We start from the raw sequence: 51,490 nt of genomic DNA on the forward strand, positions 1-51,490 counted from the left end.
GATAGACCTCGGCGCGTTCGGCGCGCAGCGCGGTCAGACGGAAGCGACGCTCCAGATTTTCGGCGAACAGCGCCTGCTCCAGATCGCTCTTGCCGTCAGCGCGGCGGCGCAGGTTGCCGATCACGCGCAGGCTTACCTCTTTAAGCAGCTCGGGATCGATGTTCTCTTCGGTGTCGTTCTCCAGCCGCGCTTCCATTTTATGCAGGCTTTCGATCGCCACGCTCGCCATTACCGCGCGGGCGTTTTGCAGCTCGCGACGATGCCCGGACTTATCGATGCCGTCCACGCCGCGCAGCAGCAGCGGCAGCACCACCACGCCTACCAGCAGCGAGAACAGGATCACGCCGGTGGCGATAAACACCAGCTCATAGCGCGCCGGAAATGGCTGGCCGTTAGTGAGAAACAGCGGAATAGAGAGCACGCCCGCCAGCGTAATCGCGCCGCGCACGCCGGCGAAAGAGGCGATAAGCAGCTCGCGCAGCGAGTAGTTGGCGAACTCCATCGGCTTTTTCTTCAGCACGCGCTTGCTGAGACGCTGCATAATCCAGAGCCAGCCGAAACGCACCACCATCAGCGCGCCGTAGACCAGGATAATGTCGGTAAACAGCATCCAGAGTTCGACGTTGGGATCGGCGTTAGCGGCGTCAATCGAGGTGCCGATAATGTCCGGCAGCTGCAGGCCGAGCATCAGGAACACCATGCCGTTAAAGACGAACTCCAGCATCTGCCAGACGCTGTTGGCGCGCAGGCGCATCGCCAGCGGTGCCTGACGGATAATGCCGGAGCGGGTAATCGTCATGCCCGCCGCGACCGCCGCCAGAATGCCGGAGACGCCGAGGTGTTCGGCAATAAGATAAGAGGCGAACGGCAGCAGCAGCAGCAACACGGTTTGCGTCGCCGGATCGTCGCCGCTCCAGCGGCTCAGCAGACGCAGCGATTTCCCATAGAGCCAGCACACCGCAACGCCCGCAATCAGGCCGCCCACCGCCACCTTGAGAAACTCGATACTCGCGCCGCCCCAGGTAAACACCATGGTGCCCATCGCGACCGCAACGGCAAACTTCAGCGAAACCAAGCCGGAGGCGTCGTTCATCAGCGCTTCGCCCTGCACGATCGACATGATTTTTTTCGGGATGCGCCCCTCGCCGACAATGCCGGAGAGCGCCACGGCGTCTGTGGGTGACAGGACGGCCGCCAGCGCGAAGGCGGGGATCAGCGGGATACCCGGCACCGTCCAGTAGATCAGGTAACCGATGCCGACCACGGTAATCAGCACCAGCACCAGCGCCAGACCGATAATTTCCCGGCCATGATGCAGGAATTCGCTGATCGGCGTCTTCCAGCCGTCGGCAAACAGCAGCGGCGGAATAAACAGCACAAGGAAAAGTTCAGGGTCGAAATCGACATGCAGGCCGAAGGTCGGCCAGGCAAGCAGTGCCCCGGCGAGAATTTGCACCAGCGGCAGCGGGATCTGGAACGGCAATATGCGCGCGGCCACCCCCGAAAGCGATACCACCAGCGTCATGATGAGAATAGTAAAAAAGATTTCCATGCTTTCCTTAGGCGAATCGTAAAGTCATAAAAAATGTTGTGAACGCTAAAGTGTAAAGCAAAGTGCGCAGAGAATAACAAGTCACGCGTGCGGCGCGGCAGAAATTCAGGAAAAAGTTCCGGACGAGACGGCGCTCGTCCGGTTTTACAGTCAGATCGCCCAGCCGCCAGCGTAAAAAATCACCAGCGCGGCGGCAATCACAACGGTGCCGAGGTTCAGCTTGCGCCACTCTCCGGCAAACAGACGGCCCACTACCAGCGTGGCGAAACCGAGCATGATGCCGGTGACGATATTGCAGGTCAGCACGATAAATACCGCGGTCAGCAGCCCGGCCATCGCATCAACGAAGTCGGCGAAGTCGATTTTCGCCACGTTGCTGAGCATCAGCAGGCCGACATACATCAGCGCGGGCGCGGTCGCATAGGCGGGTACCAGCCAGGCCAGCGGCGACATAAACAGAATCAGCAGAAACAGCAGACCCACCACAATCGCCGTCAGTCCGGTTTTGCCGCCTGCCGCGGTGCCGGCTGCGGATTCGATATAGACCGCCGCCGGCGACGCGCCGACCAGACCGGCAAAGAGGCTGCTGACAGAGTCTGTGGTCAGCGCGCGTCCGCCGTTAATGATCTGCCCCTTCTCATCCAGCAGGTTCGCCTGTCCGGCAACCGCGCGGATGGTGCCGGTGGCGTCAAACACCGCCGTCATAACCAGCGCCAGCACGCTCGGCAGCACCATTGGCTGTAGCGCGCCCATAATATCGAGGCTGAAGAGCAGCGACTGGCCCTGGCTGTCGCGCAGGCTGGGCAAGGCGAACAGACCCTGGAATTTTACCGCGGGATCGAAGATCAGGCCGAGAATCGAAATAGCGATAATGGTCAGCAGGATGCCACCCGGTACCCGACGCTTTTCCAGCCCGAAAATCGCCGCCAGACCCAGCAGTGACATCATCACCGGGAAGGAGGTGAAGTGGCCCAGCGCCACCGGCATGCCGGGCGCAGGGTTCTTCACCACCAGCCCGATGCCGTCAGCGGCGATCAGCAGCAGAAACAGGCCGATCCCCACGCCGGTACCGTGGGCCACGCCCATCGGAAGATTACGCAGAATCCAGGCGCGGATGCCGGTTACAGAGATCAGGGTGAACAGCAGCCCCATCAGGAAGACCGCGCCGAGCGCCACCGGCACGCTGATGTGCTGGCCGAGCACCAGGCTGAATGCGGTAAAGGCGGTCAGCGAGATGGCGCAGCCAATCGCCAGTGGCAGGTTGGCCCACAGCCCCATAACGATAGAGCCGACGCTGGCGACCAGGCAGGTGGCGACAAAAACGGCGGTGGGTGAAAAGCCCGCCTTGCCCAGCATGCCGGGCACCACAATCACCGAGTAGACCATCGCCAGGAAGGTGGTGAGTCCCGCCAGGATTTCCTGCCGGATGCTGCTGCCGCGTGCAGAAACAGAGAACCAGGCGTCCAGCTTGCCAGCGGACGAGCGTGATTCGTATGACATAGTTGAGCCTCAAGAAATTTTTGGTGTGTAAAAAGCCCTGCGTCGTTGCCCGCAAAATCCCTGGTTGTCACCCTGGCGCAATAGCGTCAAAGGCGGCAGGCAAACGTTTACTTCGCGGCGAATAACTGTCCGCTATGCGTCCAGATAAAAAGGCAGGGGATTATCCGGCGTTTGGTAGCCGATTTTCAACCGCTTCCTTGTCTTAATTCAGGATAAAGCAGAGCGCTTGTGGCGGTTTCCGAAGGCGTGTGCGACGGCGGCATCCAGGCAGACGCCGCGCTACGTTTTGATATTTTGACGTTTTCCACTGCTCAACTGCCTGGCAGCACCTCGCCGCCCTGCTGGATGGCGCGCTGCCAGGCGGCGCGCTGCTGAACGGTAGTCAGCCATGCCTCCGTGGCGGGCATATCGGCCAGGCCGCCGCGCGACTGCATCGCCAGCAGCGGAAAACTCATCTGAATATCAGCAATGCCGAAGCGCTTGCCGGCAAACCAGGGATGAGCAGCCAGATGCTGCTCAATCATCTGGCGATGCGGCACCAGCTGCTTATCCAGCCAGGCTTTCTGCATGCCTTTGCCCAGCGCTGCGCCCGCCGGACGCAGCAGCCAGGGCACCGGCGCCTGCCCCAGGCGGCCGAATACCAGCTTCATCAGCAGCAGCGGCATCAGCGAGCCTTCGGCGTAGTGCAGCCAGTAGTTCGCCTGAAGACGCGCCTGCTCATCGGCGGGCGCCAGCCGCTGCTCGCTGTCATATTTGCCTTCCAGATAAGAGAGAATGGCGCCCGATTCGGCAATCACCTGATTACCGTCGGTGATCACCGGCGACTTGCCCAGCGGATGCACTTTTTTCAGGGCTTCCGGCGCCAGCATTGATGCCTCGCGCTGATAGCGTTTGATTTGGTAAGGCACTTCCAGCTCTTCCAGCAGCCACAGCACGCGGTGCGAGCGCGACCGCTCAAGATGATGGACGGTAATCATAGAGCACTCCTGTTATGCGTCTCAGGCAAGTATAGCTTCCCGCATCTTTAGCGCGGCGGCTCGCCTTTATCATCCTGTTCGGGGTCAAGCAGCACTGCGCCAGAGCCCTGCTGTGCCAGCCGGTCGCCGGGATTGCGAAGTGGGCAGTCGCGCATCGACAAACAGCCGCAACCGATACAGCCGTCGAGATCGTTGCGCAGACGCGTCAGGGTTTCGATGCGCTTATCCAGCTCTTCGCGCCAGTGCTGCGTCAGGGCGTCCCACTCCTGCGTCGACATACGTTTGTTGGCGGGAATATGCATCAGGCTGTCGCTGACCGTTGCGAGCGGTATGCCGATGCGTTGAGCAACCTTGATAATGGCGACGCGCCGCAGTACGTCACGGCTGTAACGCCGCTGGTTGCCGCCGTTGCGCGTGCTGGAAATCAGCCCTTTGCTCTCATAGAAATGCAGCGCGGAAACCGCCACGCCGCTACGGCGCGCGACTTCGCCCGGCGTTAAAACCGGTTTCGGGTAGTTGCGATCTTTTTTCATCTGGCTCTTTACCTCAAGTTAACTTGAGGAATTATACTCGCCTCCGTCAAATAACGAATCCCTCAGGACTAAAGGACGAGATTATGATGCAAGAAGAGATCATTCACTCCCTGACGCACTGGATCGATCAAAACCTGGATAAGACGCTGTCGATCGATGAAGTGGCGGCCAAATCAGGTTATTCAAAGTGGCACCTGCAGCGTATGTTCCGTACCGTGACGAAACAGACGCTGGGTGGCTACATTCGCGAACGTCGCCTGACGCTGGCGGCGGAAGCGCTGCGCCAGACGCAACGCCCGGTATTTGATATTGCGATGCAGTATGGCTATGACTCGCAGCAGACCTTTTCCCGCGTGTTCCGCCGTCAGTTTTCACAAACTCCGACCGCCTATCGCCACTTTATGCGTCGTCAGGCGCTCCAGCGTCCACGCAGGTTGAGCTTTGACTGTAGCGAACCTGCAAGTTTTACCCAGCGCACCACCGGCGAATGCTGCCCGATTCGCTAAGTCACAGGCGCCCTTAACGGGCGCAACTTGCCGCTTTTCCCGCTTTACGCCCCCGGTTTTCTTTTCAACGTTTCGATAAAAAATTCTCTACCATACCAGGTACAAATTTTGTTCATAAATTCAAATGCAGTGATATAATGTGACTCAGGTCACACATTACACTCTTTTTGACGACGGAAAGCCTTTCCCTGACCTCGCTTTTCGTCGCCGGTGATGTCCAGTAACTGTCAGGGATAATCACTTAGATTCAGAGGCTTAAGTCGATGGCGACGATAACCACCAGCTTGATTGTCATGCGTTGGGAACTGCTCAGCGCAGTTATGATGTTTTTTGCCAGCACCCTTAAAATCAAATTCCGCCAGAGCAGCCATCATGTGATGGCGTTTATGTGCGGCGGCATCGGTCTCGGTATGACCTGCTGGTTTGTTATGGGTCTGCTGGGCATCTCGCTGAGCATGGAAAACGTGCATCACATTATGCTGGTTACCAAAGACACCTTTATCCAGGTAATGAGCCAGACGCCGCCCGACTGGCCGATGCCTTAATGACCAGCAAAATAAAAAACCCCGCGAAGCGGGGTTTTTTATTTTGCTGTGTGACTCAAACTTTCTTCAACAGCGCAGGAATATTAACGTCCTGCACCGAAACGCCCGGTCTCTGCGTGCCGCGGCGATCCTGAATCCACATATCTCCCATCATCTGATTAAGCCCGCGATCCAGCCCCGTCACCAGACCTGCGCCCGGCGTAAAGGTCAGTTCGCCGAAATAGATGCGGCCCTCATGGATATACCAGTCAACGCGCACATAGTCGAAATCGCTCGCCAGCTTCTTACTCAGATCGAGCGCGTGCTGCAGCGACTCGGCGATTTTCGTCACGTCGAGGCCGGTGTCGCGAATCTTGTGAAAGGCTTCGGTCAGATTGTTGACGTAGAAGTTCATCGACAGCTGCGGCTGGCAGCGGTTGTAGATTACCTGCAGCACATATTCAAAGCGGCCGTCGCGCTTGTTGAACATATGAAACTTGTAGTCGATAGGCGCCGTTTTGCCGTCGCCGATATACTGCTCGACCAGAATGCGCGGCTTGATATAGCGATAGTGGATCTCGCGCGCCTCGTTGGCGAAGTCGGTCTTCAGCCACTTATAGCAGCTGTTGATAATCTGCTGTTTGCGCAGCGCGTCCGGCTCTTCCAGCAGAATCTCCACCATGTTGGAGGCGTGATTCGGCTTGATAACCGTACCCTTCCAGCATTGCAGGCTATTCAGCGACGCCGGGTCAGTGGTCTCGTGCACCAGCGGAATCAGGTATTCGTTGCCAATTTTTTCGGCGATATAGTCGCGCACCGAATATTTGTCTGAGAGGCGGCCATAGATCTGATAGTCGCCGTAGACGAATTTGCGATACAGCACCTTTTCGTTAAAGACTTTGGGCTGGCGCAAATTAGGCAATTTTTTGAACTTATGGAAGTAGTAAATGCGGTCCTGGTAAGCCCAGGGCATCTTCTTAATGAAGTACTGCACACTTCTTCTGAGTTCATCTTTCAACTTAAACATATCTGACCTCATTTGTAGGTTTTGTAGTTGAGTGAGGAAACTTGAATTCTTTGAATGACGCCGTTTTTGAAGAAGTAATTCATTACGGTAAGGGACAAGAGTTCCGACACGAAGACGCTCCAGGCGGCGCCCATAATGCCGTAGCCCTGAATCAGCCACCACGAAAGCGGCAGGCTGATTACCATCAGGCAGATGATTTTCTTCAACAGATAGTTGAAACCACCCTCTTTCACCATGTAGCGATAGGCTACTGTGCCCATGGCGGAGAAGCAGGTCGCCATTGACAGCAACGTAATGAGACTTCCTGACTGTGTGTACTCTGAACCGTACAAAGCGATGATGATTTTTTCGCCGAACAGCGCGATAACCAGCAACATCATCAGTGAAACTCCCATGACATAGCCATTAAGCCGCGCTGCCAGCTTAATGGCCACTTCGCCGCGTTCCCTGAAAATTTCAGTGAAGCATGAAGTTATGAGCGCCACGGGGATAAAAATCCACGAAGCCGCGATAGTGTTGGCCGCCGCAAACAGCCCAAGATCGCTTGCCGAAGCGATGCCGGCTAAAAACATCTGCGCGGCTTTAACCTGTACTGAAATAAAAATGCTGGAGATCGCCAGCGGCAGACCGGCATACATCAGATAGCGCAGATAGGCGCTGCGTTTTTCCTGCGGCGGCGCGACATCCTGAGTTTCGCGGTAGAAGTTGTAGCGCTTGATAACATAGGGCACCAGCGTTACGGCCACGATAGAGAGCGTCAGCCATGCCGGATTAAGGCGCAGCCAGGCGATAGTGAAGCTGATGGCGAAGCTCAACAGCATACCGAGCGAATTCGCCACGGTATTAAGTCGGGAAGCGAGACGCGCGTTGTTGTAAACGCTGAAGGTGTCCTGGGTAACAAATACGGAGGCGACGAACGACGCCAGCGTGAAAGCCAGGAAATTTTGCGGCATGGTGAACCACACCCAGGCCAGCACAGGTACAGCGGTGAGAAGCAGTAAAATCATGCGCAGAGTACGCGCCACGTTCATCAGACGCAGCCCTTTCGGCGCGCTTTTACTGATCCGCTTAAACAAGATAGTCTCGGTACCGAAGATGGCGACGGTCTGGACCATAGAAAATAAAGAGGTTGAAAACGCCATCTGGCCGAATACGGTTGGCCCGAATGATTTCGCCACGTAGGAGGTCACAAATATGACGCCAAAAACCGAGACGATCTTCTCAGACATCATCCAGGCGGCATTAGACATTACGCTTAATTTCATTGACTCATCCTTTGCATTACTTACTTCAACCGCTTCGGTACAACATCCCTGTAACGAATTAACAAGCGCTCAGTGGGCCTGGCGTTATTTAAAGATTTCAAACCAGGCTGGTCCGAAAAATGAGAATCAGAACACGATTCGGTGAATATTTTCAGGATAATTCTGATTAAATTTGGCTCAGAACGGTTAATCTGGAATCGATTTCACGCGGAAAACAGACCCCATTCTCAAGCCATTTCCCTGCGAATTTAGCAAGCACGTTATGCTAAATATCAAATGTACGTAGAAATTTTTCGTATTTGGGATGGGAAGAATCTATAACAAAAAACCCTGACCAGGAAGGTGCGCCCATCCGATAAGAATAAAATAAGATTTATCCCATGATGATATTTATTCTAAATATCTTAATTTAACCCACGCAATTCTAATCGCGCACTTTAATACTGCATTAATAGATTATTTACAGTGCCAGATATTAATACAGTACATCTCATCCATTAATCGATAAGAAAGGTAAGAGCATTTATGAGAAAGTCACGATATAGCGAAGAGCAAATCACAAATGCCATTAAAGCTTCTGAATCAGGGGTTAAAGTCAGGGAGATTTGTGACGAGCTGGGGATCTCTGAGGCCACCTTCTATAGCTGGAAAAAGAAATTTTCCGGCCTTTCCTCAGAGGAAGGAAGAAGAATCAAAGAGTTAGAAGACAAACTACAGACACTTACCCGTGAGCTGCAAACGCTCAACTCAGATAAGGAGATGCTGCAAAGCGTACTGAAGAACTTCTTTACCACTAATGAAAAGCGCCAGGCGGTCAACTTTTTGCAGAGCACTTTCGACATCGGCACGCGCCGCAGCTGCCGCCTGCTCGATATTAGCCGCAGCGTTTACCACTACCCGTCAGGATCGGAAAATCGATAAAACCAATAATACTGCCCTAAACTGACTTAGCGCTGAGATTGTTCTTACCAGAAGAGATGATGACACTTTAAGATACCATTCGTGGCTTTAATTTTCGTTCCATGCATTCCTGATGGGTTTGCCAACGGATCGATTTTCATTTTTTGCGGTAATATTGATAAGCACCAGCAAAAGTCTCGCGTTTCTCGCTACTTCTCCTCTCGCCCAATCTCATTTCGATGAGATTGGTGCTTCTCACTTTTCATCAGGCTCGTTAATGCCCGGCTCTAAAATTTTGTCGCTCCATTAAGCCGCGCTAAACAGCCCTACAAAATCACGCTTCGGTTACTACAAGAAATGGTGGCACTAAGTTTGCGTCCAGCGAAGAGTATGTTGTCATCCTTAAATAAGCGAACCGGAAAAAAAGATGCCAGGAATTTTCCTGGCGGAATGGTTTATCAATGCTTATCGCTTTCCTTATTTCGGGTTAATCACATATAAGATAAATCACTTTAAAGATCGCCCCGGCTAAAGTTTCGTAATTTCCTTTACTGGGAATTATTCTTAATAGCCTGACCGTTTCTGGAAAAAATGGTGGTTTATCAAACGACATTCTCAGGGCCAAACGCCAATAAAAACGCAGCGGCAGGCAATAAATATGCAGTAAAGTGGCGAATTACTCGCCACTCACAATGCCTTAATGCTTCGTTAAGGTGGAATATAAGCCGTCAAAGAGAAGAATTGCCGCCGGGCAAAGCCGTTAAACGCTCACCTGCAGGCGAAAAAAATGAGATCTCGATCGCTTTTTATAGCGTTTCACCGTTCGGCTTTAGCGAATAAATAGCTAAAGAGCGGCAAAATTTGCCGCTCCGCTCTGCGCATTATTCCTAAAACTGTGTGAAATCAGCGGGTCAGCACATATTAAATTGCGCGACAGGGTGCAGATTAATGCTCAATTGACGTCAGCAACGGTTCTGGCTTAATACGCATCGCCCAAAGTACGCCGAGGATCAGGCAGAAAATGCCTGTCAGCGTCAGCAGCGGCGGCCAGCTTTGTCGCCAGAGAAAAGTCCATAGCAGGCCTGACAGCGTTTCGAATACGATAAGCGGGCCCATAAATACCGTGGGCAGCCGCTGGCTGGCGGCATTCCAGCAGAGCGTGCCCAGCCAGGAGCAGAGCAGCCCAATCACCAGCATCAGCGGCAGAAAGAGCTGCGGCTGCGGGCCAAACGGCAGCGCGAAGGATGGGCTATGCCACGCCAGCTGCGCGCTTACCCCCGCATACATAACCAGCGCCAGCGGCAGCGTCACAATCCCCTGCGCCGTCGCCCAGGTGGCTGGTTTATGCTGCGGATGGGTGCGCAGCCAGCGCGCGTTGCGCAGCGGATACCAGGTCCAGCACGCCACTGCCAGCACCGCCAGCGCAATGCCGCTCAGGTAGCGCATCATATCCCAGCCGCCGCTCTGCCCGCGCAGCTCGGCAATATTTACGCACACCAGACCTGCGCCGATCGCCAGCAGCGCAGGCGTCAGCCGACGCCAGGCCAGGCGTCCTTCAAGATGGCCGTAACAGAGGTTGGCGGTGATCGCCATCACCACCGGCAGCGTGCCGATAATCATGGTGGATACCGGCGCGCCGGTGCGCTGAATCGCGCTGGCGAGAAAGGTGTAATAAAGAAGGTTGCCCACCAGCGAAAGCTTTAGCGCCTCCCGCCAGTCGGCAGAGAGCAGCTTACGCAGACGGTGGCGATCGAGCCAGGCCAGCGGCAGCGCAATCAGGCCAAACGCGACATAGCGTCCGGCAGACTGGAGCGCGCCCGGATAGTCCGGCACCAGCAGCGGCCCGACGAAAATCAGTCCCCACATCAGCCCTGCGGCAAGGGCAAACAACACGCCAGCTAACATCGTCTCTTCCTTTATTAAAGTGCATAAGGAAGTGTGGCGGAAAAAGCGGGGAAAAATCTTGTAGCAGATTGCGGTTCGCCCTAAGCGCCACGCACCTGTTTCTGATAGCGCACCGGCGTAATGCCGTAACGCTGAGCGAAGGCGCGGGTCAGATGCGCCTGGTCGCTCAGGCCGACGCTCGCCGCCACGCTGGCCGCCGACAGGCCGCGCGCCAGCAGCTGCTTGGCCTCGTATAACCGATACGCCATCAGCATCTGATGCGGCGTAACGTGAAAATGCGCGCGGAAAGCGCGCAGAAAATGCCACGGCGAGAGCGAGGCCAGCGCCGCCAGCTCCTCCAGCCTGACCGGCTCGGCAAGATTGTCGCGCAGGTAATCGCGTACCTGGTCGAAGCGGTGCCCTTTCTCTTCCTTGCCTCTTTCCGCCATACGCGCCAGCGGCCGCAGTTGCGCCAGCACATCGGTTAACAGGCTTTGCCGCGCCAGCGGGCTATCGGCCTGCCACAGCGCCGCCAGCGTTCGCGATAGCGGCAGCGCCAGCCGCGAGTCGGTGCGCAGCGCTTCGCTAAACCACCAGCCGCCATCGCCGGTGAGCTGCCTCATGTCGTCCGGCTGGATATAGATCATCTGATAACGCCAGCCCTCTTCGCAGGCCGACTCGCCGGTGTGCAGCTCATCCGGATTCATCATCACCAGCGAATGGGTCGGCGCAGTGTACTGTGCGCCGCGATAGCGGAACCGCTGCGCGCCCGACTCGATGGTGCCGATGCCGAAGGCTTCGTGCGTATGCGGCTCGAAGGCATAGCGGGAGATATGCGCCTGATAAAGCTCTACGCCAGGCAGCTCGTCAAACTGGCGAAACTGCGCGCGATCTTTTTCGCAGGGAAAAACAGCCGGAACGCCCTCCACCTCGATCTCCTCGTTAATCAGACAGGCTTTCAGCATGCCAGCGATGGCTGGCGGATTGCAAAACAGTTTTGCCATTTCGCCGCGGCGCGGTGAAACTGAAGCGCAGAACAGAAAAGGAGAAAGCGATGACCCAGCGAGTTGTTGTGGTAGTGGATATGCAAAACGGCGTTTTCGCGACGCCGCGCTTCGATCGGGCCGGATGCGCGGCGCGGATCAATCAGCTGACCGCAGCGGCTGACAGCACTCTCTTTATTACGCACCGCGAAGGCGAGATGCAACCCGGCACGCAGGCGTTTGAACTGCTGCCGGAGCTGCATCAGCCTGCCGGTAGTTTTTACGTCACTAAAACCGCCTGCGACAGCTTCTGGCAAACCGAGCTGGCCGCCACGCTGGCGCAGCTGAAAGCCGACGCCTTCGTTATTTGCGGCTGCGCGACCGATTACTGCGTCGACACCACGGTTAAGGTCGGTGCGGGTCTGGGCTATCGCATTACCGTCGCCGCCGATGCGCATACCACGGCGAATCGCACCTGCGTCAGCGCGGAGCAGCTGATTGGGCAGCATAACGAGGTCTGGGCTGGTCTGTCGCTGCCGGGCAATGTGCCGCAGGTGCTCACTACGGCGGAGATAGTGTCAGGCTGGAGTTCTTAGTCGCCTGAACGGAAGACGAAAAAAAGCCCCGCCTGAGCGGGGCCTGACAGACAGTGCCGACCCAAAGAGGATCAGAACGGAATATCGTCGTCGAAGTCCATCGGCGGTTCGTTGTTGTTGCTCGCCGGGGCGCTCTGCGGCTGAGGACGCGACTGCGCGCCGCCGCTGAACTGATTGCCGCCCTGCGGCTGCTGCGGCTGACCCCAGCCGTTGTTGTTGCCACCGCTCTGACCGCCACCCATCGGCGCGCCACCAGCGCCAGCGCCCTGCTGACGACCGCCCAGCATCTGCATGGTGCCGCCGACGTTGACCACGACTTCCGTGGTATAGCGATCCTGGCCGCCCTGGTCCTGCCATTTACGGGTGCGCAGCTGGCCTTCGATATAAACCTGAGAACCTTTACGCAGATATTCGCCAGCGACTTCCGCCAGCTTGCCGAACAGCACAACGCGGTGCCACTCGGTGATCTCTTTGTTTTCACCGGTCTGCTTGTCACGCCAGCTTTCCGACGTGGCCAGCGTAATGTTGGCAACCGCGCCACCATTCGGCATGTAGCGCACTTCCGGATCCTGACCCAGATTCCCGACAAGAATCACTTTATTTACGCCACGACTGGCCATGTTGCTCTCTCCCGATGAGTTAATGCTAAGAGTCTAAACGATCAATTCTATCACGTCCTGCTATGCGATTCCCACTTTCGAGCCGGCTCGCAGAAGCGCTCATTTTACACCCAAAATGCAAAAAATACTGGATATTTAATCAGTCTATTTTTTGTGCCATAATACCCTGTTTACGCTAATCGTGTCCGTAAGGGTACGGGGCGTGCTGCTCAATCCGGGAAAGGTGAATGGATAAGATCGAAGTTCGTGGTGCCCGCACCCATAATTTGAAAAACATCAACCTGATCATCCCTCGCGACAAACTCATAGTGGTCACCGGCCTGTCAGGCTCCGGCAAGTCCTCTCTGGCGTTTGATACGCTCTATGCGGAAGGTCAGCGCCGCTACGTAGAGTCGCTCTCTGCCTATGCGCGTCAGTTTCTTTCTCTGATGGAGAAGCCGGACGTCGACCATATTGAAGGTCTGTCGCCCGCTATCTCTATCGAGCAGAAATCCACTTCACACAACCCGCGTTCTACGGTCGGTACCATCACCGAGATCCACGACTATCTGCGTCTGCTGTTCGCCCGCGTCGGCGAGCCGCGCTGTCCGGATCATGACGTGCCGCTGGCGGCGCAGACCGTAAGCCAGATGGTGGACAACGTGCTGGCCCAGGAAGAGGGTCGTCGCCTGATGCTGCTGGCGCCAGTAGTGAAAGACCGTAAGGGCGAACATACCAAAACGCTGGAAAACCTGGCGGCGCAGGGCTATATCCGCGCGCGTATCGACGGCGAAGTGTGCGATCTTTCCGATCCGCCGAAGCTGGAGCTGCAGAAAAAGCACACTATTGAAGTCGTGATCGATCGCTTCAAAGTCCGCGAAGATCTGGCGACCCGTCTCGCTGAATCCTTTGAAACCGCGCTGGATCTCTCCGGCGGGACGGCGATCGTCGCCGATATGGATGACGCGAGTGCGGAAGAGCTGCTCTTTTCCGCCAACTTTGCCTGCCCAATCTGCGGCTACAGCATGCGCGAACTGGAGCCGCGTCTCTTTTCGTTTAATAACCCGGCAGGTGCCTGCCCTACCTGCGACGGCCTCGGCGTACAGCAATATTTCGATCCCGATCGCGTCGTGCAAAACGGCGAACTCTCTCTGGCTGGCGGCGCGATCCGCGGCTGGGATCGCCGTAATTTCTATTACTTCCAGATGCTGCGTTCGCTGGCCGAGCACCTCGATTTTGACGTCGAAGCGCCGTTCAATACCCTGAGCGATAAAGCGCGCCAGGTGATCCTCTACGGCTCCGGCAAAGAGAACATTGAGTTTAAGTACATCAACGATCGCGGCGACACCTCCGTACGCCGCCATCCGTTTGAAGGCGTGCTGCACAATATGGAACGTCGCTATAAAGAGACGGAATCCACGGCGGTACGCGAAGATCTGGCGAAGTTTATCAGCAATCGCGCCTGTGCCACCTGCGACGGCACCCGTCTGCGTCGCGAAGCGCGTCATGTTTTTGTCGAGAACACCAATCTGCCGACCATCTCAGATATGAGCATCGGCCACGCGATGGATTTCTTCCGCAACCTCAAGCTGAGCGGCCAGCGCGCCAAAATCGCTGAAAAGGTGCTGAAGGAGATCGGCGATCGCCTGAGCTTCCTGGTCAACGTCGGCCTGAACTATTTGTCGATGTCACGCTCCGCAGAGACCCTTTCCGGCGGCGAAGCGCAGCGTATCCGTCTGGCAAGCCAGATCGGCGCGGGCCTGGTGGGCGTGATGTATGTGCTGGATGAGCCCTCTATCGGCCTGCACCAGCGCGACAACGAGCGTCTGCTCAGCACGCTGATCCATCTGCGCGATCTCGGCAACACCGTGATTGTGGTCGAACATGACGAAGACGCTATCCGCGCAGCCGACCATGTAATCGATATCGGTCCCGGCGCGGGCGTACACGGCGGCCAGATCGTGGCGGAAGGTACGGTTAACGAGATTATGGCGGTGGAAGAGTCGCTGACCGGCCAGTTCCTCAGCGGCAAGCGGGAAATTGCGGTGCCGAAGGAGCGCGTGAAGGGCGATCCGACGAAGACGCTGAAGCTAAGCGGCGCGCGCGGCAATAACCTTAAAGACGTGACGCTGACGCTGCCGGTCGGTCTGTTTACCTGTATCACCGGCGTCTCCGGCTCAGGTAAATCGACGCTGATTAACGATACGCTGTTCCCGATCGCGCAGCGCCATCTGAATGGCGCAACCACTGGCGAAGCGGCCCCCTATCGTGAGATCAACGGGCTTGAGCACTTCGACAAGGTGATCGATATCGATCAGAGCCCAATCGGCCGTACGCCGCGCTCTAACCCGGCGACCTACACCGGCATCTTTACGCCGGTGCGCGAGCTGTTCGCCGGGGTGCCGGAGGCGCGTTCGCGCGGCTATAATCCGGGCCGCTTCAGCTTTAACGTGCGCGGCGGCCGCTGCGAAGCCTGTCAGGGCGACGGCGTGCTGAAGGTAGAGATGCACTTTCTGCCCGATATCTATGTGCCCTGCGATCAGTGCAAAGGCAAGCGCTATAACCGCGAGACGCTGGAGATCAAATACAAAGGCAAGAGCATCCACGAAGTGCTGGAGATGACCATCGAAGAGGCACGCGAGTTCTTCGACGCGGTTCCGGCGCTGGCGCGTAAGCTGCAGACCCTGATAGATGTGGGTCTCTCCTATATTCGTCTCGGCCAGTCGGCCACCACCCTTTCCGGCGGCGAAGCGCAGCGCGTTAAGCTGGCGCGTGAGCTGTCGAAACGCGGCACCGGCCAGACGCTCTATATCCTGGATGAGCCTACTACCGGCCTGCACTTCGCCGATATCGCCCAGCTGCTGGAAGTGCTGCATCAGCTGCGCGATCAGGGCAACACCATCGTGGTGATTGAGCATAACCTTGACGTGATCAAGACTGCCGACTGGATTGTCGATCTGGGTCCGGAAGGCGGCAGCGGCGGCGGCGAGATCCTTGTCGCAGGCACGCCGGAAACCGTGGCGGAGTGTGAAAAATCGCATACCGCGCGCTTCCTGAAGCCGCTGCTGACGAAATAGTTCGCTGTCAGCAAGTGCTACACTGACATTGCGTTAAACCTCTCAGGCCCGCTGCAAGCGGGCCTTTTTCATACTGCATATTCCATCCGATAAAAACAGAATCAGGCAAGATTCAGGCATGTATAGGCATAGCCGGGCTGGCGTTCTGTGACTATCCTTTTAAACGTTCCTCATTGGCGCGCCCCGTTGGCCTCGCCCTCTTGCCGAGCGCCCTGCGCGCCGCACTCATCACTATTCTCACGACACAACGAACCTGGAGACACCATGAATATTACGCACGCCTATGCCGCTCAGGACGCGAAATCCAGACTGGCGCCGTTCGATTACACCCCGCGTGAACTGCGCGCGCATGATGTACAGATTGAAGTGTTGTTCTGTGGCGTTTGTCACTCTGACCTGCACCAGGCCCGCAACGAGTGGAAAAACACCCTTTTTCCGGTTGTGCCGGGACATGAAATCGTTGGCCGCGTTACTGCGGTCGGCAATCACGCCAGCAAATACAAACCAGGCGACCTGGTCGGCGTCGGCTGTATGGTCGACTCCTGCCGCAGCTGTCCGAGCTGTCAGGAAGGGCTGGAGCAATATTGCGAGGTCGGCTTTGTCGGCACCTATAACGGTCAGGATCGCGAAACCGGCGACGTCACCTACGGCGGTTACTCAACGTCGGTCGTTGTCGATGAGAACTTCGTGCTGCGCGTGCCGGAAAACCTGGATCTGGCGGGCGTCGCGCCGCTGCTGTGCGCAGGCATCACTACCTATTCGCCGCTGCGCCACTGGAACGTCGGCCCGGGCAAAAAAGTGGGTATTGTCGGCCTGGGCGGCCTCGGCCATATGGGCGTGAAGATTGCGCACGCGATGGGCGCGCATGTCGTTCTGTTCACCACCTCGCCGTCAAAAATTGAAGATGGCAAGCGCCTGGGCGCGGATGAGGTTGTGGTATCGAAAGATGCAGACCAGATGGCGCAGCACGTTAACAGCTTTGATTTCATCCTGAACACCGTGGCGGCCCAGCACGACCTCAACCCGTTTATCGCCCTGCTGAAGCGCGACGGCAATATGACGCTGGTTGGCGCGCCGGAGCACGATCACCCGGCACCGCAGGTCTTTAACCTGATCATGAAACGCCGCAGCATTGCCGGTTCGCTGATCGGCGGCATCGCCGAAACGCAGGAGATGCTCGATTTCTGCGGCAAACACGGCATCACTTCTGATATCGAAATGATCGCGATGAATCAGATCAACGAAGCCTATGAGCGTATGCTGAAAAGCGACGTGAAATATCGCTTTGTTATTGATATCAATACGCTGCGCGACGAAGCGGCGGCGTAACGGCAACCAGGCGCGCGGCACTACGCCGCGCGCTTCTCTCAGACGCCCGCCGCTCTGGTGGCGTCCGCCTGCTGATAAGAAGCATCCACCAGATAGTAGATTTGCGAATCCTTCAGCGATCCGTCCAGCAGCAGCGTGCTCCAGTGCGTCTTATTGAGGTGCTCGCTGGGGAAAACGTCGCTGTGCTCCTCGCGCAGCAGTTCCGCCAGCGCAGGCGTGGTTTTGAGCGACACCGCCGGATGTCCGTTTACCTCATGCACCATAGCGAACAGTACGCCGCCGCTTTTAATTTGCGTCGCTTTCCAGTCGCTGTGAACGCTCTGCTCCGTGTCCGGTTTGTTCATACAGTAAGTCAGTAGATCTGACGTGTTCATTTCGACTCCCCTTGTAAAGTGGCGACAATGCGCCGCGCGCCGCCGTGAATGCGGTGTTCCCCTAACCAGATACCCTGCCAGGTGCCCAGCATTAGCCTGCCGCGCTGGACCGGCAGCAGCAGCGATACGCCCAGCATAGAGGATTTGATATGCGCAGGCATATCGTCGCGGCCTTCGTAATCATGCTGGTAAGGCGCCTCTTCCGGGACGTGGCGCATAAAATGATTTTCCATATCGCTACGCACCGTGGGATCGCAGTTTTCATTCAGCGTCAGTGAGGCTGAGGTGTGCTGCAACAGCAGATGCAGCAGGCCGGTCTGCACCTGCGCCAGCGCCGGGATTTGACTGAGGATCTCTTCGGTGACCAGATGAAAACCGCGGGGTTTCTCACCCAGCGTAAGCGTTTGTTGATGCCACATGCCTTTTTCCTGAATTGGTTACACCGTTTAAGTGTGCAATAAGTCGTGGAAAGGTAAACCTGAAGGCAAAAAAAAACCGCCAGCCTGAGCTGAGGGTTTCAGTTTAGTGAAAGATGGGGTTCGGGCGCAGTGACGCGAAAGCTGGCCTCCCTGCCAGATCGACGCCTCTTATCCCTGAGGCGCGCCCGTCACCGGGCGAATGTGCTGCGCTTCTGTTCCTGTTGCGGGACGCTCTACGTGCGTCATCCGCGCGATTACATTACCGCGGCAAACGCCTGCGCCACCTGCTGCACATTATTGCTGTTGAGACCGGCGACGCAGATACGACCGCTGCCCACTAGATAGATGCCGAACTCATTGCGCAGCCGCTCGACCTGCTGCGCGCTAAGGCCGGTATAGCTGAACATGCCGCGCTGCTTCAGCAGATAATCGAAGTTTTTGCCAGGCAGCGCGGTGCTGAGCACATCTACCAGCGTTTTACGCATGGCGATAATACGCAGGCGCATCGCCTCCACTTCGGCCAGCCAGTTGGCTTTCAGCGCATCGTCGTTCAGCACACGCGCCACCACCTGCGCGCCGAAGTTCGGCGGGCTGGAGTAGTTGCGGCGCACCGTGGCTTTCAGCTGACCCAGCACGCGCCCGGCTTCGTCGGCACTGTCGCACACCACAGAAAGGCCGCCAACGCGCTCGCCATACAGCGAGAAGATTTTTGAGAAGGAGTTGCTGACCAGCGCCGGCAGACCCGCTGCGGCGATAGCGCGGATCGCATAGGCATCCGCTTCCATTCCTGCGCCGAAGCCCTGATAGGCGATATCCAGGAACGGGATCAGCTCCTGCGCTTTTAGCACCTCAACGACGCGATCCCACTGCGCGTCAGTCAGATCGGCGCCGGTCGGGTTATGGCAGCAGGGATGCAGCAGCACGATGCTTTGCTTCGGCAGCGCCTGCAGCGCGGCGAGGAAGGCGTCGAACTTGACGCCGTTGGTCTCTGCGTCGTACCACGGGTAGTGGTTAACGTCAAAGCCCGCGCCGGTAAAGATCGCCACATGGTTATCCCAGGTCGGGTCGCTGACCCAGACGCCGGAATTGGGGAAGTAGCGCTTGAGGAAATCTGCGCCTACCTTCAGCGCGCCGGAGCCGCCGAGCGTCTGAATCGACGCGATACGGCCCGCTTTCAGCATCGGGTGCTCCGCGCCGAACAGCAGCGGCGCAATAGCGCTGCGGTATGTGTTGAGGCCTTCCATCGGCAGATAGAGCGACGCCTGCTGCGGCTCAGCCTTCAGCTGCTCTTCCGCGGCGGCAACCGCCTGGAGCTGAGGAATAATGCCCTGCTCGTCGTAGTAGAGGCCGATGCTGAGGTTCACTTTATTTGCGCGCGGATCCTGTTTGAAGGTTTCCATCAGCGACAGAATCGGATCGCCGGCGTAGGCATCAACGTTTTGAAACACGGTGCAGATCTCCATGAGTGGTCGTAAAAAACAGAGGTGTATGCAGCATTAAACCATGTACCGTCCGGGACGATGGTTCATGGCGATAATCAGGTTAAGGATCACTGCGCCCGCTACCGACGCCAGCAGCATCGGTACGCTGACGACAAACAGCGACGCCAGCACAACGCAGGTATCGACGGCCATTTGCAGTTTCCCGGCGCGCAGCCCGATGCGATCCTGAAGCCACAGCGCCAGAATATTTATTCCGCCCAGGCTGGCTTTGTGTCGAAACAACACTATAAACCCAATGCCCATGATCACGTTACCGAACAGTGTTGCATAAAAGGGATTGAGCGCGGAAAAGTGGACGAAGAGCGGATGCAGATGGGTAAACAGCGATACCAGCCCCACCGCGCAGAAGGTTTTCAGCGTAAACTCCCATCCCATGCGGCGCACCGCCAGCCAGTAAAACGGCAGGTTGATGAGGAAAAAGGCGCTGCCGAAAGAGAGCGGCGACAGGTAGCTGATTAAAAAGGCGATGCCGGCGGTACTGCCGGTCAGCGCGCCCGCCTGCTTTAGCATAATGACGCCGAAAGAGACCATCAGCGTGCCGAGCAGTATCGCCAGCGCATCTTCAATGCGCGAATGAGGTATTCGGGTAGGTTCTACGACGTTATCCATGGGTAATCTCATTGCAGTCAAAGCCGAAAAAAACGTACCGCTCTGATGCAAAAAACGCACCATACCGTCGGCCAGTTGCCGCCTTCGGCAGGTGCCAGTGATTATCCAGTTGATAACTAAGGCGCTTTTGTTGCGTGGTTTTGCGCATGTTTTGCGGGCATTACGTCAAACCATGCACAAATTCAGAATTCTGTGCGCATCTCTTGCATAAACTGCCGATCCCTTGCACCAAATAAGCACATCATGCACTTTTTTGGCGCATTTTGCGCTCAGGGAGCATCATCAGGCCATTCTCTTTCAAACGACCTAACACCACCGATGTTTTCACATGGGACACGCTTTGATGGCCCGCCACCAGCTGGCTTATCAGCGCGCTCAGCGAAGCGAGGTCCGCTACCGCCACTTTCAGCAGATAATCCGCGTCGCCGGTGGTTTTGTACGCGTCGACGATCGCTTCCTCCTGCTCTACCATGCGGTGAAAGCTATCGACATACTCGGCGGTGTGGTTAATTAGCCGTACCTCTATCAGACCGACCATGCCCAGGCCAATCGCATCGGGCGACAGACGCGCGTGATAGCCGAGGATTAAATTCGCCTGTTCAAGATTGATGCGGCGTCGCGAGCATTGCGATGCCGACAGGCCAACTAAATCGCTCAGCTCCTGGTTGGTTAAGCGGCCGTTGGATTGTAATAAGGTCAGTATTTTCAGGTCGTAATCGTCTACGTGAGTCATGCTGCTTCCAGTGCTTAAACATGCGCTGTGATACAGATAACCCGATTAAAGGCGAGGTTGTCCAACACTATTTTCTGATGATGCGAGGCGGCATGCACAGATTGTGCATGCCGAAAAGTATGGCTATTCGTCGTCGTAAGCCGGGCCGGCATAGTTGTCGAAGCGCGACCACTGGCCGTTAAAGGTCAGGCGCACCGTACCGATAGGACCGTTACGCTGCTTACCCAGAATGATCTCGGCGATGCCTTTAAGGTCGCTGTTTTCATGGTAAACCTCGTCGCGGTAGATAAACATAATCAGATCGGCGTCCTGCTCGATAGAGCCTGATTCACGCAGGTCGGAGTTAACCGGACGCTTATCGGCACGCTGCTCCAGCGAGCGGTTCAGCTGCGACAGCGCCACGACCGGTACATTCAGCTCTTTCGCCAGCGCCTTGAGCGAGCGGGAGATTTCGGCGATCTCCAGCGTGCGGTTATCGGAGAGCGACGGCACGCGCATCAGCTGCAGGTAGTCGATCATAATCATGCTCAGCCCGCCGTTCTCGCGGAAAACGCGTCGCGCGCGCGAACGCACTTCAGTCGGCGTCAGGCCGGAAGAGTCGTCGATATACATATTCTTCTTCTCCAGCAGGATACCCATAGTGCCGGAGATACGCGCCCAGTCTTCATCGTCAAGCTGGCCGGTACGGATGCGCGTCTGATCTACGCGCGACAGCGACGCCAGCATACGCATCATAATCTGCTCGCTGGGCATCTCCAGGCTGAAGATCAGCACCGGCTTGTCGTGCAGCATCGCGGCGTTTTCGCACAGGTTCATGGCGAAAGTGGTTTTACCCATCGACGGACGCGCCGCGACGATAATCAGATCTGACGGCTGCAGGCCGGCGGTCTTTTTATTCAGGTCCTGATAGCCGGTATCAACGCCGGTTACGCCGTCGTGCGGCGTCGAGACAAGGGATTCAATGCGCGAAACCGTGGCTTCCAGCACTTCCTGAATATTTTTCGGCCCTTCATCTTTACTGGCGCGCGACTCGGCGATTTTAAAGACGTTGGATTCAGCAAAGTCGAGCAGTTCGTCGCTGTTGCGTCCCTGCGGATCGTAACCGGCGTCGGCGATCTGATTCGCTACCGAGATCATCTCGCGCACTACCGCGCGTTCGCGCACGATATCCGCATAAGCGCCGATATTCGCCGCGCTGGGGGTGTTTTTCGCCAGCTCCGCCAGGTAGGCGAATCCGCCCGCCATTTCAAGCTCGCCGCGCGTTTCCAGCGACTCCGACAGCGTAATCAGGTCGATGGGCTGGCCCGCTTCCAGCAGACGCTGCATCTCGGAAAAAATCAGACGATGCGAACGGTTAAAAAAATCTTCCGCCACGACGCGCTCGGAGACGTTATCCCAGCGTTCGTTATCCAGCATCAACCCACCCAGCACCGACTGCTCCGCTTCAATCGAATGCGGCGGCATTTTGATACCTTCCAGCTGCCGGTCGGGCGTGTCGTTCGATTTGTTGGTGGGTTTATTTCCTGCCATAGTGAATGCAATACCGATCTTCTGAGGGGACGCGCCAGTATACCTTATGGCGACGCGCCTCTCACGCCTCATATTGAACAATCACAGGAGTAAAAATGGCAAAGCGTATTCAGTTTACCGCGCAGGGCGGGCCTGAGGTATTGCAATGGGTGGACGTCGATCCTGCCGATCCTGCTGAACACGAAGTGCAGGTGGAGAATCGCGCCATCGGCATTAACTTTATTGATACTTACGTGCGCAGCGGACTTTATCCGGTCCCTGCTCTGCCTTCAGGTCTCGGCACCGAAGCGGCGGGCGTGGTAAAGCGCGTCGGCAGCGCGGTAACGCGCTTTAAGCCGGGCGACCGCGTGGTCTATTGCCAGGCGGCGCTGGGCGCCTACAGCGAACTGCACAACGTGGCGGAAGATCGCCTGATGCCGTTGCCGGACGCCATTAGCTTTGAGCAGGCCGCCGCCAGCTTCCTGAAGGGCCTGACCGTACACTATCTGCTGCGCCAGACCTATCAGGTGAAACCGGACGAAACCTTCCTGTTTCACGCGGCGGCGGGCGGCGTCGGCCTGATCGCCTGCCAGTGGGCGAAAGCGCTCGGCGCGCACCTGATCGGCACCGTCGGGTCGGCGGAAAAGGCCAGGCTGGCAAAAGAGGCAGGCGCCTGGGCGACCATCAATTACCGTGAAGAGAACATCGCCGAACGCGTTAGCCAACTAACTAACGGCAAAAAAGTGGCGGTGGTGTATGACTCAGTGGGTAAAGATACCTGGGAAGCGTCGCTGGATTCGCTGCGTCGTCAGGGGCTTATGGTGAGTTTTGGTAATGCTTCCGGCCCGGTCACCGGAGTGAATCTGAGCATCCTTAATCAGAAAGGCTCGCTGTTTGTGACGCGCCCATCGCTTTACGGCTACATTACCAACCGCGAAGAGCTGGAGCATGCCAGCAACGATCTCTTCTCGCTGCTGGCCAGCGGCGCAATCAAGGTTGAGGTGCCGGAACAGCAGAAATTCCCGCTGAAAGAGGCGGAGCGGGCGCATCGCTCGCTGGAAAACCGCAGCACGCAAGGCTCGAGCCTGCTGATCCCCTGATCGCAGAATGCAAACGGGGCTTCCCGAAGGAAGCCCCTTTTTCTTTTTTATCGTTCGCGCTGGTGTAGGGACAGCGGCGATGAATTCATGTCGACTCAACGGCGATCATCCTGGCAGAAAACATAAGTAAAAAATATGTTTAATTGCAAAACAGGCATAAGCAATCTTTCAGTCTGTGATCGCACCCGCAATTAATAGCCGCGACGGCGTTCTAACCTGCTGATTTTGCGACGTAGCCTGCGACGCGCACGTTCGCGTCCATCACCAGAAAAGGCGCGATAAACCCAGGCGGCAACCAGCGCCAGCACCAGCCACGGCAACAATTTGATTACAAGCGCAAACAGCCCGCCGACAAACATAACCACCGTGGCCACCACCAGCGCCGCCAGCACGCCGAGCAGCGAGACGCCCGTCACCAGCAGCATCAGAAAAAAGCCCAGCACGAATAAAATTTCCACTCTGTTACTCCTCTTGATAGTTCTTCCCTTTTAATTCAAGAAGCGTGCCAGAACCTAACTTTTTGATTTATATATATAGACTCCTGCGATAAGGTACTGACCATAGCGAAATTCGCTAATTTATGGCGTAAAAAAAACCAGCACCCAGGCTGGTCTTTTTATGTAGTGAAAAGCCGTTACGCTTCCTGTGGGATCTTATCCGCCACCAGCGCCAGCGCCGCTTCCAGCACGCGTACGTCTGCGCCCGGCTTATGTGCATTCTCGCTGAGATGGCGACGCCACTGGCGCGCGCCCGGAATGCCCTGGAATAAACCCAGCATATGACGCGTCACATGGCCCAGATAGGTGCCCTTCGCCAGCTCCGCCTCGATATAAGGATACATGCTGCGCACCACCGCCACCGGATCGGGAGCTGGCGCGTCGCGGCCAAACAGCTCGCGGTCAACCTGCGCCAGCAGGCCAGGATTCTGGTAGGCCTCACGCCCCATCATCACACCGTCGAGATATTGCAGATGGGTTTTCGCCTCTTCCAGCGACTTTACGCCGCCGTTAATGGCGATAGTCAGCTGCGGAAAATCACGCTTCAGCTGGTAGACGCGCGGATAGTCGAGCGGCGGGATCTCGCGGTTCTCTTTAGGGCTCAGGCCGGAGAGCCAGGCTTTACGCGCATGGATAATAAAGGTGTCGCAGCCGCCGCGCTGTGCCACGGTGCCGACGAAGTCAGTCAGAAACGCGTAGCTGTCCTGCTCGTCAATGCCGATACGTGTCTTGACCGTCACCGGAATCGAAACAACCTGGCGCATAGCGTCGATACACTCGGCCACCAGCGAGGCTTCCGCCATCAGACAGGCGCCGAACCGACCATTTTGTACCCGATCGGACGGACAGCCGACGTTGAGGTTTACCTCATCGTAGCCGCGCTCCTCCGCCAGTTTCGCACACTTCGCCAGCGCCGCCGGGTCGCTGCCGCCGAGCTGCAGCGCAACCGGATGCTCCGCCTCGCTGTAGGCCAGATAGTCGCCCTTGCCGTGAATAATGGCGCCGGTCGTCACCATTTCGGTGTACAGCAGCGCATCGCCGGTCAGCTGGCGATGAAAATACCGACAGTGTCGGTCGGTCCAGTCGAGCATTGGCGCGATGGAAAAACGTTGCGGGGAGAAAGAGTTGCTCATGAAGCGCAGAAAATCCGTTAAGGGTGATGATAATCTGCGCAAGGATAACACATTTACAGGATACCGGGCGACTCTGCATCGCCCGGTTTACAGAGGGCTGGAAACGCTGATCAGAAGTTAAAGCCGAGCTGCATCATTGCGCCCCAGGTGTTGTTATCACCCACCGAGCCAGCCAGATCCAGATGGACCTTGTTGTTAAACGGCGCCAGGCCAAAACCTGCGGTAAAGACGTTTTCATCGTTAGATTTCATATCCGCGCGGTAACCGGCGCGCAGCGCCAGCCAGTCCAGCACGCGATATTCGCCGCCGATCCCGGCGTACTGGCTGCTCTCTTCCGATTTAAAACGCTTCGTTTCGGTCAGATCTACATCCAGCGCAGCGGTAAAGGGACCGCCGGTCCACGACAGGCCAGAGGTCACCAGCGGACGGATCTGGTAGGTATCGCGATAGCCGTTGGTCTCTTTGGTCTTCAGATCGCGCGATACCAGGTTCTGCCCTGTGACGCCCAGCGTCCAGTTGTCACCCAGCGGCGTCGCTAAACCGGCATCGACGTTGAAGCCGGTATTATCGTTGCGGTAGCGGCTGCCGTTGAGGTCGTTTTTATCGTAGTTATAGATGCTGGCGGTGTAGTTATAGAGCCAGGTTTTCTGGATTTTCGGCGTAACGCCTACCGAAACCGGATGGCCCGCCACGTTGAATTCATGCGCCACGGAGATACCGTAATCGGTTACCAGCGCAGCCAGCCCGTTTGCGCTGGAGCGTAAGTTATTCTGGTCGCCCGGCGCGGGGGTCACTGTGCCGTTCGCCACACCGTCAAGATAGGCGATGTCGCTCTGCGCCACGTTAGCGCGCAGATGTACCGTACCGTAGGCCTTGGTGATAAAGGCGAATGGCAGGGTTTCATTGGGTACGGTTACTGCCAGCGCGACGCCCGCCGTGGCGTTAGCCTTATTGCCGCGCAGATCGCGCAGCTGATTCGCTACGTCTTTCGACGCCGTCTTCAGCTGCGGGTAGCCGTTAAGATAATCGCGGAAGGTCAGGCCATTAATCACATCACGATAGCGATCAACGGTATCGCTGATGTCATCGACTTTATCGACCATCTTGTCTTTATCAGTAATCTGCAAGCCCGCAGACGGGAAAATAATGCCGACATTATCGTCCGGCTGCGCGCGCGTCATCAGCGCCGGGTTCGCCAGTACGGCTGAGCTCCACGTAGAGGAAGCGACGCCTGTACCGCCCATCGCATCGTTACGCGCGTCATACCAGGTACCCGCGGCCATTGCGGAAGATGAGATAAAAAGCGCATTTAAAACAACAGGATATAAAAGCGCGGAGCGCCGGGTGGTTTTGTTCGCCATTTGTCTGCCATCACCTTGATCAGGAAAACATTCAACATCGGAATTTGTCGTTAGCGCTATTGTGAACGGCGGCTAACGGTTCATTGCTGTGAATTCAGTCGAAACAGCACTGTTATTCGCCGGATTGGATGTTTTAGCTACAAATCGGCGCTTTTATTATTTAGCGGGGTAATTAAAAAGCGTATTAAGACCAGCAGTTTCTTAAGGCCTCATGAACATTAGTGCTTAACCTGGTGAGTTGTAAAGCGAATCGTTAATTTTGTTGCTTTATATCTCAGTAAGGCTGGCACTGCTATGCCGCTTTGCGGTATAGCCGGTCGCAGAGCATCCGTTTAATTTCTTGATATTTATAGCAAGCTACGCCCAGAACAGAGATCAACCGCAACTCCAGCGCAAGCGATTTTAGTGTGATAAAATAACATCTCGTTTTTAGCGGAGAAGCACCATGTCGACAATGACGCCCGAGCAAATCATGACCCAGGCTGAGAAACTCTGCCTGCAACGCGGGGTGCGCCTGACCGCGCAGCGCGCCGAAGTGTTACGTCTGATGGCTGCGCAGCATGGATCGATTAGCGCTTATGATCTGCTGGACCAGTTACGCGCCAGCGAGCCGCAGGCGAAACCGCCGACGGTCTATCGCGCGCTCGATTTTTTGCTGGAACAGGGCTTTATTCACCGCGTAGAGTCAAACAACAGCTATGTGATTTGTCATCATTTTGAAGCGCCCGCACATACCTCAGTGATGCTGGTATGCGATCGCTGCGCGGCGGTAACGGAGAAACAGGCGCAGGGCGTAGAGAAGATTATTGACGGTCTGGCTGGTGAAGCGCGTTTTGTCCTGCGACATAGCGTGATTGAGGCGCATGGACTTTGTGTGGACTGTGCCGAGGTAGAAGCCTGCATGGAGCACGATAGCTGCGATCATGACCATGAAACAGAAGGGAAAAAACGCGGCAAAAGAGGGTAACCGGCACCTCCCTGTGCCGGGCGTTCAGACAAAAGCTGAACGTGGGGATTACCAGCGGTAATCTTTGTTCTGGGTTTCCCAGTCTGAGACTTCTTTCTCTGCCTCATCCTTAGCGTAACCGTAGCGTTCCTGAATTTTGCCGACAAGCTGATCGCGTTTACCTTCGATAACCTGCATATCATCGTCGGTCAGCTTGCCCCATTTTTCTTTGAATTTGCCTTTGAACTGCTTCCAGTTACCACTCGCTTCGTCTTTATTCATTTCAGACCTCCACGTCATCCTTAGTTTTACATACCACCATGTAATGGCAGTACGACAATACAAAGCGCTGCTGTGTCGCGCTGTTGTAAGGTAATTATAGTAGACGAATCGGCAGCTACGGGATAATTACAGAATAATCTGTTTAGCGAAGCGTAGATTAGCTGCGAGCGCAGAGACTAATTAGCAGTTAAACCAGCGGCTTAGACGCCATTCACGCCGCCAGATCAGCCACAGCGAAACGCCGCGCAGCGCGAGAAAGACCGTCACCGCCAGCCATAAACCATGGTTGCCCAGCCAGGGCAAGGTCAGCAGCGTCACGAAATAGCCGAGCGCGGCAACCGCCATGCTGTTGCGCATTTCACGCCCGCGCGTTGCGCCGATAAACAGGCCGTCCAGCAGATAGCACCACACCCCCGCCAGCGGCAGGATGATTTGCCAGAAAAGATAGCGATCCACCTGCTGCCGCAGCGAGTCCAGCGAGGTGAGCGTAGCCACAATAGCTTCGCCACTCGCCGCGTAAATCAGCGCGAAAGCCAGCGCCACCATTCCCGCCTGACGACAGGCGGCGTGCCATACAGCCAGCAGCCTGTTGCCGTCGCGCGCGCCGTAGGCTTCGCCAGAGACAGCTTCCACCGCGTAGGCGAAACCGTCGAGCGCATAGGCGGTAAAGGTGATAAACATCAGCAGAACGGCGTTAGCGGCGACGATCTCCGGCCCCAGACGCGCGCCAATCAGGGTGAGCGAAGCAAAGCAGAGCTGTAGCAGCAGCGAGCGCAGCATGATGTCGCGATTGAGGCGCAGCAGACGGCTAATATCGCCGCGCCAGCTCTGTTTCAGCATCGCCATAGAGATGCCGCGTATTTTCAGTACGCGCCACACCATCGCCAGCCCTACCGCCAGCGTGACATATTCCGCCACCGCCGTTGCGGTCGCCGCGCCCGCGACGCCCCACTTCAGCCCCGGCACCAGCCAGAGATCGAGCAGGATATTTACGGCGTTGCCCACCACCAGCAGCATGACCGGCGCGCGGGCATACTGCACGCCCAGCAGCCAGCCGAGGATCACCATGTTCGCCAGCGTCGCCGGCGCGCTAAGCCAGCGGATATGAATAAAGAGCGCGGCCTGCTCCAGCACCTGTGGATTGCCGCCCGCCAGCCGACTCGCCAGCGAACTTAACGGATCGCGCAGCAGCACAAACAGCCCGCCAGCAATCAGCGCCATCAGCAGCGGCTGCGTCAACGCGCGCGCCAGCGCCTGCGGATCGCGCGCGCCAAAAGCCTGAGCGGTAAAGCCCGTGGTGCTCATGCGAAGAAACAGGAAAAGCATAAAGACGAAGCTGGTGGCGGTGGTGCCAATCGCCACGCCGCCAAGGTAAACCGGGCTGTTGAGATGGCCGATAACGGCGGTATCCACCAGGCCGAGCAGCGGAACGGTAATGTTAGAAAGGATCATCGGCAGCGCCAGCCGCCAGAGGTGTCGGTCGTCTGTAGAGAAGAGACGCATCAGCCGGTCCATGCCTGAAAACGTAAAACAGAAAGGAGCGGCGTTAACCGCACTGAGAGCGCTTTAACAGCTTATCGTACAGACGCCTGACGAAGCGATGCAGGCGTCTGAAGGCAACCGGTCAGAGCCACTCGCCGTTGCGCACCACGCCCACCGCCAGACCTTCAACGGTCAGCGACTGCGTGCGGGTATCGACGATAATCGGCTCGAAATCGTTGTTTTCCGGCAGCAGATGCACCACGGTGCCCTGCTTCTTCCAGCGCTTTACCGTGACTTCGTCATCGATGCGCGCCACTACGACCTGGCCATTACGCACATCCTGCGTTTTATGCACCGCCAGCAGATCGCCATCCATAATGCCGATATCTTTCATCGACATACCCGCGACGCGCAGCAGGAAATCAGCAGAAGGCTTAAAGAGGTCAGGATCGACTTTGTAATGCGTTTCAATATGTTCCTGCGCCAGCAGCGGTTCACCAGCGGCGACGCGGCCGATCAACGGCAGCCCGTTGGACTCTTCCTCTTCCATCAGCAGGCGAATGCCGCGTGATGCGCCGGAGACAATCTCGATGACGCCTTTACGCGCCAGCGCTTTCAGATGCTCTTCGGCGGCGTTGGGGGAACGGAACCCCAGCTGCGAGGCGATTTCCGCACGCGTTGGCGGCATGCCCGTCTGGTTAATATGGTCGCGAATCAGGTCATAAACCTGTTGCTGCCTGGTGGTTAATGCTTTCATCCCGCCCCCTGGTTGTTTATACAGTCGCTGTGAGTATATACAGGTATTGGCGAAATGAAAACCAAAACCCAAGGAAATAACAGCCATTTGGGCAATTGTGGAAAGCCTACCGCAAATGGGACCAAAGCAGCGCGATCCAGACAAATAGCGCCAGTATGATAGCCAGCAAGACGGCGGCTGAGCCCATGTCTTTCGCCCGTCCGGCCAGCGGATGACGCTCCTGGCCAATACGGTCAACTACCGCTTCAATCGCGCTGTTAAGGATCTCGACGATTATCACCAGCACCACCGATCCGATCATCAGGATGCGCGCGACGGTATCGACATCCAGCCAGCAGGCGATGATGACGGCGATGATGGCGGCCGTGGCTTCCTGACGAAACGCGGCCTCATGCTGCCAGGCGGCGCGCAGACCTTGCCATGAGTAGCCTGCCGCTTTCACAATCCTGAGCAAACCGGTGGTATTACTTGCCATTGCGAGGGAACCCTTTTAGTTGTTTGACGTCAATGTCTGGGCCAGGTGCGTTTGGCACCACACAGATCTTCGCAGCACTTTCTGATATGCTTGCGGCGCTTTGCTAACAAGAGGCTTCATGTTGTCTATGTCAGGTTGGCGTAAACTCTATTATAAATTGTTGAATTTACCACTTTCCGTTCTGGTAAAAACTAAGGCTATTCCGGCCGATCCCGTTTCCGAACATGGACTCGATCCGACGCGGCCGATTATGTACGTGCTGCCATACGATTCCAAGGCGGATTTGCTGACGCTGCGTCAGCAGTGTCTGAAGCATAATTTGCCCGATCCGCTGGTGCCGCTGGAAATTGACGGCACGCTGCTGCCGCGCCATGTGTTTATTCACAATGGCCCGCGCGTGTTCCCCGCTTTCGGGCCGAACACGGAATCGGTGAAAATCTTCCACGAGTATCTCGATCTGCACCGCAACAATCCACATCTGGATATCCAGATGCTGCCGGTTTCGGTGATGTTTGGCCGCGCGCCTGGTCGTGAAGTTCAGGGCGATGATACGCCGCACCTGCGCGAGCTTAACGGCGTAGAGAAGTTTTTCGCTATCGTCTGGCACGGCCGCGACAGCTTTGTCCGCTTCTCCCCGACCGTTTCGCTGCGCTGGATGGCGACGCAACACGGCACCGATAAATCTATTGCGCAGAAACTGGCGCGCGTGGCGCGCATTCACTTTGCGCGTCAGCGGTTAGCAGCGGTCGGCCCGCGTCTGCCGGCGCGACAGGATCTTTTCAATAAGCTGCTGCAGTCCAAAGCGATTGAAAAAGCAGTGGAAGAAGAAGCGCGCAGTAAAAAGCTCTCTCATGAGAAGGCGCAGCAGAACGCCGTCGAGATGATGGAAGAGATCGCCGCGGACTTCTCCTATGAGGCGATCCGCGTGACCGATCGCGTGATGGGCTGGCTCTGGAGCCGTCTCTATCAGGGCATCAACGTCAACGGCGGCGAGCGCGTGCGCCAGCTGGCGGAAGATGGCCATGAGATCGTCTATGTGCCCTGCCATCGCAGCCACATGGATTATCTGCTGCTCTCCTATGTGCTTTATCATCAGGGCCTGGTGCCGCCGCATATCGCCGCAGGCATCAACCTTAACTTCTGGCCCGCCGGGCCGATTTTCCGCCGCCTGGGCGCATTCTTTATTCGTCGCACCTTTAAAGGCAACAAACTCTACGCCACCGTGTTCCGCGAATATCTCGGCGAGCTGTTTAGCCGCGGCTATTCGGTCGAGTATTTCGTTGAGGGTGGGCGCTCACGTACCGGTCGTCTGCTCGACCCCAAAACCGGCACGCTGGCGATGACGCTGCAGGCGATGCTGCGCGGCGGCAAACGTCCGATTACGCTGGTCCCGATCTATATCGGCTATGAGCACGTTATGGAAGTGGGCACTTACGCCAAAGAGCTACGCGGCGCGGCGAAAGAGAAAGAAGGCTTTATGCAGATGGTGCGCGGCCTGCGTAAGCTGCGCAATCTGGGTCAGGGCTACGTTAACTTCGGCGAACCGCTGCCGCTGGTGAACTACCTGAACAAGCAGGTGCCGGAGTGGCGCGACGCTATCGACCCGATTGAACCGCAGCGCCCCAGCTGGCTGACGCCGACGGTGAACGATATCGCGGCGCGCCTGATGGTGCGCATCAACGAAGCGGGCGCCGCCAACGCCATGAACCTGTGCGTTACCGCGCTGCTCGCCTCACGCCAGCGTTCGCTGACGCGCGAGCAGCTGATCGAGCAGCTTGAGTGCTACATCGAGCTGCTGCGTAACGTGCCCTATTCTCCGGAATCGACGGTGCCGCCGCTTTCAGCGGAAGAGCTGCTGAACCATGCCATGAGCATGAATAAGTTCGAAACCGAACAGGATAATATCGGCGACATCATCATCCTGCCGCGCGAGCAGGCGGTGCTGATGACCTATTACCGCAACAATATTCACCATATGCTGGTGATGCCGTCGCTGATTGCCGCCATTATTCAGCAGCATCCGAACCTGAGCGAAGCCGAACTGCTGCGTCAGGTTCGTCTGATCTACCCGATGCTGAAAAGCGAACTGTTCCTGCGCTGGGAGATCGACGCGCTGCCGGCGCTGCTGAGCGCGCTGTGTCAGGAGCTGGCGCGTCAGGGCCTGATTACCCTGCAGGATGGACAGCTGCGCCACACCGCGGCGCGCTACCGCACGCTGCAGCTGCTGGCCGCAGGCATCCGCGAGACGCTGCAGCGTTACGCCATTACTTTCTCTATCCTCAGCGCGAAGCCGACCATCAACCGCGGCACGCTGGAGAAAGAGAGCCGTATGCTGGCACAGCGTCTTTCGGTGCTACACGGCATTAACGCGCCGGAGTTTTTCGATAAGGCGGTATTTACTACGCTGGTGCTGACGCTGCGTGACGAGGGCTATATCAGCGATACCGGCGATGCCGACGTCGAGCGCACTCAGGCCGCCTGGCATATTCTGGCCGACCTGGTGACCAGCGATGTGCGGTTAACTATCGAAAGCGCGGTCGCGCATGAGTAAATAGCCACAGGCAGATAAAGCAAAGGGCGACAGAGATGTCGCCCTTTTTTTCAGGCAGCTGATGAGTCCAGTCGGCGGGAGAGAGGGCCCGAAGAGCAAAGCGTCCCGCGACAAGGATGTCGCGGGCCGAGCCGGCAGGGATGCCGCTTTTGCGTCTTTGCGATCGGGCCCTCTCTCCCGCATGAGCACCTTGCCAGCAAACTCGAAGGGCGACAAATTGTCGCCCTTTTGCTTTTAAAACAGCTGGCTGAACGGCGGCGTATTCAGCACCACGCCGATAAAGATCACCAGCCCGACATAGTTATTGTTGAGAAATCCCTGAAAACAGGCGTCGCGCTCACGATGAACAATAAGCTTTTGCTGGTAAACAAACAGTACGGCAGCGCCCAGCAGCGACCAGTAAAACAGCGCGTTAAGCTGCATCAGCGAACCGACCAGCGCCAGCAAACCCAGGGTTGCGAGTTGCAGCAGACCAATAATCAGCTTGTCGTAACGACCAAACAGAATCGCCGTTGATTTGACGCCAATTTTAATATCGTCGTCGCGATCCACCATCGCGTATTGCGTATCATAGGCGACGGTCCAGCAGATATTGGCCAGAAACACCAGCCAGCACTCTAGTGGTAAGGACTTACTAACTGCTGCCCAGGCCATAGGAATCGCCCAGCCGAACGCCGCGCCTAACACCACCTGCGGCAGATGGGTATAGCGCTTCATAAAGGGATAAGACCACGCCAGTGCCAGACCGCCCAGCGAAAGCAGGATGGTCATCAGGTTCATGGTGAGAACCAGCGCGAACGCCAGCAGCCCCAGCAGCACAAACAGGATTTTCGCCTCTTTCTCGCTCACCGCGCCGCTGGGCAGCGGACGACTGGCGGTACGCTTCACGAAACCATCGACCTTGCGATCGGCAAAGTCGTTGATGACGCAGCCCGCTGCGCGCATCACAAAGACGCCAAGCACAAACACCACCAGCACCCGGAACGGCGGAACGCCCATATCCGACAGCCACAGCGCCCACAGCGTCGGCCACAGCAGCAGCAGCGTGCCGATCGGTTTATCAATACGCATCAGGCGGCTATAGGCCTGAAACTTGCTCATCTCTACGCTCTTTTGCACGTTAAATCTTCCTCAGGCCAGGTCGCGATAGAGCGGCGAGGCAGGTAAAAACAGTTCCGTCAGCAGCAGCGGCTTGCCCGACAGCCGCAGCCGCGAGCGCCGTCCCCAGAGCGCGCCGACGCTGCCAGGTTCGATAAAGTCGCGGCTTAAGGTCGAAGAAGAGAAGAGATAGCGGCCAAGGGGGCGCGTTCCCAGCTGTTGCAGCATCTGCTCCGGGCCGTTGAGCGTGCTCTCTGGCACCAGCGTGCGGCCAATCAGCCAGGGTTCGCCGTCACCGCACAGCACGATCTCGCGCAGCCAGAAGCGCGTATCGTCCGGCAGAAGCGCCCTTTCATCGGTAAGCTCATCGGCGTTAATAAAGCCTTCGCGCATCGGCCGCACCGTCACTTCCTGACAGTGCTGCTCGAAACGGCGCGTCATGGAGTCCTCTTCCATCAGCCAGTCCAGCAGCGGCGCGGTCAGCGTCGGATGCGTGGATGGCAGCCAGTTGAGCGCGCGTAATAAGCTGAGCGCCTCTTGCGACATATCACCACTCCCGTCAATTTTGAGGGCAACAGTGTAGCGCAGAGGCGCGGCGGGCACACCTGGCGACGTTTATTCGCGCTTCAGGCGGTTGCTGTTGGCCAGCCACAGCGTCACGACCAGGATCAGAATGGCGCCGGAGTAGCAGAGCGTATCGAAGGGATTTTTATGATCGACAATAATCAGTCGAATGATCGCCGTAATGCCGATATAGACAAAATAGCGCAGCGGAAAGTGATAGCCCGACTGGAAGTACTTTACGATCAGGGCGATAAATTCGAAGTAGAGGAAATAGATCACAATTCCCTCAATCAGCAGATAGGATGACGCCTGTTCGCCGGTGTTCAGCAGCACGTTGGCAAGGTGCAGCGTCTCTTTGCCAAGAAACACCGCCAGGATAACCGCCAGCGCCAGCAGCCCCAGATTCAGCACCCATTGCAGCGCCAGTGCGATGTACTGACCGCCGGTAGGTTTAACGTTCATGACTGGCCTCTATAATGGCTTTCCGTAAAAGATCGCCATCATGCTGTAATGTGATGCAGATCACAAGATACCCTGCTCTGCCCTCGTTGCCGCTGCGATTAAGAAGCCTGTATTAATCAGCCGCTTGTCTCAGAGAACTGGTCTACAGTTAAAGAGTCGGCAGCGTGCGCAGGTCGCTTAAAACTCAGGAAAAATTGCGCCTCGCCCGACGGCTCGCTTTGCAGACTGCTCTTTCCGTCAGGCTGGCTCTCTGCTGCTTTTTAGCCTGACGGTTATGGAGTGGCATGACGTGTTGACCCTGCTCAATCTTCTCTCTGCCGTCGCCCTGCTGGTCTGGGGCACCCATATCGTGCGCTCTGGCATTATGCGCGTCTTTGGCGCCGATCTGCGCCGCGTGCTCAGCCGCAGCATTGAAAAGAAACCTATGGCGTTTCTGGCGGGCATCGGCGTGACGACGCTGGTGCAGAGCAGTAATGCCACCACGCTGCTGGTTACCTCTTTCGTGGCGCAGAAGCTGATGAGCCTGACGCCTGCGCTGGTGGTGGTGCTGGGCGCCGACGTCGGCACCGCCATCATGGCGCGTATTCTGACCTTCGATCTCTCCTGGCTGTCACCGCTGTTTATCTTTTTCGGCGTCATCTTCTTTCTGTCGCGCAAGCAGACGCGCGTCGGGCAGATGGGCCGAGCCAGTATTGGACTGGGGCTGATTCTGCTGGCGCTGCAGCTGATCGTCAGCGCCGCCAGACCTATTACCCAGGCGGCGGGCGTGCAGGTGCTCTTCTCCAGCCTGACCGGCGATATCATGCTGGATGCGCTGATCGGCGCGCTGTTCGCCATTATCAGCTACTCCAGCCTGGCGGCGGTGCTGATTACCGCTACGCTGACCGCCGCAGGCGTTATCTCGTTTAAAGTGGCGCTTTGTCTGGTCATCGGCGCTAATCTCGGCAGCGGTCTGCTGGCGATGCTCAACGCCAGCGGCTCCAATGCCGCAGGCAAGCGGGTGGCGCTCGGCAGCCTGTTGTTTAAGCTGCTCGGCTCGCTGGCGATGCTGCCCTTTGTCAATCTGCTGGCGCCCTGGCTGGATAAGATGCCGGTCAATGACGAAGAGCTGGTGATCTTCTTCCACGTCTTTTACAACCTGATCCGCTGCCTGGTTATGGTGCCCTTCGCCGAACCGATGGCGCGGCTCTGTACTCGCCTGATCAATGATGATGCTGAAGCGGATATGACGCTCAAACCGCGCCATCTTGACCGCAGCGCGCTGGATACGCCCGCGCTGGCGCTGGTCAACGCCGCGCGCGAGGCGCTGCGCATCGGCGACGTGCTGGAAATGATGCTGGAGGCGTTCAGCAAGGTGGTGCATGGCGAAGTACGCGAAGAGCGTACGGTGCGACGGCTGGATGATGATGTGGACGTACTCTATACCGCCATCAAGCTCTACCTGGCGCGTATGCCGAAAGAGGATCTCTCGGAGGAGGATTCGCGCCGCTGGGGCGAAATTATCGAAATGTCGTTAAATCTTGAGCAGGCGGGCGACATTATTGAGCGCATGAGCGCCGACGTCGCGGATAAGGCGCTGATGCCGCGCCGCGCTTTCTCCCCGGAAGGCATACAGGAGTTAGAGACGCTGCATGAACAGCTGCTGGCGAACCTGCGCCTCAGCCTGTCGGTGTTTCTTTCCCGCGACATCACCAGCGCGAAACGGCTGCGCCGCGCTAAACATCGCTTCCGCATTCTGATTCGCCGCTTCTCGCATGCGCATGTCGAGCGGCTGCATCAAAAGAACGTCCAGAGCATTGAGACCAGCTCGCTGCATCTGGGGCTGCTGGGGGATATGAAGCGCCTTAATTCACTGCTGTGCAGCGTGGCCTATACGGTGCTGGAGCAGCCGGAGGACGAGCGGGATTATGAGTGAAGCGGGGGCGCGCGGCCCCCGCTGAATTACTTCTTGTCGATCGGTTTGCCTGACCAGTATCCAGCCAGCAGCGAACCGGAAAGGTTGTGCCAGACGGAAAAGAGCGCGCCCGGCAGCGCGGCCAGCGGCGAGAAGTAGAGTTTGCCCAGCGTCGCCGCCAGACCGGAGTTCTGCATCCCTACCTCCAGCGCCAGCGTGCGGCAGGTCGACTCGTCAAAGCCGAACAGCTTGCCGCCCCAGTAGCCGCCCAGCAGACCGATGGCGTTGTGCAGCACCACGGCGGCGATGACCACCAGCCCGACCGATCCGATAAAACCCTGGCTGCCCGCCACCACGGCACTGATGATCAAAAGAATGCAGATCATAGAGAAAGCGGGCAGGTAAGGCTCCACGCGGCGCACCAGACCGGTAAGGCTGTGGTGGATGATCAGCCCCAGGCCAATCGGGATCACCACGATCTTCACAATGCTGAGCAGCATGCCCACGACATCCACCTGAATATGCGTATCGACATAGAAACGCGTCAGCAGCGGCGTGGCGAAAACGCCCACCAGCGCGGAAACCGAGGAGATAGTCACCGAAAGCGCGACGTCGCCCTTCGCCAGATAGATCATCACGTTAGAGGCGGTGCCGCTGGCTACGCTACCCACCAGAATCATGCCCGCAGAGAGATCGGGCGGCATGTGGAACAGCTTCGCCAGCCCCCAGGCGGCGAGCGGCATCACCAGATAGTGCAAAAAGGTGCCAGCGATAACCGGCGCCGGGCGCACCAGCACGCGCTTAAAATCGTCGATATTAAGCGTTACGCCCATGCTAAACATAATCAGCATCAGCAGCCAGGTGACCCATGGCCCGATGCCGAGAAAGACGCCGGGCGAATACCAGGCGGCGGCGGAGAGCAACACGGCCCAGAGCGGGAACAGACGGGTTAATTTGGCGAGCATAGCCGGACTTCCTTCTTCGAATGTTGTGTTTTTAAGCAGATGCCACAGAGAAACGCGACGCAGGAACGGGTGCGTCGGCGGACCGGGATCATAACATTTCGTTATCGGAGCGTAAGGCGGAGTAAGGGCCAGAAAGGAAAATGCGGATCGACTGCTGCCGATCCGCAAGTTAGTGCCGGAGATACGCTGGCTTATGCGCTAAAAGGCGGTGGATCGCACCAGAGAGATCCGATCCCGCCGGGCGGATCCTTATTCGAACAGGTTTTTATGCAGCGCGCGCACTACGCTTTCCGCATCTTCTCCCGGCACCAGGAAGCAGAGATTGTAGCTGCTGGCGCCGTAGCAAATCAGACGCAGGTTAAAGGGCTCCAGCGTGCCGAAGACCTCTTTGCCGACGCCGCGCGCTCTGGAAAGGTTGTTGCCGATCAGCGCCACCAGCGCCAGATTCTCTTCCACCTCGACGCGGCAGAGCGACGAAAGCTCCGTCAGCAGCGCCTGGGTCAGCAGGCTGTCGCCGGTTGAGGTCGAGCCGGTGGTGTCGAGCGTCAGCGCCACGCTCACTTCCGAGGTGGTGATCAGATCGACGGAAATATTATGGCGCGCCAGAATCGTGAACACTTCTACGAGGAAACCACGCGAGTGCAGCATGTTCAGGCTGTGCAGCGTCAGCAGCGTCTGGCGACGACGCAGCGCCAGCGCGCGGAACAGCGGCGGGTTGGCAGTTTCGCGATGGACGCGCGTGCCGCCAGCGGCCGGATCTTTACTGGAGCCAACAAACACCGGGATGTCGCTGCGCACCGCCGGCAGCAGCGTCGCCGGATGCAGCACTTTTGCACCGAAGATCGCCATCTCGGTCGCCTCTTCGAAGGTAATATCGTCGATACGCTTGGCGGACGGGACAACGCGCGGATCGGTGGTATAGATACCCGCCACGTCGGTCCAGATATCCACGCGCGCCGCTTTCAGCGCCTCGCCCAGCAGTGCAGCGGTATAGTCGCTGCCGCCGCGTCCCAGCGTGGTAGTGCGGCCCTTCTGCTCGCTGCCGATAAAGCCCTGGGTGATCACCAGCGACTGATCCAGACGCGGCTTCAGCAGCGCGGCGGCCTGCTCGGCCAGCGTCGCGATCTCCGGCTCGGCGCGGCCGAAACGGTCATTGGTGCGCATCACTTTACGCACGTCGAACCACTCTGCCTCGACCTGACGCTCGCGCAGGATCTCTACGAACAGCAGCGTAGACATCAGCTCGCCGTGGCTGACCAGTTCGTCGGTAAGAGCGTTAGAGGTCGCCAGCGAGGCGGCGTCGGAAAGCATGGTGATGTTTTCGATCATGCGGTCGATTTCATCACGGATAACGGCGGGATTTTGCAGACGCTCGACAATCGCATACTGGATGCGGCGGATCTCGTCCAGCAGGTAAGCGCGCTGCGCCTGCTCCTGGCCTTCCGCCAGCGAGACCAGCAGGTTGGTCACGCCCGCTGATGCAGAGAGCACCACCAGACGCGTGTCAGCATTGGCCAGCACCACATCGGCGCTGCGGTTCATAGCATCGAAATCGGCAACGCTGGTGCCGCCAAATTTCGCCACGATCAGAGTTTGAGACATGTACGACCTCGTGTCAGGTTATCTTCTCCCGCGTGTATGGGACGGGAGACATTGTATCAGCCTTGGCACAAGGGAAGAGCAGAATTGGGCAGACAAGATCAGGAGACGAGTCACCCAGAAGCACTTCACCTTGCGAAGCGACCGACTGTGGACGCCTCTGGTGACAACCCAGGGGATTCAGCCCCTGCAGCCGACAGGCAACACTCCGTGTGTTGACCACCTCGGCGTCGCTCCCCCTGATGTGTTATCCCCGGATACGGTTCCTCCAACACACTGCCTGGGCGACGCGCCTCTTCTGGCTTGCGCACAGGTGCGCAAGTAGCCGCATAAAAATACCGGGTCATAAGCTTGCTGTCTACGTCTGTCAGCGATTTGCTGCGCTCTGAGCGTTAAATGGCCTGCCCGGCACCAGTTTATTCTGATTCGGCACAAGGTTCAGACGCTAAGTTAGCGGCACAATACGCGCCGCCTGGTCTGAAAATCCCCGCGGCGACAGGCTGAAGCGGCGCGCGCTTTCAGGCGCGGAGATTGCTGACGCCAGGCGCAAAGGTGATAACGCCGACAAAATTTTTCCTTTCAGTGGATACAGTTGTCATACTGAAACGCTATATGGGTGTGGTTACCCACGATGGAATGACGGTTCTTAAATCAACAAGAGTGTTGCCATGAAAAATATCAATCCGACCCAAACCGCAGCCTGGAAAGCGCTGCAACAGCATTTTGAGCAGATGAAATCGGTGACTATCGCCGAGCTGTTCGCTCAGGATGCCGATCGTTTTGCTAAATTCTCCGCCACCTTTGACGACCAGATGCTGGTGGATTTCTCGAAAAACCGCATCACCCAGGAAACGCTGGACAAGCTGCAGGCGCTGGCGAAAGAGACCGACCTGAGCGGCGCCATTAAATCGATGTTCTCCGGTGAGAAGATCAACCGCACCGAAGATCGCGCCGTACTGCACGTTGCGCTGCGCAACCGCAGCAACACGCCGATTCTGGTAGACGGCAAAGATGTGATGCCGGAAGTGAATGCGGTGCTGGAGAAGATGAAGCACTTCTCAGAGCGCATTATCGGCGGCGAGTGGAAAGGCTATACCGGCAAAGCGATCACTGACGTGGTGAATATCGGCATCGGCGGTTCGGATCTCGGCCCGTTTATGGTGACGGAGGCGCTGCGCCCTTATAAGAACCACCTGAATATGCACTTCGTCTCTAACGTGGACGGCACGCATATCGCAGAAACCCTGAAAGATCTCAGCCCGGAAACCACGCTGTTTTTAGTGGCGTCAAAAACCTTTACCACCCAGGAAACCATGACCAACGCCCATAGCGCGCGCGACTGGTTCCTGAAAACCGCTGGCGATCAGCAGCATGTCGCGAAGCACTTCGCCGCGCTCTCCACCAATGCGAAAGCGGTGGGCGAATTTGGCATCGACACCGCCAATATGTTTGAGTTCTGGGACTGGGTCGGCGGACGCTACTCGCTGTGGTCGGCCATCGGCCTGTCGATTATCCTCTCTATCGGCTTCGACAACTTCGAACAGCTGCTGAGCGGCGCGCATGCGATGGACCAGCACTTCTCCACGACGCCAGCCGAGCAGAACCTGCCGGTGCTGCTGGCGCTGATTGGCATCTGGTACAACAACTTCTTCGGCGCCGAGACCGAAGCGATCCTGCCCTACGATCAGTACATGCACCGCTTCGCGGCCTACTTCCAGCAGGGCAATATGGAATCTAACGGTAAGTACGTCGATCGCGACGGCAATCCGGTGGATTACCAGACCGGCCCGATTATCTGGGGCGAGCCGGGCACCAATGGTCAGCACGCGTTTTATCAGCTGATCCATCAGGGCACCAAGCTGGTTCCCTGCGACTTTATCGCGCCGGCTATCACCCATAACGCGCTGGCGGACCATCACCAGAAACTGCTCTCTAACTTCTTCGCCCAGACCGAAGCGCTGGCGTTCGGCAAGTCACGCGACGTGGTAGAGAAAGAGTTTACCGATGCCGGTAAATCCGCTGAGTCGGTCGCGCACATTGTGCCGTTCAAGGTGTTCGAAGGTAACCGCCCGACTAACTCAATCCTGCTGCGCGAGATTACGCCCTATAGCCTCGGCGCGCTGATTGCGCTCTACGAGCATAAGATCTTCACTCAGGGCGCTATCCTGAATATCTTCACCTTCGATCAGTGGGGCGTAGAGTTAGGCAAACAGCTGGCTAACCGTATTCTGCCTGAACTGGAAAACAGCGCGGAGATTAACAGCCACGACAGTTCCACTAATGGCTTAATTAATCGCTATAAGTCCTGGCGTTAATTAGCGCTGAATCTCTTTATGGCGGCCATGCGGCCGCCTTTTTATTGCCGCAGCGAAGAAAATAAACGCTTTTTCGTCGATAATATGCGCAAGCCAGACGGGATAATTCTTAAATTGAGTTGAGATTGCTCTGAAGATGCAGTTAAAAACTCCGCCCTTCTCGCGTTTAAAATGGCCCTTATTTCCTCTTCACCTTTTCTCTTGCCGCTGTTTTTCAAAGGAATTTTATTTTTAGCTCGCCAGGCAAAATCTGATAATAGCGTTTCCGTCCCATTTATTACTAAAAAAGTAAAAAACGCTTTGCATTTAATTCCATGACAGCAATTAATTCCGTCCTGCCGTAAATATTGCGAAGAAAAAAGGGGTTATCGCTGTTTAGTCTCCTTTTTAGCCAAAAACTAACACCCTTTCCCACCGCTTTTTCCCACGCTGAACTCTGGTAATTTGTTGCCCTATACTGAACGCGCCCGAAATGGGTACATCCTTCATTCACTCAATGCAGGACAAGCTGTATGAAAAAAATCATGGTTGCCGGAGCAGCCGTACTATACGTCGCAGCGCATTCCGTGGCTTTTGCCGCCCCGGAAGAAGCGGGTGCCGCAGCGGGCGCGCAGGCGGGAGCAATCTCCGCCGGTACCTCAACCGCTGTCGGTATCGGCGCGCTCGGCGCATTAGTCGGTGTCGGCATCGCTGCCTCTGGCGGTGGTGACGGTGCGAATACCGGTACAACAACCACGACCACAACGAGCACCACTCGTTGATGTAGCACCTTTAAACATAACCACACAGTCGTGTGGTTATTTTTTGCTTTGGCTTCTTTTACAGGGACACACAGTGCGCCAACTTCCTTTTTTGCTGGCTTGCCTGCTGCTGCAGGCCTGCACGCAGACGCAAAAAGGGCTGGAACAGACCGTCATGATGGCGGTGTCTGGCCCCGATGACGTGGTTAAAACCGACCAGCAGATCGCCGATCTGCCCTATGCCAGCCTCTATGCCCGTATTAATGAAGGCCCGCAGATTTTCGTCGTGCTGGGCTATAACGAAAACGGCCAGCAGAAGTGGATTACTCAGGATAACGCCATGCTGGTGACCCGCCACGGCCGCCTGGTGAAAACCCTGGGCCTGCCGGATAACCTGCAGCAGGTCAGTAATCTGCCACAGGATCCGCTGGCGGACGCGCTGCATCTGCGCGACGGCGCTAACTGGACGCGTATCGTGCAGTGGACCGAAAACGGCAAGACGCGCGCCGCTGCCGTAAGTTCCCGCTTCGCGCGCGGCACTGATGAGGTGCTGACACTGGCGGGCCGCCGCGTCGTCTGTCGCGTCTGGACCGAGCAGGCGCGCATCGCGGCCACCGGCCGCGCCTGGGAAAACACCTTCTGGATCGATAACAGCAGCGGCGAAGTGGTGCAGGCGCGCCAGATGCTGGCTGCGGACGACTTCCCTGTTGCCACTACCCTTCTGAAGCCGGCGAAATCATGAAAACAACACTCTCTTTGCTGGCCGGGCTGATGCTGGCCGGCAGCAGCGCCGCGTGGGCGGCGGGACAGGTGACGGTGCATACCGCGCAGGGCAGCGCCACGCTCGACAACGTACAGAACCTGGCGCAGCTGGTAACGCAGCCTGCGCTTATCGACAAAGCCTGGTGGGACGGCGCGGTAATCGCCGAACGAAACGCCAGCGCCATCGCGCAGCGACAGCAGCAGCAAACGCTGGCGGATCTGCGCGCCTGGCAGGCGCAAAACAGCGGCGATCGCGCCGCCGCCATCGGCGAAGTCGCGCGCCAGCTCAGCGCGATCGCGGTAACGGGCCGCCAGTTCGTCTCGCTCGATCCTGACTGGATCCGTCTGCATTCCGACGCCAACCGTCGTCTTGAGGGCCGTTACGATCTCTGGCTGACGCCGCAGTCCGACAGCGTATGGCTGCTGGGCGCGCTAAGCGGCGCAGGCAAGGTCAGCTGGCAGCCTGGCCAGACGGTACGCGGCTATCTGGCGGGACACGAGCATCTTTCCGGCGCGGAAAACAGCTACGCCACGGTGATCTCACCCGCCGGTGAGACGCAGCGCGTGCCGGTGGCTTACTGGAACCAGCGTCATACGGAGGTCGCGCCCGGCAGCATTATCTGGCTTGGCTTCTCCTCATGGAGCCTGCCTGCCGCGCATGACGATTTGAACCAGCGCATGATTTCTGTTCTGACTCACCGGGTGCCAGAGTGATGAATAAACGACTTCTTTTCAGCCTGCTGGCTGTTTCCGTGGCCGCCGCATGCCAGGCGCAGGCCGATACCTTTCCCGATCCGGTGGGGCCGTCACAGTCAGATTTCGGCGGCGTCGGTCTGCTGCAGGTGCCGACTGCGCGTATGGCACGCGAGGGTGAGTTCAGCCTTAACTTTCGCGACAACGATCAGTACCGCTACTACTCCGCCTCGCTGCAGCTCTTGCCCTGGCTGGAGACCACGGTGCGTTATACCGACGTCCGCACGCGTCGCTACAGCGCCGTAGAGAGTTTCAGCGGCAACCAGAGCTACAAGGACAAGGCGTTCGATCTCAAGCTGCGCCTGCTGAAAGAGAGCTACTGGCTGCCGGAAATCGCTTTCGGCACGCGCGATCTCGGCGGCACCGGCCTGTTCGACAGCGAATATCTGGTGGCGAGCAAAGCCTGGGGGCCTTTCGACTTTACGCTCGGACTCGGCTGGGGCTACCTCGGCAACAGCGGCACAGTTAAAAACCCTTTCTGCTCCTACAGCGACAGCTACTGTCAGCGTCCCGGCGTGGGCGAAGCCGGCTCGATCAACGGCTCGCAGATGTTTCACGGCCCGTCGGCGCTCTTCGGCGGCGTAGAGTATCAGACGCCGTGGCAGCCGCTGCGCCTTAAGCTGGAGTATGAAGGCAACAACTATCAGGATGATTTCGCTGGCAGGCTCGACCAGCGCAGCAAGGTCAACGTTGGCGCGATTTACCGCGTCACCGACTGGGCTGATATCAACGCCAGCTATGAGCGCGGCAATACCTTTATGTTCGGCGTGACGGTGCGCACCAACTTCAACGATCTGCATCAGGCGCATATCGACAGCGCGAAGCCCGATTACCGCCCTCATCCGCAGGAGCGCATGCTGGAGCCGACCGTTGTTGCCAGCCAGCTGACCGACCTGAAGTACAACGCCGGGCTGAACGGGCCGCGCATTCAGACCAGGGGCAGCACGCTGTTTGTCTCTGGCGAGCAGACTAAATATCGTGATACGCGTGAAGGGGTCGATCGCGCCAACCGCATCATCATGAATAATCTGCCGGCAGGCATCGAGACCATCGAGGTCACCGAGTCGCGCTTCAATATGCCGCAGGTAACGACGCGCACCGACGTAAGCAGCCTGCGCAATCAGCTGGAAGGGTATCCGCTCGGCCAGGAGCAGCCGCTGCGCCAGACGCGTGAGAACCCGGTTGATGCGGGCGAGACCGAGCAGGGATTCTTTATTCGTAAAGAGCGGCTCAACTACAGCCTGTCGCCGGTGCTGAACCAGTCGGTCGGCGGACCGGAAAGCTTTTACATGTATCAAGTCGGCGTGATGGGCAACCTGGATTACTGGTTTACCGATCATCTGCTGGTGGGCGGCAGCCTGTTCGGCAACCTCGCCAATAACTACGACAAGTTCAACTATAACGGCGCGCCCGCCGACTCCACCCTGCCGCGCGTGCGTACCCATATCCGCGACTATGTCGAGAACAACGTCTACGTAAACGATCTGCAGGCCAACTACATGGGCTACCTCGGCAACGGCTTTTACGGCCAGATGTACGGCGGTTACCTTGAGACGATGTATGGCGGCGTCGGCGGCGAGCTGCTCTACCGTCCGGTCGACAGCAACTGGGCCTTTGGCGTTGACGCCAACTATGTGCGCCAGCGCGACTGGGACAACATGATGCAGTTCACCAACTACAAGGCGCCGACTGGCCATGTTACGGCTTACTGGCGGCCGTGGTTTATGCAGGATCTGCTGGTGAAGGCGAGCGTCGGCCAATATCTGGCGAAGGACAAGGGCGTCACGCTTGACGTTTCGAAGCGCTTCGACAGCGGCGTAATGGTTGGCGTCTATGCCACCAAAACCAACGTGTCGTCAGAGCAGTATGGCGAAGGGGATTTCACCAAAGGTTTCTATCTGTCGATTCCACTGGATCTCTTTACCGTTACGCCGACGCGCGGCCGCGCGCAGGTCAACTGGGTGCCGCTGACGCGTGACGGCGGACAGATGCTGGGCCGTAAGTATCAGCTTTATGACCTGACGTCCGATCGCGACGCGCGCTTTAACTAATCAGGCAGAGGGCACCGCAGCTAAAGCGGCTGAAAGGAGCAGAACGCGCCGGGGCTAAAACGCCAGGCGCGTTTTGAACAACGCAGCGCGCTGGCCCGTTCAGGGACGCACCTCAGGGATGAGGTGCGTCTCTGCGCGGAGCGAGCAGAAACAACTTTGCGATCGGCTACCGTCACCCGCTTCGGGCCCTTTTTTAATCCGCGTCATACCCCAGGTTCGGCGCCAGCCAGCGCTCTACCTCGCTTACCGCCATACCTTTACGCGCCGCGTAATTTTCCACCTGATCGCGCTGTATCTGCGCCACTGCGAAATAGCGGCTGTCGGGATGACTGAAGTACCAGCCTGAAACCGACGCGCCAGGCCACATGGCGAAGGATTCGGTGAGCTTCATGCCGGTATGGGTTTCCACATCCAGCAGCTGCCAGATGGCCGCTTTCTCGGTATGCTCCGGGCAGGCCGGATAGCCCGGCGCGGGACGAATGCCCTGATAATTTTCGCGGATCAGCTCATCGTTGCTCAGGTTCTCATGGGCGGCGAAGCCCCAGATCACCTTACGCACCCGCTCGTGCAGATACTCAGCGAAGGCTTCGGCCAGACGGTCGGCCACCGCTTTAACCATGATCTTGTTGTAATCGTCGTGCTGCGCGTCATACGCCTCCGCCAGCGCATCCTCCTCAAGGCCGCCGGTCACGGCGAAAGCGCCCAGATAGTCCGCCTTGCCGCTCGACTTCGGCGCGACATAATCCGCCAGACAGTAGTTGGGGAAATCGGTTTTCTCCGTCTGCTGACGCAGATGATGGCTGACGGCAATCACCTCGCGGCGGCTCTCATCGCGGTAAACTTCAATATCGTCCCCGACGCGGTTGGCCGGGAAGATGCCTACCACACCGCGCGGCGTCAGCGTTTTTTGCGCGCTGAGGCTGTCCAGCATAGCGTTAGCGTCGGCAAACAGACGCTTCGCCTCTTCGCCTACCACTTCATCTTCAAGAATGCGCGGATATTTGCCCGCCAGCGACCAGGTCATAAAGAACGGCGTCCAGTCGATGTAGTTGCGCAGCGTATCGATGCCGGCCGATATTTCGCTGACGCCGAGACGATGCGCCGGCGGCGGCGTATAGCTTTCCCAGTCGATATGGACTGCGTTATCGCGCGCCACCTGTAGCGAAACCGGCGGCGTGCGCGGTTTTTTACGCGCGTGCTGAATACGTACGGTGTCGTACTCTTTACGCGTACGCGCCACGAAGTCCTCTTTCAGCGTCGGCGACAGCAGCGATGACACCACGCCGACGGTGCGCGAGGCGTTCTGCACGTAAACCGTCGGGCCGCTGTAGTTCTGCTCGATCTTCACGGCGGTATGCGCCTTCGAGGTCGTCGCGCCGCCAATCAGCAGCGGTATTGTAAAGCCCTGACGCTCCATCTCTTTGGCGACGTTGACCATCTCATCCAGCGACGGCGTGATCAGACCCGACAGCCCGATAATATCCGCCTTCTGCTCTATGGCGGTTTTCAGGATCTTGTCGCTCGGCACCATCACGCCGAGGTCGATAATCTCGTAGTTATTACACTGCAACACGACGCCGACAATATTCTTACCGATGTCATGCACGTCGCCTTTGACCGTGGCCAGCACGATTTTGCCGTTACTGCGGCCCGCCTCTTTGCTGGCCTGAATATAGGGCTCAAGGTAAGCCACCGCCTGCTTCATGACGCGCGCCGACTTTACTACCTGCGGCAGGAACATCTTTCCTTCGCCGAACAGGTCGCCCACCACATTCATTCCCGCCATTAACGGGCCTTCAATCACCTCAATTGGACGCGCTGATGCCTGACGCGCCTCTTCGGTATCCTGCTCGATAAATTCGGTGATGCCTTTAACCAGCGAGTACTCCAGACGCTTCACCACGTCCCAGCTACGCCATTCCGCCTGCTGCTTATCCTCTGCGCCGTCGCCTTTGCTGGCGCGATATTTCTCCGCCAGATCAAGCAGACGCTCGGTGCCGTCAGCGCGGCGATTGAGAATCACGTCCTCTACCGCGTCGCGCAGTTCGGCAGGCAGATCGTCATAAATCGCCAGCTGCCCGGCGTTGACGATCCCCATATCCATACCGTTGCGGATAGCGTAATAGAGGAACACGGCGTGAATGGCTTCGCGCACCGGATCGTTGCCGCGGAAGGAGAAGGAGACGTTAGAGACGCCGCCGGAGATCATCGCATGCGGCAGTTCGCGCTTGATATCTTCGCAGGCGCCGATAAAGTCCATCGCGTAGTTGTTGTGCTCGTCGATACCGGTGGCGACCGCAAAGATATTCGGGTCGAAGATAATATCTTCCGGCGGAAAGCCGACCTGCTCGGTAAGGATTTTATAGGCGCGGCGGCAAATCTCGATTTTGCGCGCGCGCGTATCCGCCTGGCCCGTCTCGTCAAAGGCCATTACCACCATCGCCGCGCCGTAGCGGCGTACCAGCCGCGCATGGTGGATAAAGATCTCCTCGCCCTCTTTCATCGAGATCGAGTTAACGATGCCTTTACCCTGGATGCACTGCAGACCTTTCTCGATCACTTCCCATTTTGAGGAGTCGATCATAATGGGCACGCGCGCAATATCCGGCTCACCGGCGATCAGGTTAAGGAAACGCACCATCGCCGCTTCGGCGTCGAGCATTCCCTCATCCATATTGATATCGATAACCTGCGCGCCGCTCTGTACCTGCTGCAGCGCAACTTCCAGCGCTTCGTTGTACTTCTCTTCTTTAATCAGTCGCTTGAACTTAGCCGAGCCAGTGACGTTGGTGCGTTCGCCCACATTGACGAACAGCGTCTCGCTGCTGATGTTGAGCGGCTCAAGCCCGGAGAGGCGACAGGCAACCGGAAGCTCAGGCAGTTTGCGCGGCGCAACGCCTGCGACAATATCCGCCATCGCCTTAATATGCTGCGGCGTGGTGCCGCAGCAGCCGCCGATAATGTTGAGGAAACCGGCGCGCGCCCATTCGCCAATCTGGTCGGCCATCACGTCGGCATCAAGATCGTATTCGCCAAAAGCATTGGGCAGCCCGGCATTAGGATGCGCCGTGACGTAGCATTCGGCGATACGCGACATCTCTGCCACATACTGGCGCAGCTCATCCGGGCCAAGGGCGCAGTTGAGGCCAAACGACAACGGTTCGGCGTGGCGCAGTGAGTTGTAGAAGGCTTCCGTTGTCTGGCCGGAGAGCGTGCGGCCTGAGGCATCGGTAATCGTACCGGAGATCATCAGCGGCAGGTTGACGCCCAGCGCTTCCATCTCGGTCTGCACAGCGAAGATCGCCGCTTTGGCGTTTAGCGTATCGAATACCGTTTCGATCATGATGATATCCGCGCCGCCCTCAACCAGCGCGCGTGTCGATTCGCGATACGCCTCTACCAGCTGGTTGAAGGTGACGTTGCGGTAAGCGGGATCGTTCACGTCTGGCGAGATCGAACAGGTGCGGTTGGTGGGGCCAAGCACGCCAGCGACGTAGCGCGGACGATGCGGCGTTTTCGCCGTCCATTCGTCACAGCAGGCGCGCGCCAGCCGGGCGGCTTCGTAGTTGATCTCCGCCGAGAGCGCTTCCATCTGGTAATCCGCCATGGCGATCGTGGTGGCGTTGAAGGTATTGGTTTCCAGAATATCCGCGCCCGCTTCCAGATAAGCGTGGTGGATCTCGCGGATCACCTCGGGCTTGCTGAGCACCAGAAGATCGTTGTTGCCTTTAAGATCGCAGGGCCAGTCGCCGAAACGACTGCCGCGAAAATCGTGCTCGTCCAGTTTATAACTCTGGATCATGGTGCCCATGCCGCCATCCAGCACCATGATGCGTTGCGCGAGCTGCTGATGCAGCGCTTCGATTCTGTTGCTCACTCTTGCCTCATTCAGCTCAGTCTGCTGGCTAAAATACCAGCGCGTCATACTGGCATAACTTTCATAAGGGAGGAAGCCGCGACGAATACGCGGCTGGGACGTAAAAACTTTTGCGAGCGATCCTGCTGCGGGATTACTCCAGCGTAGGATTCATGCGGCGCAGATCGAATGGCGTAATCTGGTAAACATAATAGTTTAGCCAGTTGGAGAACAGCAGGTTGCCGTGGCTGCGCCAGGTCGCGCGCGGCGGCAGTTCCGGATTGTCCTGGGGGAAATAGTTAAAAGGCACTTCCGGCTGCAGGCCCGCCTCGTAATCCCGGTGGTATTCGCCTGACAGAGTGAGCGCGTCATATTCAGGATGGCCGGTAACAAAAACCAGACGTTTGTCTTTACTGGCCATCAGATAGGCGCCGGTCTGCTCAGATTCGGCGAACAGCTCCAGGTCGGTATAATCCGCGATCAGCTGCGTCGGGAAATCGGCATAGCGCGAATGCGGCGCGAGAAAATTATCGTCAAAGCCGCGCGTCAGCAGCGCGTGGGGATGCAAAATATGATGTTCATATACGCCCGACAGTTTGTTCTGACGCGTCTGCTTGGGAATGCCGTAAAGAATATTCAGCGCCGCCTGCACTGCCCAGCAGACAAAAAGCGTTGAGGTTACATGCTCTTTCGCCCAGTGCAGCACGCGCTGGATCTGCGGCCAGTAAGCGACATCGTTAAAATCTACCAGGCCAAGCGGCGCGCCGGTGACAATCAGTCCGTCAAAATTATCGTGCTGAATATCATCAAAGTTGCAGTAAAAGTTGTTGAGATGCTCCATCGGCGTGTTGCGCGATTCGCGGCTGTCGATACGTAGCAGCTGAATGTCGATCTGTAAGGGCGAGTTGGAGAGCAGTCGCAAAAACTGGTTTTCCGTCTCGATCTTTTTCGGCATCAGATTGAGCACCAAAACTTTTAACGGACGGATTTCCTGAACACTGGCGCGCGATGAGGTCATCACAAAGACGTTCTCATTGCGCAAGAAATTTACTGCCGGTAATTCGTCGGGAACCCTGATTGGCATGTGCGGCTTTCCTCTTTACAACCGTATATACGTTTAGACATCCAGATGCCTAACCATAACCTGGCGATATGATGATGTCGAGTCTTCATGCGATAAATGAAAATGTTACAGCTAAAAACGGCAAACAAAGCGTAAGAGGCAAAGATCAGGTGGTAAAAAGGCAGGTTAAAGCAAATTTAAGGGTAAATTTCAGCGATCGACAGACGTAAAAAAGCCCCCTGCGTCAGCAGGGGGCTTTTCTGTATGGATGCCTGGCAGTTCCCTACTCTCGCATGGGGAGACCCCACACTACCATCGGCGCTACGGCGTTTCACTTCTGAGTTCGGCATGGGGTCAGGTGGGACCGCCGCGCTAAGGCCGCCAGG

The 51,490-nt window shown here is 57.4% G+C and carries 45 protein-coding genes, 1 rRNA gene and 1 riboswitch (1 of these 47 cut by a window edge); of the genes, 16 read left to right on the forward strand and 30 right to left on the reverse strand.

Annotation, left to right across the window (positions count from 1 at the left end):
* From MHZ89_RS12960 to soxR, 4 genes are all read right to left on the reverse strand, one after another.
* Window positions 1-1,552 carry the 5' portion of a Na+/H+ antiporter gene (locus MHZ89_RS12960; protein ID WP_311783313.1) on the reverse strand. Its footprint begins 98 nt before the window's first position, so 1,552 of the gene's 1,650 nt are visible here — the first part of the coding sequence; it begins with the start codon at window positions 1,550-1,552; its stop codon lies off the left edge, out of view.
* Window positions 1,553-1,702: 150 nt separating this feature from the next.
* Window positions 1,703-3,052 (reverse strand): NCS2 family permease, encoded by a 1,350-nt coding sequence (locus MHZ89_RS12965; RefSeq protein ID WP_311783314.1) that lies wholly within the window; start codon window positions 3,050-3,052, stop codon window positions 1,703-1,705.
* A gap of 311 nt (window positions 3,053-3,363) precedes the next feature.
* Window positions 3,364-4,029 (reverse strand): glutathione S-transferase, encoded by a 666-nt coding sequence (locus MHZ89_RS12970; RefSeq protein WP_311783315.1) that lies wholly within the window; start codon window positions 4,027-4,029, stop codon window positions 3,364-3,366.
* A gap of 47 nt (window positions 4,030-4,076) precedes the next feature.
* Window positions 4,077-4,562 (reverse strand): redox-sensitive transcriptional activator SoxR, encoded by a 486-nt coding sequence (soxR, locus tag MHZ89_RS12975; RefSeq protein WP_311783316.1) that lies wholly within the window; start codon window positions 4,560-4,562, stop codon window positions 4,077-4,079.
* A gap of 83 nt (window positions 4,563-4,645) precedes the next feature.
* Here soxR and soxS point away from each other — a divergent pair, with 83 nt between their 5' ends.
* Both soxS and MHZ89_RS12985 read left to right on the forward strand, forming a co-directional pair.
* Window positions 4,646-5,068 (forward strand): superoxide response transcriptional regulator SoxS, encoded by a 423-nt coding sequence (gene soxS / locus MHZ89_RS12980; RefSeq protein WP_311783317.1) that lies wholly within the window; start codon window positions 4,646-4,648, stop codon window positions 5,066-5,068.
* Window positions 5,069-5,331: 263 nt separating this feature from the next.
* The gene (locus MHZ89_RS12985) at window positions 5,332-5,613 is read left to right on the forward strand and encodes a YjcB family protein (RefSeq protein ID WP_311783318.1); all 282 of its coding nucleotides are present in this window, start codon (window positions 5,332-5,334) and stop codon (window positions 5,611-5,613) included.
* A 55-nt stretch (window positions 5,614-5,668) separates the two neighbouring features.
* Here MHZ89_RS12985 and MHZ89_RS12990 read toward each other — a convergent pair whose 3' ends face one another.
* A complete protein-coding gene (locus MHZ89_RS12990; RefSeq protein WP_311783319.1) occupies window positions 5,669-6,619 on the reverse strand; it encodes an ATP-grasp fold amidoligase family protein in 951 nt (316 codons plus the stop codon).
* An 8-nt stretch (window positions 6,620-6,627) separates the two neighbouring features.
* Window positions 6,628-7,884 (reverse strand): polysaccharide biosynthesis C-terminal domain-containing protein, encoded by a 1,257-nt coding sequence (locus MHZ89_RS12995; protein ID WP_311783320.1) that lies wholly within the window; start codon window positions 7,882-7,884, stop codon window positions 6,628-6,630.
* 525 nt (window positions 7,885-8,409) lie between these two features.
* Between MHZ89_RS12995 and MHZ89_RS13000 the strand changes: the two genes are divergently transcribed.
* On the forward strand, window positions 8,410-8,805 hold the full coding sequence (locus MHZ89_RS13000) for a transposase (RefSeq protein WP_033749162.1): 396 nt from the start codon (window positions 8,410-8,412) through the stop codon (window positions 8,803-8,805).
* A gap of 570 nt (window positions 8,806-9,375) precedes the next feature.
* A complete protein-coding gene (locus MHZ89_RS13005; protein ID WP_311783321.1) occupies window positions 9,376-9,624 on the forward strand; it encodes a hypothetical protein in 249 nt (82 codons plus the stop codon).
* Between the two features lie 105 nt (window positions 9,625-9,729).
* Here MHZ89_RS13005 and MHZ89_RS13010 read toward each other — a convergent pair whose 3' ends face one another.
* Entirely contained in the window at window positions 9,730-10,689 is a 960-nt protein-coding gene (locus MHZ89_RS13010; RefSeq protein ID WP_311783322.1) for a DMT family transporter, read from the reverse strand.
* An 80-nt stretch (window positions 10,690-10,769) separates the two neighbouring features.
* The gene (locus MHZ89_RS13015; RefSeq protein WP_311783352.1) at window positions 10,770-11,597 is read right to left on the reverse strand and encodes an AraC family transcriptional regulator; all 828 of its coding nucleotides are present in this window, start codon (window positions 11,595-11,597) and stop codon (window positions 10,770-10,772) included.
* A gap of 125 nt (window positions 11,598-11,722) precedes the next feature.
* Here MHZ89_RS13015 and MHZ89_RS13020 point away from each other — a divergent pair, with 125 nt between their 5' ends.
* On the forward strand, window positions 11,723-12,247 hold the full coding sequence (locus MHZ89_RS13020) for an isochorismatase family protein (protein WP_311783323.1): 525 nt from the start codon (window positions 11,723-11,725) through the stop codon (window positions 12,245-12,247).
* Window positions 12,248-12,318: 71 nt separating this feature from the next.
* On the opposite strand, the gene ssb1 is transcribed toward MHZ89_RS13020, so the two are convergent.
* Entirely contained in the window at window positions 12,319-12,867 is a 549-nt protein-coding gene (gene ssb1 / locus MHZ89_RS13025; RefSeq protein ID WP_311783324.1) for a single-stranded DNA-binding protein SSB1, read from the reverse strand.
* 227 nt (window positions 12,868-13,094) lie between these two features.
* Between ssb1 and uvrA the strand changes: the two genes are divergently transcribed.
* The gene (gene uvrA / locus MHZ89_RS13030) at window positions 13,095-15,923 is read left to right on the forward strand and encodes an excinuclease ABC subunit UvrA (RefSeq protein ID WP_311783325.1); all 2,829 of its coding nucleotides are present in this window, start codon (window positions 13,095-13,097) and stop codon (window positions 15,921-15,923) included.
* A 264-nt stretch (window positions 15,924-16,187) separates the two neighbouring features.
* Complete coding sequence (locus tag MHZ89_RS13035; RefSeq protein WP_311783326.1) at window positions 16,188-17,252, forward strand: NAD(P)-dependent alcohol dehydrogenase; 1,065 nt, start codon at window positions 16,188-16,190, stop codon at window positions 17,250-17,252.
* Window positions 17,253-17,290: 38 nt separating this feature from the next.
* On the opposite strand, the gene MHZ89_RS13040 is transcribed toward MHZ89_RS13035, so the two are convergent.
* The 6 genes from MHZ89_RS13040 to dnaB form a co-directional block, all read right to left on the reverse strand.
* Entirely contained in the window at window positions 17,291-17,626 is a 336-nt protein-coding gene (locus MHZ89_RS13040; RefSeq protein WP_311783327.1) for an MmcQ/YjbR family DNA-binding protein, read from the reverse strand.
* On the reverse strand, window positions 17,623-18,045 hold the full coding sequence (locus tag MHZ89_RS13045) for a secondary thiamine-phosphate synthase enzyme YjbQ (protein WP_311783328.1): 423 nt from the start codon (window positions 18,043-18,045) through the stop codon (window positions 17,623-17,625). The genes MHZ89_RS13040 and MHZ89_RS13045 overlap by 4 nt, the downstream gene beginning before the upstream one ends.
* A 254-nt stretch (window positions 18,046-18,299) precedes the next feature.
* Window positions 18,300-19,493: an amino acid aminotransferase gene (locus MHZ89_RS13050; protein WP_311783329.1), complete on the reverse strand. Its 1,194-nt coding sequence runs from the start codon at window positions 19,491-19,493 to the stop codon at window positions 18,300-18,302.
* Window positions 19,494-19,541: 48 nt separating this feature from the next.
* Window positions 19,542-20,156: a YitT family protein gene (locus MHZ89_RS13055; RefSeq protein WP_120455166.1), complete on the reverse strand. Its 615-nt coding sequence runs from the start codon at window positions 20,154-20,156 to the stop codon at window positions 19,542-19,544.
* 241 nt (window positions 20,157-20,397) lie between these two features.
* On the reverse strand, window positions 20,398-20,889 hold the full coding sequence (locus tag MHZ89_RS13060) for an Lrp/AsnC family transcriptional regulator (RefSeq protein WP_311783330.1): 492 nt from the start codon (window positions 20,887-20,889) through the stop codon (window positions 20,398-20,400).
* Window positions 20,890-21,012: 123 nt separating this feature from the next.
* Entirely contained in the window at window positions 21,013-22,419 is a 1,407-nt protein-coding gene (gene dnaB, locus MHZ89_RS13065; RefSeq protein ID WP_033793192.1) for a replicative DNA helicase, read from the reverse strand.
* Between the two features lie 95 nt (window positions 22,420-22,514).
* Here dnaB and MHZ89_RS13070 point away from each other — a divergent pair, with 95 nt between their 5' ends.
* A complete protein-coding gene (locus tag MHZ89_RS13070) occupies window positions 22,515-23,498 on the forward strand; it encodes a quinone oxidoreductase (protein ID WP_311783331.1) in 984 nt (327 codons plus the stop codon).
* A 191-nt stretch (window positions 23,499-23,689) separates the two neighbouring features.
* On the opposite strand, the gene pspG is transcribed toward MHZ89_RS13070, so the two are convergent.
* The 3 genes from pspG to MHZ89_RS13085 all read right to left on the reverse strand — a co-directional run bounded on the left by pspG (window position 23,690) and on the right by MHZ89_RS13085 (window position 26,489).
* The gene (gene pspG / locus MHZ89_RS13075) at window positions 23,690-23,956 is read right to left on the reverse strand and encodes an envelope stress response protein PspG (protein ID WP_311783332.1); all 267 of its coding nucleotides are present in this window, start codon (window positions 23,954-23,956) and stop codon (window positions 23,690-23,692) included.
* 176 nt (window positions 23,957-24,132) lie between these two features.
* Entirely contained in the window at window positions 24,133-25,128 is a 996-nt protein-coding gene (gene dusA / locus MHZ89_RS13080; RefSeq protein WP_311783333.1) for a tRNA dihydrouridine(20/20a) synthase DusA, read from the reverse strand.
* A gap of 110 nt (window positions 25,129-25,238) precedes the next feature.
* Window positions 25,239-26,489: a conjugal transfer protein TraF gene (locus MHZ89_RS13085; protein ID WP_311783334.1), complete on the reverse strand. Its 1,251-nt coding sequence runs from the start codon at window positions 26,487-26,489 to the stop codon at window positions 25,239-25,241.
* Between the two features lie 445 nt (window positions 26,490-26,934).
* Here MHZ89_RS13085 and zur point away from each other — a divergent pair, with 445 nt between their 5' ends.
* Window positions 26,935-27,456 (forward strand): zinc uptake transcriptional repressor Zur, encoded by a 522-nt coding sequence (zur, locus tag MHZ89_RS13090; RefSeq protein ID WP_311783335.1) that lies wholly within the window; start codon window positions 26,935-26,937, stop codon window positions 27,454-27,456.
* A 48-nt stretch (window positions 27,457-27,504) separates the two neighbouring features.
* On the opposite strand, the gene MHZ89_RS13095 is transcribed toward zur, so the two are convergent.
* From MHZ89_RS13095 to MHZ89_RS13110, 4 genes are all read right to left on the reverse strand, one after another.
* Window positions 27,505-27,717, reverse strand: coding sequence for a CsbD family protein (locus MHZ89_RS13095; RefSeq protein ID WP_033749146.1), 213 nt, complete (start codon window positions 27,715-27,717; stop codon window positions 27,505-27,507).
* A 180-nt stretch (window positions 27,718-27,897) separates the two neighbouring features.
* Window positions 27,898-29,220: an MATE family efflux transporter DinF gene (gene dinF, locus MHZ89_RS13100; RefSeq protein WP_311783336.1), complete on the reverse strand. Its 1,323-nt coding sequence runs from the start codon at window positions 29,218-29,220 to the stop codon at window positions 27,898-27,900.
* A gap of 121 nt (window positions 29,221-29,341) precedes the next feature.
* Window positions 29,342-29,956, reverse strand: a complete 615-nt coding sequence (gene lexA, locus MHZ89_RS13105; RefSeq protein WP_033749144.1) for a transcriptional repressor LexA — start codon at window positions 29,954-29,956, stop codon at window positions 29,342-29,344.
* Window positions 29,957-30,062: 106 nt separating this feature from the next.
* Window positions 30,063-30,431, reverse strand: a complete 369-nt coding sequence (locus MHZ89_RS13110; RefSeq protein ID WP_120455152.1) for a diacylglycerol kinase — start codon at window positions 30,429-30,431, stop codon at window positions 30,063-30,065.
* Between the two features lie 127 nt (window positions 30,432-30,558).
* Between MHZ89_RS13110 and plsB the strand changes: the two genes are divergently transcribed.
* Window positions 30,559-32,982: a glycerol-3-phosphate 1-O-acyltransferase PlsB gene (gene plsB / locus MHZ89_RS13115; RefSeq protein ID WP_120455876.1), complete on the forward strand. Its 2,424-nt coding sequence runs from the start codon at window positions 30,559-30,561 to the stop codon at window positions 32,980-32,982.
* 234 nt (window positions 32,983-33,216) lie between these two features.
* On the opposite strand, the gene ubiA is transcribed toward plsB, so the two are convergent.
* The 3 genes from ubiA to psiE all read right to left on the reverse strand — a co-directional run bounded on the left by ubiA (window position 33,217) and on the right by psiE (window position 35,106).
* Window positions 33,217-34,083, reverse strand: a complete 867-nt coding sequence (ubiA, locus tag MHZ89_RS13120; protein ID WP_311783353.1) for a 4-hydroxybenzoate octaprenyltransferase — start codon at window positions 34,081-34,083, stop codon at window positions 33,217-33,219.
* A gap of 30 nt (window positions 34,084-34,113) precedes the next feature.
* On the reverse strand, window positions 34,114-34,626 hold the full coding sequence (gene ubiC / locus MHZ89_RS13125) for a chorismate lyase (RefSeq protein WP_311783337.1): 513 nt from the start codon (window positions 34,624-34,626) through the stop codon (window positions 34,114-34,116).
* 69 nt (window positions 34,627-34,695) lie between these two features.
* Window positions 34,696-35,106 (reverse strand): phosphate-starvation-inducible protein PsiE, encoded by a 411-nt coding sequence (psiE, locus tag MHZ89_RS13130; protein ID WP_120455146.1) that lies wholly within the window; start codon window positions 35,104-35,106, stop codon window positions 34,696-34,698.
* A gap of 289 nt (window positions 35,107-35,395) precedes the next feature.
* Here psiE and MHZ89_RS13135 point away from each other — a divergent pair, with 289 nt between their 5' ends.
* Window positions 35,396-37,021: a Na/Pi cotransporter family protein gene (locus tag MHZ89_RS13135; protein WP_311783338.1), complete on the forward strand. Its 1,626-nt coding sequence runs from the start codon at window positions 35,396-35,398 to the stop codon at window positions 37,019-37,021.
* A 26-nt stretch (window positions 37,022-37,047) separates the two neighbouring features.
* On the opposite strand, the gene panS is transcribed toward MHZ89_RS13135, so the two are convergent.
* A complete protein-coding gene (gene panS, locus MHZ89_RS13140; protein ID WP_120455145.1) occupies window positions 37,048-37,965 on the reverse strand; it encodes a ketopantoate/pantoate/pantothenate transporter PanS in 918 nt (305 codons plus the stop codon).
* Between the two features lie 249 nt (window positions 37,966-38,214).
* Entirely contained in the window at window positions 38,215-39,567 is a 1,353-nt protein-coding gene (gene lysC, locus MHZ89_RS13145; RefSeq protein WP_120455142.1) for a lysine-sensitive aspartokinase 3, read from the reverse strand.
* A gap of 110 nt (window positions 39,568-39,677) precedes the next feature.
* Window positions 39,678-39,870, reverse strand: a riboswitch (Lysine riboswitch).
* A gap of 362 nt (window positions 39,871-40,232) precedes the next feature.
* On the opposite strand from lysC, the gene pgi reads away from it, so the two are divergent.
* The 5 genes from pgi to MHZ89_RS13170 all read left to right on the forward strand — a co-directional run bounded on the left by pgi (window position 40,233) and on the right by MHZ89_RS13170 (window position 46,185).
* A complete protein-coding gene (pgi, locus tag MHZ89_RS13150; protein WP_126689161.1) occupies window positions 40,233-41,879 on the forward strand; it encodes a glucose-6-phosphate isomerase in 1,647 nt (548 codons plus the stop codon).
* Window positions 41,880-42,391: 512 nt separating this feature from the next.
* Window positions 42,392-42,640 (forward strand): exopolysaccharide production protein YjbE, encoded by a 249-nt coding sequence (gene yjbE, locus MHZ89_RS13155; RefSeq protein ID WP_033749135.1) that lies wholly within the window; start codon window positions 42,392-42,394, stop codon window positions 42,638-42,640.
* Window positions 42,641-42,713: 73 nt separating this feature from the next.
* Window positions 42,714-43,361 (forward strand): YjbF family lipoprotein, encoded by a 648-nt coding sequence (locus tag MHZ89_RS13160; protein ID WP_311783339.1) that lies wholly within the window; start codon window positions 42,714-42,716, stop codon window positions 43,359-43,361.
* Window positions 43,358-44,095 carry a capsule biosynthesis GfcC D2 domain-containing protein gene (locus MHZ89_RS13165; protein WP_311783340.1) on the forward strand — a complete coding sequence of 246 codons (738 nt, stop codon included), beginning with the start codon at window positions 43,358-43,360 and terminating at the stop codon, window positions 44,093-44,095. Before MHZ89_RS13160 ends, MHZ89_RS13165 begins: the two co-directional genes overlap by 4 nt.
* Complete coding sequence (locus MHZ89_RS13170; protein ID WP_311783341.1) at window positions 44,095-46,185, forward strand: YjbH domain-containing protein; 2,091 nt, start codon at window positions 44,095-44,097, stop codon at window positions 46,183-46,185. The genes MHZ89_RS13165 and MHZ89_RS13170 overlap by 1 nt, the downstream gene beginning before the upstream one ends.
* A 193-nt stretch (window positions 46,186-46,378) precedes the next feature.
* Here the strand turns inward: MHZ89_RS13170 and metH are convergent, their stop codons facing one another.
* The 3 genes from metH to rrf form a co-directional block, all read right to left on the reverse strand.
* Window positions 46,379-50,062 carry a methionine synthase gene (gene metH, locus MHZ89_RS13175; RefSeq protein ID WP_311783342.1) on the reverse strand — a complete coding sequence of 1,228 codons (3,684 nt, stop codon included), beginning with the start codon at window positions 50,060-50,062 and terminating at the stop codon, window positions 46,379-46,381.
* A 133-nt stretch (window positions 50,063-50,195) separates the two neighbouring features.
* On the reverse strand, window positions 50,196-51,125 hold the full coding sequence (gene metA / locus MHZ89_RS13180) for a homoserine O-succinyltransferase (protein WP_311783343.1): 930 nt from the start codon (window positions 51,123-51,125) through the stop codon (window positions 50,196-50,198).
* 249 nt (window positions 51,126-51,374) lie between these two features.
* Window positions 51,375-51,490: ribosomal RNA gene (gene rrf, locus MHZ89_RS13185) — 5S ribosomal RNA — on the reverse strand.

The organism is Pantoea sp. ACRSB (genome assembly GCF_022346905.1).
Taxonomy (GTDB): Bacteria; Pseudomonadota; Gammaproteobacteria; order Enterobacterales; family Enterobacteriaceae; genus Pantoea; species Pantoea piersonii.

Excerpts from the sequence above, each read along its gene's own strand:
- MHZ89_RS12965 (WP_311783314.1), bottom strand. The coding sequence starts at position 3,052 with ATGTCATACGAATCACGCTCGTCCGCTGGCAAGCTGGACGCCTGGTTC.
- MHZ89_RS12970 (WP_311783315.1), bottom strand. The coding sequence starts at position 4,029 with ATGATTACCGTCCATCATCTTGAGCGGTCGCGCTCGCACCGCGTGCTG.
- soxR (WP_311783316.1), bottom strand. The coding sequence starts at position 4,562 with ATGAAAAAAGATCGCAACTACCCGAAACCGGTTTTAACGCCGGGCGAA.
- soxS (WP_311783317.1), top strand. The coding sequence starts at position 4,646 with ATGATGCAAGAAGAGATCATTCACTCCCTGACGCACTGGATCGATCAA.
- MHZ89_RS12985 (WP_311783318.1), top strand. The coding sequence starts at position 5,332 with ATGGCGACGATAACCACCAGCTTGATTGTCATGCGTTGGGAACTGCTC.
- MHZ89_RS12990 (WP_311783319.1), bottom strand. The coding sequence starts at position 6,619 with ATGTTTAAGTTGAAAGATGAACTCAGAAGAAGTGTGCAGTACTTCATT.
- MHZ89_RS12995 (WP_311783320.1), bottom strand. The coding sequence starts at position 7,884 with ATGAAATTAAGCGTAATGTCTAATGCCGCCTGGATGATGTCTGAGAAG.
- MHZ89_RS13000 (WP_033749162.1), top strand. The coding sequence starts at position 8,410 with ATGAGAAAGTCACGATATAGCGAAGAGCAAATCACAAATGCCATTAAA.
- MHZ89_RS13005 (WP_311783321.1), top strand. The coding sequence starts at position 9,376 with ATGGTGGTTTATCAAACGACATTCTCAGGGCCAAACGCCAATAAAAAC.
- MHZ89_RS13010 (WP_311783322.1), bottom strand. The coding sequence starts at position 10,689 with ATGTTAGCTGGCGTGTTGTTTGCCCTTGCCGCAGGGCTGATGTGGGGA.
- MHZ89_RS13020 (WP_311783323.1), top strand. The coding sequence starts at position 11,723 with ATGACCCAGCGAGTTGTTGTGGTAGTGGATATGCAAAACGGCGTTTTC.
- ssb1 (WP_311783324.1), bottom strand. The coding sequence starts at position 12,867 with ATGGCCAGTCGTGGCGTAAATAAAGTGATTCTTGTCGGGAATCTGGGT.
- uvrA (WP_311783325.1), top strand. The coding sequence starts at position 13,095 with ATGGATAAGATCGAAGTTCGTGGTGCCCGCACCCATAATTTGAAAAAC.
- MHZ89_RS13035 (WP_311783326.1), top strand. The coding sequence starts at position 16,188 with ATGAATATTACGCACGCCTATGCCGCTCAGGACGCGAAATCCAGACTG.
- MHZ89_RS13040 (WP_311783327.1), bottom strand. The coding sequence starts at position 17,626 with ATGAACACGTCAGATCTACTGACTTACTGTATGAACAAACCGGACACG.
- MHZ89_RS13045 (WP_311783328.1), bottom strand. The coding sequence starts at position 18,045 with ATGTGGCATCAACAAACGCTTACGCTGGGTGAGAAACCCCGCGGTTTT.
- MHZ89_RS13055 (WP_120455166.1), bottom strand. The coding sequence starts at position 20,156 with ATGGATAACGTCGTAGAACCTACCCGAATACCTCATTCGCGCATTGAA.
- MHZ89_RS13060 (WP_311783330.1), bottom strand. The coding sequence starts at position 20,889 with ATGACTCACGTAGACGATTACGACCTGAAAATACTGACCTTATTACAA.
- dnaB (WP_033793192.1), bottom strand. The coding sequence starts at position 22,419 with ATGGCAGGAAATAAACCCACCAACAAATCGAACGACACGCCCGACCGG.
- MHZ89_RS13070 (WP_311783331.1), top strand. The coding sequence starts at position 22,515 with ATGGCAAAGCGTATTCAGTTTACCGCGCAGGGCGGGCCTGAGGTATTG.
- dusA (WP_311783333.1), bottom strand. The coding sequence starts at position 25,128 with ATGAGCAACTCTTTCTCCCCGCAACGTTTTTCCATCGCGCCAATGCTC.
- MHZ89_RS13085 (WP_311783334.1), bottom strand. The coding sequence starts at position 26,489 with ATGGCGAACAAAACCACCCGGCGCTCCGCGCTTTTATATCCTGTTGTT.
- zur (WP_311783335.1), top strand. The coding sequence starts at position 26,935 with ATGTCGACAATGACGCCCGAGCAAATCATGACCCAGGCTGAGAAACTC.
- MHZ89_RS13095 (WP_033749146.1), bottom strand. The coding sequence starts at position 27,717 with ATGAATAAAGACGAAGCGAGTGGTAACTGGAAGCAGTTCAAAGGCAAA.
- dinF (WP_311783336.1), bottom strand. The coding sequence starts at position 29,220 with ATGCGTCTCTTCTCTACAGACGACCGACACCTCTGGCGGCTGGCGCTG.
- lexA (WP_033749144.1), bottom strand. The coding sequence starts at position 29,956 with ATGAAAGCATTAACCACCAGGCAGCAACAGGTTTATGACCTGATTCGC.
- MHZ89_RS13110 (WP_120455152.1), bottom strand. The coding sequence starts at position 30,431 with ATGGCAAGTAATACCACCGGTTTGCTCAGGATTGTGAAAGCGGCAGGC.
- plsB (WP_120455876.1), top strand. The coding sequence starts at position 30,559 with ATGTCAGGTTGGCGTAAACTCTATTATAAATTGTTGAATTTACCACTT.
- ubiA (WP_311783353.1), bottom strand. The coding sequence starts at position 34,083 with ATGAGCAAGTTTCAGGCCTATAGCCGCCTGATGCGTATTGATAAACCG.
- ubiC (WP_311783337.1), bottom strand. The coding sequence starts at position 34,626 with ATGTCGCAAGAGGCGCTCAGCTTATTACGCGCGCTCAACTGGCTGCCA.
- psiE (WP_120455146.1), bottom strand. The coding sequence starts at position 35,106 with ATGAACGTTAAACCTACCGGCGGTCAGTACATCGCACTGGCGCTGCAA.
- panS (WP_120455145.1), bottom strand. The coding sequence starts at position 37,965 with ATGCTCGCCAAATTAACCCGTCTGTTCCCGCTCTGGGCCGTGTTGCTC.
- lysC (WP_120455142.1), bottom strand. The coding sequence starts at position 39,567 with ATGTCTCAAACTCTGATCGTGGCGAAATTTGGCGGCACCAGCGTTGCC.
- pgi (WP_126689161.1), top strand. The coding sequence starts at position 40,233 with ATGAAAAATATCAATCCGACCCAAACCGCAGCCTGGAAAGCGCTGCAA.
- yjbE (WP_033749135.1), top strand. The coding sequence starts at position 42,392 with ATGAAAAAAATCATGGTTGCCGGAGCAGCCGTACTATACGTCGCAGCG.
- MHZ89_RS13165 (WP_311783340.1), top strand. The coding sequence starts at position 43,358 with ATGAAAACAACACTCTCTTTGCTGGCCGGGCTGATGCTGGCCGGCAGC.
- MHZ89_RS13170 (WP_311783341.1), top strand. The coding sequence starts at position 44,095 with ATGAATAAACGACTTCTTTTCAGCCTGCTGGCTGTTTCCGTGGCCGCC.
- metA (WP_311783343.1), bottom strand. The coding sequence starts at position 51,125 with ATGCCAATCAGGGTTCCCGACGAATTACCGGCAGTAAATTTCTTGCGC.